The 55,508-nt window shown below is 56.4% G+C and carries 60 protein-coding genes and 3 pseudogenes; 19 read left to right on the plus strand and 44 right to left on the minus strand.

The window, feature by feature from the left end:
- Positions 1 to 77: 77 nt before the first annotated feature.
- The 6 genes and pseudogenes from DEO48_RS13490 to DEO48_RS13510 form a co-directional block, all read right to left on the minus strand.
- A complete protein-coding gene (locus tag DEO48_RS13490; protein ID WP_109845462.1) occupies positions 78 to 1,064 on the minus strand; it encodes a major capsid protein in 987 nt (328 codons plus the stop codon).
- A gap of 17 nt (positions 1,065 to 1,081) precedes the next feature.
- Positions 1,082 to 1,738 (minus strand): annotated as a pseudogene (locus DEO48_RS13495) (peptidase); the annotation flags it as partial.
- Positions 1,726 to 1,798 (minus strand): annotated as a pseudogene (locus DEO48_RS27395) (peptidase); the annotation flags it as partial. The pseudogenes DEO48_RS27395 and DEO48_RS13495, both read right to left, overlap by 13 nt.
- 2 nt (positions 1,799 to 1,800) lie before the next feature.
- Complete coding sequence (locus tag DEO48_RS13500) at positions 1,801 to 2,097, minus strand: hypothetical protein (RefSeq protein WP_109845464.1); 297 nt, start codon at positions 2,095 to 2,097, stop codon at positions 1,801 to 1,803.
- Positions 2,094 to 3,764, minus strand: coding sequence for a portal protein (locus DEO48_RS13505; RefSeq protein ID WP_109845465.1), 1,671 nt, complete (start codon positions 3,762 to 3,764; stop codon positions 2,094 to 2,096). Before DEO48_RS13505 ends, DEO48_RS13500 begins: the two co-directional genes overlap by 4 nt.
- A 14-nt stretch (positions 3,765 to 3,778) precedes the next feature.
- Positions 3,779 to 3,985: a hypothetical protein gene (locus DEO48_RS13510; RefSeq protein ID WP_109845466.1), complete on the minus strand. Its 207-nt coding sequence runs from the start codon at positions 3,983 to 3,985 to the stop codon at positions 3,779 to 3,781.
- 747 nt (positions 3,986 to 4,732) lie between these two features.
- Here DEO48_RS13510 and DEO48_RS13515 point away from each other — a divergent pair.
- Together DEO48_RS13515 and DEO48_RS13520 are read left to right on the plus strand one after the other, a co-directional pair.
- The gene (locus tag DEO48_RS13515; RefSeq protein ID WP_219933012.1) at positions 4,733 to 5,107 is read left to right on the plus strand and encodes a hypothetical protein; all 375 of its coding nucleotides are present in this window, start codon (positions 4,733 to 4,735) and stop codon (positions 5,105 to 5,107) included.
- A 67-nt stretch (positions 5,108 to 5,174) separates the two neighbouring features.
- Entirely contained in the window at positions 5,175 to 5,435 is a 261-nt protein-coding gene (locus DEO48_RS13520) for a hypothetical protein (RefSeq protein ID WP_109845467.1), read from the plus strand.
- A gap of 11 nt (positions 5,436 to 5,446) precedes the next feature.
- Here DEO48_RS13520 and DEO48_RS13525 read toward each other — a convergent pair whose 3' ends face one another.
- From DEO48_RS13525 to DEO48_RS13605, 17 genes and pseudogenes are all read right to left on the minus strand, one after another.
- Positions 5,447 to 6,922: a terminase gene (locus DEO48_RS13525; protein WP_109845468.1), complete on the minus strand. Its 1,476-nt coding sequence runs from the start codon at positions 6,920 to 6,922 to the stop codon at positions 5,447 to 5,449.
- The gene (locus DEO48_RS13530; RefSeq protein ID WP_258306104.1) at positions 6,919 to 7,515 is read right to left on the minus strand and encodes a terminase small subunit; all 597 of its coding nucleotides are present in this window, start codon (positions 7,513 to 7,515) and stop codon (positions 6,919 to 6,921) included. Before DEO48_RS13530 ends, DEO48_RS13525 begins: the two co-directional genes overlap by 4 nt.
- A 56-nt stretch (positions 7,516 to 7,571) precedes the next feature.
- Positions 7,572 to 7,901: a hypothetical protein gene (locus DEO48_RS13535; RefSeq protein WP_069914239.1), complete on the minus strand. Its 330-nt coding sequence runs from the start codon at positions 7,899 to 7,901 to the stop codon at positions 7,572 to 7,574.
- A 77-nt stretch (positions 7,902 to 7,978) separates the two neighbouring features.
- Entirely contained in the window at positions 7,979 to 8,317 is a 339-nt protein-coding gene (locus tag DEO48_RS13540; protein WP_109845470.1) for a hypothetical protein, read from the minus strand.
- Positions 8,310 to 8,537 (minus strand): hypothetical protein, encoded by a 228-nt coding sequence (locus DEO48_RS13545; RefSeq protein WP_109845471.1) that lies wholly within the window; start codon positions 8,535 to 8,537, stop codon positions 8,310 to 8,312. Before DEO48_RS13545 ends, DEO48_RS13540 begins: the two co-directional genes overlap by 8 nt.
- Positions 8,537 to 8,758 (minus strand): hypothetical protein, encoded by a 222-nt coding sequence (locus DEO48_RS13550; protein WP_109845472.1) that lies wholly within the window; start codon positions 8,756 to 8,758, stop codon positions 8,537 to 8,539. Before DEO48_RS13550 ends, DEO48_RS13545 begins: the two co-directional genes overlap by 1 nt.
- Complete coding sequence (locus DEO48_RS13555; protein WP_109845473.1) at positions 8,758 to 8,973, minus strand: hypothetical protein; 216 nt, start codon at positions 8,971 to 8,973, stop codon at positions 8,758 to 8,760. The genes DEO48_RS13550 and DEO48_RS13555 overlap by 1 nt, the downstream gene beginning before the upstream one ends.
- 57 nt (positions 8,974 to 9,030) lie before the next feature.
- A complete protein-coding gene (locus DEO48_RS13560; protein WP_109845474.1) occupies positions 9,031 to 9,339 on the minus strand; it encodes a hypothetical protein in 309 nt (102 codons plus the stop codon).
- The gene (locus tag DEO48_RS27180; RefSeq protein WP_223603917.1) at positions 9,336 to 10,073 is read right to left on the minus strand and encodes a DUF551 domain-containing protein; all 738 of its coding nucleotides are present in this window, start codon (positions 10,071 to 10,073) and stop codon (positions 9,336 to 9,338) included. The genes DEO48_RS13560 and DEO48_RS27180 overlap by 4 nt, the downstream gene beginning before the upstream one ends.
- 148 nt (positions 10,074 to 10,221) lie before the next feature.
- A pseudogene (locus tag DEO48_RS27400) lies at positions 10,222 to 10,740 on the minus strand (hypothetical protein); the annotation flags it as partial.
- Positions 10,713 to 10,931 carry a hypothetical protein gene (locus DEO48_RS13575; protein WP_109845475.1) on the minus strand — a complete coding sequence of 73 codons (219 nt, stop codon included), beginning with the start codon at positions 10,929 to 10,931 and terminating at the stop codon, positions 10,713 to 10,715. The pseudogene DEO48_RS27400 and the gene DEO48_RS13575, both read right to left, overlap by 28 nt.
- On the minus strand, positions 10,928 to 11,308 hold the full coding sequence (locus DEO48_RS13580) for a hypothetical protein (protein ID WP_109845476.1): 381 nt from the start codon (positions 11,306 to 11,308) through the stop codon (positions 10,928 to 10,930). Before DEO48_RS13580 ends, DEO48_RS13575 begins: the two co-directional genes overlap by 4 nt.
- A 61-nt stretch (positions 11,309 to 11,369) precedes the next feature.
- Positions 11,370 to 11,714, minus strand: a complete 345-nt coding sequence (locus DEO48_RS13585; protein WP_109845477.1) for a DUF1064 domain-containing protein — start codon at positions 11,712 to 11,714, stop codon at positions 11,370 to 11,372.
- A gap of 117 nt (positions 11,715 to 11,831) precedes the next feature.
- Complete coding sequence (locus tag DEO48_RS13590; protein WP_063858982.1) at positions 11,832 to 12,617, minus strand: replication protein P; 786 nt, start codon at positions 12,615 to 12,617, stop codon at positions 11,832 to 11,834.
- Positions 12,614 to 13,390 (minus strand): DnaT-like ssDNA-binding domain-containing protein, encoded by a 777-nt coding sequence (locus DEO48_RS13595; protein WP_109845478.1) that lies wholly within the window; start codon positions 13,388 to 13,390, stop codon positions 12,614 to 12,616. Before DEO48_RS13595 ends, DEO48_RS13590 begins: the two co-directional genes overlap by 4 nt.
- A complete protein-coding gene (locus DEO48_RS13600) occupies positions 13,390 to 13,599 on the minus strand; it encodes a hypothetical protein (RefSeq protein ID WP_109845479.1) in 210 nt (69 codons plus the stop codon). The genes DEO48_RS13595 and DEO48_RS13600 overlap by 1 nt, the downstream gene beginning before the upstream one ends.
- 149 nt (positions 13,600 to 13,748) lie before the next feature.
- Positions 13,749 to 13,979, minus strand: a complete 231-nt coding sequence (locus DEO48_RS13605; protein ID WP_109845480.1) for a hypothetical protein — start codon at positions 13,977 to 13,979, stop codon at positions 13,749 to 13,751.
- Between the two features lie 154 nt (positions 13,980 to 14,133).
- On the opposite strand from DEO48_RS13605, the gene DEO48_RS13610 reads away from it, so the two are divergent.
- The 10 genes from DEO48_RS13610 to DEO48_RS13655 all read left to right on the plus strand — a co-directional run bounded on the left by DEO48_RS13610 (position 14,134) and on the right by DEO48_RS13655 (position 19,111).
- A complete protein-coding gene (locus DEO48_RS13610; RefSeq protein ID WP_109845481.1) occupies positions 14,134 to 14,724 on the plus strand; it encodes a helix-turn-helix transcriptional regulator in 591 nt (196 codons plus the stop codon).
- Between the two features lie 297 nt (positions 14,725 to 15,021).
- Positions 15,022 to 15,321 carry a hypothetical protein gene (locus DEO48_RS13615; RefSeq protein ID WP_109845482.1) on the plus strand — a complete coding sequence of 100 codons (300 nt, stop codon included), beginning with the start codon at positions 15,022 to 15,024 and terminating at the stop codon, positions 15,319 to 15,321.
- Positions 15,318 to 16,139, plus strand: a complete 822-nt coding sequence (locus DEO48_RS13620; RefSeq protein WP_109845483.1) for a PD-(D/E)XK nuclease-like domain-containing protein — start codon at positions 15,318 to 15,320, stop codon at positions 16,137 to 16,139. Before DEO48_RS13615 ends, DEO48_RS13620 begins: the two co-directional genes overlap by 4 nt.
- Positions 16,136 to 17,077 (plus strand): RecT family recombinase, encoded by a 942-nt coding sequence (locus DEO48_RS13625; protein WP_109845484.1) that lies wholly within the window; start codon positions 16,136 to 16,138, stop codon positions 17,075 to 17,077. Before DEO48_RS13620 ends, DEO48_RS13625 begins: the two co-directional genes overlap by 4 nt.
- Before the next feature lie 49 nt (positions 17,078 to 17,126).
- Positions 17,127 to 17,375: an AlpA family transcriptional regulator gene (locus DEO48_RS13630; RefSeq protein WP_109845485.1), complete on the plus strand. Its 249-nt coding sequence runs from the start codon at positions 17,127 to 17,129 to the stop codon at positions 17,373 to 17,375.
- Between the two features lie 109 nt (positions 17,376 to 17,484).
- Complete coding sequence (locus tag DEO48_RS13635; protein ID WP_032634921.1) at positions 17,485 to 17,781, plus strand: PerC family transcriptional regulator; 297 nt, start codon at positions 17,485 to 17,487, stop codon at positions 17,779 to 17,781.
- Positions 17,774 to 17,932, plus strand: a complete 159-nt coding sequence (locus DEO48_RS13640) for a DUF1317 family protein (protein WP_109845486.1) — start codon at positions 17,774 to 17,776, stop codon at positions 17,930 to 17,932. The genes DEO48_RS13635 and DEO48_RS13640 overlap by 8 nt, the downstream gene beginning before the upstream one ends.
- Positions 17,929 to 18,120: a DUF1382 family protein gene (locus tag DEO48_RS13645; protein WP_109845487.1), complete on the plus strand. Its 192-nt coding sequence runs from the start codon at positions 17,929 to 17,931 to the stop codon at positions 18,118 to 18,120. The genes DEO48_RS13640 and DEO48_RS13645 overlap by 4 nt, the downstream gene beginning before the upstream one ends.
- The gene (locus DEO48_RS13650) at positions 18,117 to 18,764 is read left to right on the plus strand and encodes an MT-A70 family methyltransferase (RefSeq protein ID WP_109845488.1); all 648 of its coding nucleotides are present in this window, start codon (positions 18,117 to 18,119) and stop codon (positions 18,762 to 18,764) included. The genes DEO48_RS13645 and DEO48_RS13650 overlap by 4 nt, the downstream gene beginning before the upstream one ends.
- On the plus strand, positions 18,761 to 19,111 hold the full coding sequence (locus DEO48_RS13655; RefSeq protein WP_109845489.1) for a hypothetical protein: 351 nt from the start codon (positions 18,761 to 18,763) through the stop codon (positions 19,109 to 19,111). Before DEO48_RS13650 ends, DEO48_RS13655 begins: the two co-directional genes overlap by 4 nt.
- Positions 19,112 to 19,115: 4 nt before the next feature.
- Here DEO48_RS13655 and DEO48_RS13660 read toward each other — a convergent pair whose 3' ends face one another.
- The 3 genes from DEO48_RS13660 to guaB all read right to left on the minus strand — a co-directional run bounded on the left by DEO48_RS13660 (position 19,116) and on the right by guaB (position 23,799).
- Positions 19,116 to 20,369, minus strand: a complete 1,254-nt coding sequence (locus tag DEO48_RS13660; RefSeq protein ID WP_109845490.1) for a site-specific integrase — start codon at positions 20,367 to 20,369, stop codon at positions 19,116 to 19,118.
- A gap of 192 nt (positions 20,370 to 20,561) precedes the next feature.
- The gene (gene guaA, locus DEO48_RS13665; protein ID WP_006811514.1) at positions 20,562 to 22,139 is read right to left on the minus strand and encodes a glutamine-hydrolyzing GMP synthase; all 1,578 of its coding nucleotides are present in this window, start codon (positions 22,137 to 22,139) and stop codon (positions 20,562 to 20,564) included.
- 193 nt (positions 22,140 to 22,332) lie between these two features.
- Entirely contained in the window at positions 22,333 to 23,799 is a 1,467-nt protein-coding gene (gene guaB, locus DEO48_RS13670; RefSeq protein WP_023333022.1) for an IMP dehydrogenase, read from the minus strand.
- Positions 23,800 to 23,957: 158 nt separating this feature from the next.
- Between guaB and xseA the strand changes: the two genes are divergently transcribed.
- Genes xseA through DEO48_RS13685 form a run of 3 tightly spaced genes read left to right on the plus strand, consistent with a single transcriptional unit; the run spans position 23,958 to position 26,760 of the window.
- A complete protein-coding gene (gene xseA, locus DEO48_RS13675; protein ID WP_109845491.1) occupies positions 23,958 to 25,331 on the plus strand; it encodes an exodeoxyribonuclease VII large subunit in 1,374 nt (457 codons plus the stop codon).
- A gap of 58 nt (positions 25,332 to 25,389) precedes the next feature.
- The gene (locus tag DEO48_RS13680) at positions 25,390 to 26,409 is read left to right on the plus strand and encodes a M4 family metallopeptidase (RefSeq protein WP_063408285.1); all 1,020 of its coding nucleotides are present in this window, start codon (positions 25,390 to 25,392) and stop codon (positions 26,407 to 26,409) included.
- Positions 26,410 to 26,760 (plus strand): protealysin inhibitor emfourin, encoded by a 351-nt coding sequence (locus tag DEO48_RS13685; RefSeq protein WP_023308795.1) that lies wholly within the window; start codon positions 26,410 to 26,412, stop codon positions 26,758 to 26,760. It abuts the gene before it with no gap.
- Here the strand turns inward: DEO48_RS13685 and DEO48_RS13690 are convergent.
- From DEO48_RS13690 to DEO48_RS13745, 12 genes are all read right to left on the minus strand, one after another.
- A complete protein-coding gene (locus tag DEO48_RS13690; protein WP_109845492.1) occupies positions 26,757 to 26,978 on the minus strand; it encodes a zinc ribbon domain-containing protein in 222 nt (73 codons plus the stop codon). The genes DEO48_RS13685 and DEO48_RS13690 overlap by 4 nt on opposite strands.
- 55 nt (positions 26,979 to 27,033) lie before the next feature.
- Positions 27,034 to 28,578: a peptide MFS transporter gene (locus tag DEO48_RS13695; protein WP_109845493.1), complete on the minus strand. Its 1,545-nt coding sequence runs from the start codon at positions 28,576 to 28,578 to the stop codon at positions 27,034 to 27,036.
- Positions 28,579 to 28,878: 300 nt separating this feature from the next.
- Positions 28,879 to 30,351, minus strand: a complete 1,473-nt coding sequence (gene der, locus DEO48_RS13700; protein ID WP_023308811.1) for a ribosome biogenesis GTPase Der — start codon at positions 30,349 to 30,351, stop codon at positions 28,879 to 28,881.
- A gap of 112 nt (positions 30,352 to 30,463) precedes the next feature.
- Positions 30,464 to 31,642 (minus strand): outer membrane protein assembly factor BamB, encoded by a 1,179-nt coding sequence (bamB, locus tag DEO48_RS13705; protein ID WP_008502135.1) that lies wholly within the window; start codon positions 31,640 to 31,642, stop codon positions 30,464 to 30,466.
- A 10-nt stretch (positions 31,643 to 31,652) separates the two neighbouring features.
- Entirely contained in the window at positions 31,653 to 32,273 is a 621-nt protein-coding gene (locus DEO48_RS13710) for a YfgM family protein (RefSeq protein ID WP_023308812.1), read from the minus strand.
- Between the two features lie 13 nt (positions 32,274 to 32,286).
- On the minus strand, positions 32,287 to 33,561 hold the full coding sequence (hisS, locus tag DEO48_RS13715; RefSeq protein ID WP_109845494.1) for a histidine--tRNA ligase: 1,275 nt from the start codon (positions 33,559 to 33,561) through the stop codon (positions 32,287 to 32,289).
- Positions 33,562 to 33,641: 80 nt separating this feature from the next.
- Positions 33,642 to 34,760, minus strand: a complete 1,119-nt coding sequence (ispG, locus tag DEO48_RS13720) for a flavodoxin-dependent (E)-4-hydroxy-3-methylbut-2-enyl-diphosphate synthase (protein ID WP_023308814.1) — start codon at positions 34,758 to 34,760, stop codon at positions 33,642 to 33,644.
- A 26-nt stretch (positions 34,761 to 34,786) separates the two neighbouring features.
- On the minus strand, positions 34,787 to 35,800 hold the full coding sequence (gene rodZ / locus DEO48_RS13725; RefSeq protein ID WP_109845495.1) for a cytoskeleton protein RodZ: 1,014 nt from the start codon (positions 35,798 to 35,800) through the stop codon (positions 34,787 to 34,789).
- Positions 35,801 to 36,093: 293 nt separating this feature from the next.
- Positions 36,094 to 37,260 carry a bifunctional tRNA (adenosine(37)-C2)-methyltransferase TrmG/ribosomal RNA large subunit methyltransferase RlmN gene (locus DEO48_RS13730; RefSeq protein ID WP_014171168.1) on the minus strand — a complete coding sequence of 389 codons (1,167 nt, stop codon included), beginning with the start codon at positions 37,258 to 37,260 and terminating at the stop codon, positions 36,094 to 36,096.
- A gap of 169 nt (positions 37,261 to 37,429) precedes the next feature.
- On the minus strand, positions 37,430 to 37,861 hold the full coding sequence (gene ndk, locus DEO48_RS13735; protein WP_003860625.1) for a nucleoside-diphosphate kinase: 432 nt from the start codon (positions 37,859 to 37,861) through the stop codon (positions 37,430 to 37,432).
- 156 nt (positions 37,862 to 38,017) lie between these two features.
- Positions 38,018 to 40,342 (minus strand): peptidoglycan glycosyltransferase PbpC, encoded by a 2,325-nt coding sequence (gene pbpC / locus DEO48_RS13740; protein WP_109845496.1) that lies wholly within the window; start codon positions 40,340 to 40,342, stop codon positions 38,018 to 38,020.
- A gap of 1 nt (position 40,343) precedes the next feature.
- Entirely contained in the window at positions 40,344 to 45,296 is a 4,953-nt protein-coding gene (locus DEO48_RS13745; protein ID WP_109845497.1) for an alpha-2-macroglobulin, read from the minus strand.
- 286 nt (positions 45,297 to 45,582) lie between these two features.
- Between DEO48_RS13745 and DEO48_RS13750 the strand changes: the two genes are divergently transcribed.
- The 4 genes from DEO48_RS13750 (at position 45,583) to DEO48_RS13765 (ending at position 50,216) form a co-directional block, all read left to right on the plus strand.
- A complete protein-coding gene (locus tag DEO48_RS13750) occupies positions 45,583 to 47,127 on the plus strand; it encodes a PTS transporter subunit EIIC (RefSeq protein WP_059446143.1) in 1,545 nt (514 codons plus the stop codon).
- Between the two features lie 12 nt (positions 47,128 to 47,139).
- Positions 47,140 to 48,507: a 6-phospho-alpha-glucosidase gene (locus DEO48_RS13755; protein ID WP_109845498.1), complete on the plus strand. Its 1,368-nt coding sequence runs from the start codon at positions 47,140 to 47,142 to the stop codon at positions 48,505 to 48,507.
- A 90-nt stretch (positions 48,508 to 48,597) separates the two neighbouring features.
- Complete coding sequence (sseA, locus tag DEO48_RS13760) at positions 48,598 to 49,446, plus strand: 3-mercaptopyruvate sulfurtransferase (RefSeq protein ID WP_109845499.1); 849 nt, start codon at positions 48,598 to 48,600, stop codon at positions 49,444 to 49,446.
- On the plus strand, positions 49,446 to 50,216 hold the full coding sequence (locus DEO48_RS13765) for a MurR/RpiR family transcriptional regulator (RefSeq protein WP_109845500.1): 771 nt from the start codon (positions 49,446 to 49,448) through the stop codon (positions 50,214 to 50,216). The genes sseA and DEO48_RS13765 overlap by 1 nt, the downstream gene beginning before the upstream one ends.
- A 17-nt stretch (positions 50,217 to 50,233) precedes the next feature.
- On the opposite strand, the gene sseB is transcribed toward DEO48_RS13765, so the two are convergent.
- The 6 genes from sseB to hscB form a co-directional block, all read right to left on the minus strand.
- Positions 50,234 to 51,010 (minus strand): enhanced serine sensitivity protein SseB, encoded by a 777-nt coding sequence (gene sseB / locus DEO48_RS13770; RefSeq protein ID WP_109845501.1) that lies wholly within the window; start codon positions 51,008 to 51,010, stop codon positions 50,234 to 50,236.
- Between the two features lie 108 nt (positions 51,011 to 51,118).
- Positions 51,119 to 52,405 (minus strand): aminopeptidase PepB, encoded by a 1,287-nt coding sequence (gene pepB / locus DEO48_RS13775; RefSeq protein WP_109845502.1) that lies wholly within the window; start codon positions 52,403 to 52,405, stop codon positions 51,119 to 51,121.
- Positions 52,406 to 52,585: 180 nt separating this feature from the next.
- The gene (gene iscX, locus DEO48_RS13780; RefSeq protein ID WP_003860650.1) at positions 52,586 to 52,786 is read right to left on the minus strand and encodes a Fe-S cluster assembly protein IscX; all 201 of its coding nucleotides are present in this window, start codon (positions 52,784 to 52,786) and stop codon (positions 52,586 to 52,588) included.
- A gap of 1 nt (position 52,787) precedes the next feature.
- On the minus strand, positions 52,788 to 53,123 hold the full coding sequence (gene fdx, locus DEO48_RS13785; protein ID WP_003860652.1) for an ISC system 2Fe-2S type ferredoxin: 336 nt from the start codon (positions 53,121 to 53,123) through the stop codon (positions 52,788 to 52,790).
- A gap of 1 nt (position 53,124) precedes the next feature.
- On the minus strand, positions 53,125 to 54,975 hold the full coding sequence (gene hscA / locus DEO48_RS13790) for a Fe-S protein assembly chaperone HscA (protein ID WP_109845503.1): 1,851 nt from the start codon (positions 54,973 to 54,975) through the stop codon (positions 53,125 to 53,127).
- Positions 54,976 to 54,989: 14 nt separating this feature from the next.
- Positions 54,990 to 55,505: a co-chaperone HscB gene (hscB, locus tag DEO48_RS13795; RefSeq protein ID WP_048976602.1), complete on the minus strand. Its 516-nt coding sequence runs from the start codon at positions 55,503 to 55,505 to the stop codon at positions 54,990 to 54,992.
- Positions 55,506 to 55,508 lie beyond the last annotated feature (3 nt).

Consider the following 55,508-nt stretch of genomic DNA (forward strand, 5'->3'; position numbering starts at 1 on the left):
AACATCAACAGTTTGTCGAGGATCATTTTCTTTCTCCATTCATGGGCCGGTTAAGGCCCATCAGTTAATGACAGGCGTTAAACAACGCGCGCTTCTGTTTCCAGAATCGCATCGGTTTCACGGATTGGGATGCCACGGAACGTGGTCCAGAATTCGCCTTCAGTCTCTTTTACGGACAGAGCCAGAGAAGCTTTATCCAGAGATTGCAGGTCCAGCGCCTGGGCAACGGTACGGTTCATGTAGAACACCGCGCGGCCCATCTTCAGGTTAGGAACGCGGTGAAGCGCTTTAACCATCATTGTGACGATGTTTGCCGCAGAACCAGGCACAGAGAGATCGCTCACATCGATGTTGGCAATGCGCACGACATAGCGCCAGTCGCGCAGTGCCAGGCCGTTATCCCACTTATAATGGGTACGGTAACCCTGGTATTTACCGCCAGAGGCGTCGATAAGAGTCTGCTCACCAAGGTTCTGGGTCTGCAGTCCAGCTTTCTGCCCTTTCGGGAAAATGCCGTGAACGGTGTTTTCACCCCATACCACCAGCCAGATAGAGGTGTTATCAGTGCCGGTACCGCCAGCGTCGATAATGTTCTGGCCGTTACCAGCCGACTTGCTGGAGTAACGAGATGACAGCCCCATGAACTGCTGTGGGTTAACACTGGTGTCGCCGTAGAACAGCGTCTGCGCCATCTGCTGGTTCATGCCTTCGAGGAATGCACGATCTTCAGACAGGCGGAATTCAGCAGTGTTACCGTTCAGATCAGCCAGTGACTTATCAACTTCTGCATAAGCCTCCAGCATGCCGACAGTGTCAGTAACCTGTACGGTAGTGGACTTGGTCGGCTGCACGCCATAGTTCAGCAAACGCCAGGTAGGCTGAGGAAGACCAGAGCGCACGGTGGTGCGGTGACCGGTTGGTAGGTTGCCTTCAACGAACATCATGTCCGTCAGGATTTCGTTTGTCTGGGAAAGGAGTTCGACGATCTTGTCTACCTTCCCGTTTGGATCGGTGCGCTTAGCCCAGTCAGCCAGCGTCAGCGCATTTACGCCTTTAACAGCCATGGTTATATCCTCTCTTATTAGCCATAAAGCACTTCGGCCGCACTACGCTGGCCTTGATTACTGCCATCGACCATGCCGTCTTCAGACATGGCTTTACCGATTTTCACGAACGTCTTAACCAGGTCGGGGTGGTTACCAAGCCCGGTCGTGTTCAGGTATTCTTTGAGCTCTGGCGTGCCGAACTGGTCCAGTGCACGCTGCGCAGCGCTGAGGTTTGCGGTCAGCTTGTCGCCGCCGATCTCTTTGTCAGCCTTCACGTCGGCTGCCCACTGTTCTGTCTGCGCCTGCCAGGCTTCTGCCTGTCTCTGCTGCACACCGGCCAGAATTTTCGGGTATGCGTCCACCAGCTTCTGCGCCTGCTCATTGGTCAGGTTCAGGTCGCGGGCAACCGGCTCGAAGTCCTTCAGCGCTTCAGTATCCAACTCAACGCCTTCAGCGGCCTGAAACTCGTATTTCTCCGGAGCGCCTTCCTGCTTCTGCTCTTTTTCAGCCTTTTCGGCTTTGGCTTTATCAGCAGCAAGTTCCCCCTCAGTTTTCTGAGTTTCTGAACCTTTGTCAGAATCAGTACCCGTCGCGTTATCCTGCGTCTGGGTTTGCTCCTGAGTTTGCTGCTGCGTTTCGCCAGCGCCTTGAGTTGTTTCAGTGGCACCAGTTGAAGCTGTATCTGCCTGACCACCATCAGCAGGTTGCTCATTGCAAAGACGGCGATGCAGCAAACGTTCAAATAAATTCATGGTTACTCCTGTTCACTGGCCTCTGCGGCCATCTTCAGATACTGATCCGGGCAGTGCGCCATGACGCGCTGAAACAGAACCAGCGCCAGGTTGCGCTGCCCTTCGTTGAATGCTGTGATGTTCGGCTCTACGTTGAAGCAGGTGCCGAACACCTGACCTTTCTCAAGCAGCCCCCATACGACGCGGCGACCCTGCTCGCTATCCATGACAAACTTGATGTCGTCCTTCTCGCGCTGTTCCAGATCGTGCTTCTTACGCTCGTTCTGAATGCGCAGTTCTTCTTCATCGAAGTCCGTCATTGCTGTGCCGCTCCTGCTGCGTTAGTGAGAGCGGTAAGCGCGCTTGGGTCAGTGGTCTGCGTCTCGCTGAGTGTCTTGGCACCCTGCGCTGCTGCCATGCCCATCTGCATGGCCTGCGCCTGCTGAGCATGTTTGGCTCGCTCTTCGCGAATGCCCTGGACCTGCTCCTGCGGAACGATGACAGTTGGCGACACGCCGGACATTTCCGAGAACGCGTCGATAGCCTGATCCACGTCGAGCTTGTCGAGCGCTTCAGGTTTGAACTGTGCGAGCTGGCCGATGAACCCAACGGTCTGCGACAGGCTGGTAAGCCCGATAGATTTCTGCGCCTGCGCCATTACGGAGATGTACTCGATGCGCAGCGGCATGCCCTGCATAACTTCAGGAGGCGGCGGGAGCATGTTCTTGCGCGCCATGATGGAGAACACGCGATCGATAAGCGGGTTGAGAGCCTCGTCGTTCAGACGCTCCAGCACCGGGCCGAGCATCAGGAGTTTCTCTTCCTTCATCTCGATGACTGCTTCCACCGGCATTGAGCGGGTGTTGATGTTCTGCAGCATCATGAAGAGGTCGACAAAGTAGGCGCTGTTGATGGTCTGCCGGGTGTCCTGAATGTCAGCCAGCAGGTCGGCGGTATTCGGGTTGACCAGGTACGCAGGCTTGAAACCGTCCTGCCCGGTAATCGTGTCCAGATACGTAACATCGCCTGGCAGCAGTGAAACGCGCTGATTCTTCAGCGACGTCGGCGCAACCATCGGCGGGTTAGTGGCTTTGTCGATAAGCTGAGCTTTACGCTTCTGCTCAACCTGCAGGGCTTTAACCTGACCGAGTGCCAGCATGCCTGGGCAGGAAGACGCGTAAACGTCCTCGCCGTTCACTTCCCAGCGCGGCGCCAGGATCGGGAATTCATCGAACCCGGATTCACGCAGCAGCTTGTCGGCGTCGCCGCTGGTCTCGAAATAGACGGAGCGGAACGGCTTGTTCTTGCTGTCCATCTTCCCGCTGTCGCGGTTGATGTTCGGCGTTATGCAGTGGTTTACCTCGATCCAGTTTTCATAGGAGCCATTTTCCCACTGACCCTTAACTGACGAACTGACGTTGTCCAGGCCAAACTCCTGCACCAGCTGGCGCACGGTCATGGAGAACTGACGGAAAGAGGTGTCGACGCTGCCGCGCGGGCTGTTCGCCAGGTAGTAGCTGCCAATAGGGAATGGCATTGTACGGATCACGTCCTGGTCATCTTCGAGCACGGCCATGGCGGCGGTGCCGAAAGTACCCAGGCTGGCGTACATGACAGGCAGTGACTGGTACAAATTCGACTTGTTGAACACTTCGTTCATGCGGCGCTGCACGACTTCCAGCCAGATTTTCACCGGGCCGTAATCCATCATGTCAGGGTCAGGCGTAGCCAGCTTGAACCACGGACGGGCTGGGCTGGTTATGCCTGACATCATGCCACTGGACAGGATGCGCTGAGCCATTGAGCCGGTAGGGTCAACAATTTTGGTGTTGCGGCGATCGTCACGGTTAACGTCTGACGTCAGGAAGCGGGAACCACGCGGATTGATAAAGTCGCTCAGGTCGCGCCAGTGCGGCTCGAACGTTGTGCGCTCACTCTTCAGCTGTGCGAGCTGCTTCAGCAGCCGCTCTTTTTCGGTTTCCGCCATCTCTCAGGTCTCCGTTACTGACCGAGCAGCGTTTTACCGCTGGTGTTGGCTGCGGAAGTGTCGCCCTGGGCGCCGGTGAGCATTGTCGACTTGGTGCCTGCTGCAGCCCGGCGGCGGCGCTCTTCGTCATCGCGGGCACTGACCACAGCGGCATCCTGGGCCTGAGGTGCGGCCTGAACTTCTGGTGCCGCTGGCACTGATGGCTTGCTGCCGATACACATAGAGATAACCTCACACACGATTAAATTATTACCAATTTAACCATATACGGATTATTTTACGTAGTGTATTGACAAAATGACGTGCAATTATTACCCTTCAGGTAACACAACATGAAAGCGCACTTCGATATCGGTTCTGTGAGGTCTTGTCGCTAAATCAAAACTGGTGAGTGCGCTTCCAGGTGTGAGCAGTACGGTATATGGCACATGTGCCGCAGCGGTCCGATGGCTCCCTTGCTGTTTACGGCCAAGCGGGTAACCGGAATGTGCAAGTCAGTGTTTTCGGTATGCACGACATAGCGCTTCACCAGCGTGGCGATACGGTGTGACACCTCGGAAGAGACGAGGCCATAACAGGTAATAGCATCTCCATATGACAGGCTAGTCACCTAAATCTTGTGGGTTAATTGCTCGTAACAATTAACAGGTGCTATTTCCGTTGTGGTGAATAAGGCATTAAACCGGCTACCACCGGCGATTGTCAGAAGCATCTGCGCAGAGTTGCTATGCCGAATAGACTGCGCACCACAACCCAATCACGCCTTAGGACCGTGATACGGCAGTACCAGGTAATGCGTGTAGCTTTGGCGGTGGCAGTTCTCCTTCTTCTGACCACCGCCCTTTTTACAGCAGAACGCCATTCTGATGACGTTGCGCTGTAAACCCGTAACTGCCAAGGAAGGCACTCCGTTGATTATTCGCCCGGTTCGTCCGGGCATTTTTTTAAGGTGAGGTTATGAAAAAATATTGTTGCTACTGGCGGTAATGTTGCTTGCCGCTTGCGATGTGAATGACGCCGATGTTGTCTCTCAGAACCTGAGTAAAGACTCTGATAATTTTCAGGTGAATCGCCGCTTTGTTTTCTACAACGGAATAACAGGTGATTACGTACTGACCATTGAAGGGCTTTGCACCAAAGACAATACCAGCACGGCTACGACCTTGGGCGTGATCTGTCAGGTTGGCCCTAATCAGTACAAGAAACACATGCTCGGCCTGTCTGACAATGTAACCATGGTTCATGGAGCAAACCGAGCCTGCCAAGGTCAGCAAATACTTCTACAAAGTTACATTCAAGCCGTCGGTAATCGTTCCAGATATAGATATTCGATAACACCGTGACATGTCACAATCAGCCCGCCGATGCGCGGGCTTTGTGTATACTGCATGAGTAACAGATGGAGAGGAAATGATGTTGACGTTCAGAGGCAAGAAACCTGAAGAAATTGATTTCGATGATGTCAGAGACATATCCAGAATCGATATTAAAACCCTTCCTTTCGAATCACAGTCTCAAATGCAGTCAGTGGTTCTTACCGCATCAGAGATAATGCGATTGGAAGAAGTTAACCAAGCTGAAGCGGTGGAGCGCGTAAAACAGGTGATGGACAGAATTAACTTTGAAATCACCGAGAAGATACTCGAAACACCATTCTACCAGGCCCGCTAATGCGGGCTTTGTTATTTCCACGGGTCATATTCAGTCACGGCCTTGCCCTGCTGGCTCTCCTGCCCTGGAATACGCAGGCGCTTCGTAACCGGGAAAGCAAACGTCAGCAGTAGCGCGTCACCTTTGCCAGGCGAGCGACCTAAGCGCTCTTTGATGTCTTCCTTCGGCTCAATGACTATCTTGCCGTCCACCCTGACTTTGTACTCTGCCGCCGACAGGTCGTCAGCAGTCTCCTGGTCATCCAGCACTCCGCCCAACTTCAGCCACGTTTTGCAGCTGTTGAACATCTCGCCGCGCTTGTTGAGCATCTGGGGATCGGTCGAGCCGCCGCCGAACGGGATTAGCTGCCATGTCCGGCCCCATCCGTCGCCGATGGACTTAAGCCCGGTACCGTAGCCAAAGTCGATAAACACCGCGTCAGCCTGGTACTGGTCTTCAAAGTCGGCGATGCGCTTCGCCATAATCAGATCGTCGGTGGTCTTGTTGCCGGTCCATAGCACTTTGCTGTGCAGACCCTGGCGCAGGTATATCACCGCGTCATCCACGCCGGAGTAAGCCGGGTCGACGCCGATAATCACCGGAGCATGCGCTACCTGACCTGCGGTCACGACGCGCTTCATTGCCTCATCGGTCAGGCCAGTGGGGATAAACTGGAGCTCTGACGCATCAGGGAAGATCCCCCGCACACGGACCTTAACGAAGTCGCTGTCTTCGCCGTGGTCTTCAATCCATTTTTGGATCTGCTCTTTGTTCGTTCCTTCGACGGTACGGCTGTCGATCTGTTTCGTAACCCAGCGGTGTTTATATTTTCGGAAGCATTCACGGAACCGACCAGAGTTACGTGTCGGGTTACCGAACGCTACCCAGATGATTTCCGTGTCTTCATCCGTCAGCGCCCCCTCTGCCACCTCCCAAACCTTATCTGCAATGTTGGAAGCTTCGTCGAATACCACGATGATGCGCTTACGCTCGTTGTGCAGCCCGGCGAACGCCTCTGTGTTGTGTTCAGACCATGGGATTGCGTCAGCACGCCAGCGCTTGTCATGTCCAGAGTCATTGCTGTACATGGCTGTTGCGGGTGTAGAGAACCAGTCTTTCGTGATGGACAGGTTTGCCCACTTAATCACTTCAGGCCAGGTCTTCGTGCGCAGTTGGTTTTCGGTGTTGGCAGTGACTACTGCTTTGCAGTCTTCGCAGGTGGACATGCCCCAATTCAGAAGCATGGAAATACCTGCGCTTTTCCCAATGCCGTGCCCTGATGAAACCGCAATCATTAGCGGTTGATGCCGTGTAACTGGGTTTCTAAGGTGATCACCAACAGTATCGAGCATCCAGCGCTGCCAGTTTCTTGGCCCTGCTGCGTGCGCCAACTCTGTGCCTTCCTCTCCCCACGGGAACGCATACAGAGCATAGCCTAACGGGTCATACGTGAACGAGGCGATATCCTCGACGAGCTGCTCTTCTGGCGACATGGCTGTTGCTGTCATTCTTCACCACCAGCCTGCTCTTTGACGCGGCGGCGCGCGGCGGCCATGCGGTCGGCGATGGTGACGGTACCGGAAACCTCCAGGCGCTCTTTGAACGCGTTGACGTCGACGTGCTTACCAATCAACTCGAGGTTCTTCACCTTGTCCGGCCATTTGATTTTTTTGAGGATGGTCTCTATCGAATCCTCGTTCATGCTCATGATGGTTGAGGACAGGTCAAACCCGCTGAGCGTGGTGCGCCATATTTTCGGCCACTCGCGGATCGGTTTCAGGCTGCCGTCGTCGTTAAGGATATCCAGCACATCCATCTGGTCGATTTCCACCAGGCGCATGAGGACGTAATCAGCGCTTACGCGCATGCGCTTATTGCGCTCTTCCATCAGTTCGGCGATTCGTTTCTGGACGCGCTCATCGCGCATATTCTGGCTGGCAAACTTAGCCGCTGTATTGGTGGAATACCCGGCGTTAATCGCCGCCTGAGTCTGATTCTCTGGGCATTTGATGTATTCCAGGCAATAGGATTCCTTCAGAACGCTGAGAGGCTCAAATTGCGTCGATTTGCGCTTATGCGGTTTTGGTGTCGCGGGCATCATTACCACCTGAGTAATTTTATTACCATGCAGGTAATACTATCACGCCCGCGCAGATGTTACATGACTGGTATCGGGTCGGGCCGCTGATTGTCTACGCGGTTCAGGAAGTGGGTCACCACGCCGTGCACCGTCGTATCGTCCAGCGCCTCGCCTTCCAGCGCTTCACCGTCAGGAGTGATCAGCGCCTTGCCCTGCACAACGGCGAATTCAGTGCGGCCGCAATACGAAATCAGCACGGTGTCACCCGGATGTGGTTTGTGCGAAACATTGATGATTGCGTAGCCCGCCGATGTCTCAATGGTGCGGCAGTTGCCGTCGTATCCGCACAGGCTGGTAATGGTGAGAGCTGCTTCTGCGTAGTCTTTTGCCGGAGATGGAAAGCCCATGATGGAACCCCACATAAAAATACTGTACATTTAAACAGTATAATCATGTGAGGATTTAGTCAATACGCCGTGACCTGTCACACTGCAAGTTTCGTTTCGTGCCAGCCCTGCGTTACCCAACAAGCCGAATCACCGGCGCATGGGCAGGACTTCACCGGCAGGCTGTCGCCACACTTGCCGCACCGGTTAGCACTGATGGCTTTGATACGTCCACGCACCCGCGCATCATCCTGGCGGATCAGCAGTGCAATGTACTCGCTCAGTTCGTATGGGTCGCGGCCCGGGCGACGCCCGGCGCAATTCCGCGCCAGCATATCCATTTCCTGCTCGTCGAGCACCAGCTCCAGCTTGCGTTCACCGGCTTCAGCCTGGCGGGCGCGCTGCGCTGCTTTGCGTTCTGCTGCAGTCTTAGCCATGGAATTTTCTCTCCCCACACTTCAGGCATATTGTTGATCGACCTTCTCCGCCTGGCTCAATCCACCAGTCATGGATGCATGCTGACTTTTTCTCCCGCTCTGCCACATACGGCAACAGCATCCGGTACGCCTGCAGCGCAAAATCTTCCTTCAGCGAGCGCGGGCCGGATTCCAGTTCCGCGATACGGGCGGCCAGCGATTCCTGGGTTACGTTAACCATCACGACCTCCTGACCTTTTCTCGATTCTCCGCCCAGGTACGCTCACGTTCCAGGCGCATAGTTTCACCATGCTTCAGCGCGTAAAGTTGATTCTCCATATCAGAGTCTGCCGCCATGCAGATCACAGCCCACTGCTCTGGCGTGAACGTGAAAATCTTCTCACCATCCTTCAGCACAATGCAGTTCTTTGCATCGTCGCGGAATACGCAAATATCAGCCATCACCCCACCTCTCTAAGTTTCAGCTCATCGGCCACGGACTCTGGCACCACCACCGGCATCGGCACGCGGATAACCTGATTCTTGAGCCTGTCGATTTCCCCGGCCAGCTCCAGCAGGCGGGAGCGGCAATCCTCTGCCTCTTCTCGCCACCAGGCCACGTCCGCCTTAAGGCGGCGCACGCGCCGCTGTTTGAGTTTGCTCACCATGGCAGCCATCCCATTTCCTGAGCCGCTGCGGATACCAGCAGCACGAACATTACTGCGTCAAATGGGTTAGGCATGGCGTTTTCTCTCTGCCGGTAATGGAGGGATATCCATCCACATGCCCGCCCTTACTATCTCCCCGGCACTACCGCGCCACTCGTCAGATTCACAATCGTAGCAAGCTGTAATCGCCACGCCGTAGTCAGTTTGAATCAGATACAGCCCGTTGCTTTCAGGTTTAATTTCGGAGGCATCATTCCAGACTGGAATCGGGCTATTGCGATATATCTCCTGAAGTTCCCGCGCCATGTGGTAGGCGATGTGCCTGCGCCCAAAATCACGAACAACCTCTTTTAGCCTTTCATGAGAAACAGTCACGGCTTCACCTCCTGCTGTGGTGCTGCTGGTAGTGGCATCCAGTGGGTTACATCCTGGCGAATCGGCACGATTCCGTAGGCGTCATCCCATCGACCCTCGAAATAATACAGAGTCGATATGTCACCACCCTTAAAGCATGCGAGAACCTCTTGTTCTGAATTTTCCTCAGGCATCCGCTCACTGCAATCCACCCAACCATCCGGAATCACCGGAGAGTTGCCAGCCCCATAAGCCATGCGCAACCAATGCATAAACACTTCAACGCTTACGCATCCACAATCTATTTCTATCCTTTCGCCTTGCTGTGAAAGCCACTGCTCGAATGGCAACTTGTAAGCCGTCATTACAGGTTCGGCACCCTGAAGCATGGCGGCTAGGCAGGCTTCCATTTCATCAATCGCAAACTCTGCAGCGTTATAAAAAGTTGCGCCAGGTATGCGGCTGCACTTTCCATGTACTTTGTCGCAGATTGCCTGACGGTCAAATACCGGCGCTGGCGGGGCGGTGTAGGAGCTCAAGACTTCATATTCATCATTCTTGAACCAATCCGCCTTTGGATGCAGATAGCTACCAAATTTTCCAGTCTCTTTATGCCTTGCGATGAACCCCACAGGCTCCGCTTCGAGCGATGCCAGCGCGATTTCGAATGCCTTCAGCGTATTACTATCAGTGATGCCAACCGTCTTGATTGCAGAAATCTGACTCCGCAGCCATTCTTTGGTAATAGTGCTCATGGGTTAGTCCAGCCATTTGATTTGTTGGGAGCGACTCAGGGCGCCATAGTGAAATTTTGGGGTGCCAACGTAGGTTCGGGTGTGGCGCTTGCCAACCACTCGGCACATACACCCCCACTCTTTCCAAAACTGCTTCATGTTAGCCATTTCACTCTCCTTTACCGGCTGCGGCGATGTTGATTCCAGCGTCGGCAAGCATCTCCAAAATTGCCGTCTTGTTAAACCAGTGCCCTGCTGCATATGGCACCATTACCGCATTTCCACCTTGAACAACCCCCACGCATAGCTCTGGCAGTTTCACCTCCCGCGCCTCAAGCTCAGCAATCCGCTTCTCTGCGGCTTCCAGCTTGGCTTCTGACTCCCTGAATTTGTCATGCCAGCGATTACATGCGATAAACGCACCTTCGCGATATGATGTCTCTGCTTCCAGCGCCTTTACCAGCTCATCAACGGTTCCTGCTGCTTGGCGTGCGTAATCGGTAATTGCCAGCTCGCATTCAATTTCAGTGCCGTTTTCGTTGGTGTGGCAAACAGCAAAGTAGTCGGAGTCGATTTCGTTATCAGCCAAATGCCTCAGCGTGTCGGCAACCAGAACGCCGTTTTCAATCAGCAGCTCTGTCGCGCGTTTGTCGATGTTGCTCATTGGGCGGCTCCTTCGATAACGTCTTCACCACAGTGCATCTTCCCATTTCGGTAGCTTGGATGCTGAACGGTGTAGATAAGGTAAGCACTGCCAAATGCGGTCCATTTTCCTTCAATATGCCGCACTTTCCCGATTTGCTTTCTGCCCTGACGGTCAGTGTAATTAACAGTCTCACCGACGTTGAATTTTGGCTGTAATGCTGTTGCTTTGCTCATGACTGCACCCCTTTGCGAAGCTGGGCGGCGTAGTGATCCCTCAGCGCTCCGGCAGCAACAGAGATGAGAGTGTCAAAATCACACACCACTGTTTCACCATCATGCTGTTCGGAGTTAGCGATAACCGTTAATGCTCGGACTAATGGTGATGATTCCTGCGCCCGCACTTCAGCCAGGAAAGCGTCCGTGGCCGGGGTTTCCATTGCAGACTTCAACCTGTCCGCGTACCACTCCTGATACTGGTAGCGCATCACATTGACGCCTAGCTCTTCCCACATATCTGAAGCTGTAGCGAACTCAGCCGCATCCTTCAGACCCGCATTCTCCGCAGCCAGCGCCGCGCACTTGGCTTCAAGTTCTTCATAACTCGGTTTCATCTTTACCCCCGCTTACCCGTATAAGTTATTGATTACGTTGATATCAAAAAGGATCATCGATTCAGAACACTTCGACATTCCATCCGCCACCGGCTTTCTTCGGCTTCACAGTCACGCCGATGATGCGGAACGGATACTGATCTGCTGCCACTTTGGTTTTCACCCTGGCGTCGTCGGTCCAGAACCCTTTCACCTCGTGCAGTTCAATCTCACCGGTGGTGAGCATCACCGCGAAGTCCGGCGTGTAGAACGTGTTGTCAGCCAGCCTCAGCTTGATTCCTTCGAACCGGTACCAGACCACTTCCCCTGCATGCTTACGCAGCTCCAGGTGCTGGCAGTACGCAGATTCGGTCTTGTTCATCTGGCCTGTCTTGAGTCGACCAAGAGCCTGTAACTGCTTTCTCATGATTTACCCCTTAGGTAATTTAAATCCACATTAGAGTTAAAATCAATAGCTATGCGCATATTTTGTTACCTTCAAGGTAATTATGCAGGCGTAAAAAAATGCGCTGCCGCGCCGGTGCTACCTGATGAGTCCTGCGGCTTTCCCTCGCCGGTATTCCTCCATCAGCCACTGGGCCGGTGTCAGTCCCCCCAGGGTTGCGGCGTTCGGCATACATCCGAAGCTTTTGCCGGGAGGGTGGTAAGCACTCCCACCTGTGTCTGCAGGCGTTTGTATCGGCTCTGGCTTCGCCTGGATGCTCAGAACCGGATCCGGAATCTGGTGACCGGCCGCCACTTTTGCAGCCCATTCCTCCAGCAGTTTGCGCGCATGCTTCTCGACTTCAATCTCGCTCAGCTGGCGCTGATACATCGCCCGGCGGGTATCGCACACAATCCAGTACATGACCGGGTGGCGCCACGGGAAGCGCTCCGGGCCGCCAGGCTGGAGGCTTTTCTCTTTGGCGTAACGGTGGAACTCTCCCATAACGTCCTCGATGCTCACGCCCAGCACCATCTTGCTGTCCTTGCACCACTTGATGAACTGCCCGGGCGACGGCCAGAACGGTGATTCACTGGCTCGGGCATGGCGCATTCCTGCCGATACCTGCTCGCGGGTACGGATCCCACCTTCAGCGAATGCGGCAATCCACTGGCGCTTCGCGTCGGTTTCCTGCTGTACGGTCTTCAGGTTGGTCTGCTCAGCCGCCGGGAAGAGTTGCTTAAGCTGTTTGAACAGAGCATCGACTAGACGCTCTGCGCTCATGTTTACAACGTTGTCCTGCTGATCGTGGTGATTATCCGGGCCCATCATGCGAGCCAGAGCGCCAGCATCACGATTCTGAATTGCTGCGAATACGTTACTCATAAGAAATCCTTCCAGCCCTCAGGGCTGTTCCAGTGTGGTACGTCATCTTCAGAGCTGTCACCGCGCTTACCTGCCGCTCTTTTTCTCCTGTTCATCAGCAGTCGGGCAAACTTCTGCTCCCACTGCACGTGTTGCATCACATTGCCTTCCGCCATCCAGTAGGTGATGAATTCAATCAGGTCTGATTTCTTGTACCCGTCAGCTGGTAGTGCATGGCCCCACATTCTGGCGCGCATGACAAAATCATCTGACGGTTGCCAGTTTTCATGCATGGTGAATTTGCCGATCGGTTCCCCGATACCTGGAATGACAACGGGAGGGATTTGAATTCCTTCGCGCGGAGAGAGAGGGGTTTTATTTATATCTTCCTCTTCCTCTTCCTCTGGTAACTCTTTTTGTAACGCTGTGCGCGTTACATTTTGCGTTTCACGTTTCCGGTGTTCTGCGACTCTTCTGTTTGTAAGTGCCCGTTTTTTCGATGATTCACCGTTGTGACGCTCAAAGTTAGGCAACACCAGCTTTTCGTCGACATATGCGAGCCAGCCAACAGTGATCAGTGCATCAGCGAATCCGGTAATAAAAGCGAGTCTGTCCAGTACTCCCTTTGTAACGCTGCCAGCGTTACCGTCTATTGTCTGCTGATCGGCCCATGCCCAGATGCGAACCAGCTTCCCGAGAACGGCATCCGGGTCGATGTTCAGTAGCTCGGCTATCTGAAATATTTCAGGCTTATCAGGGGTGATCACCTCGACCTTAATCCAGCTGCTGGCCATCAGATCACCTCCGGCACATTGCCTTTCGCAGCTTCATCCATAATCCGTTTAATCTCCGCCTGGCGGCGCAGGCTGGAGTTAATGGCGCACTCAACGCAATGACCGTTGTAGACGTAGCGCTCACTGTCATGACCGTGCTTGCACTTTTTACCGGTGTAATAACGCTTAAAACCTGACTTTGCAGCGTCCAGACGAGTGATAATCTCCATTGCGCGACCTCATTGACGTTTACTATTACGGTAATTTTGTGCGATGGCCGAAAAAAGATCAACCATATTCGGATCATTATTACCTGAGAGAACTGAATAGATATGAAAAGACCGCCAGAAGGCGGCCTGATGGGGGTTTGAAAGAGGTTTTATTCGTAGAAGAAGATAGCCAGTTCCGGCTTTGTCCTGACCCAGCCACGTTGTTTGCATGCCTTAAACAGCCCATTCATCAATGTCTTACCGGGCATTTTCCGACGTCCTGTCAGATGCGTCTGGATGTAGTGGCTGGTCGTTCCGGCCTCGGAAGCAAAGGCATTTCGCTCATCAGGAGTGAGTTGCAACCAGTGTTTTTTGAAGTCGAATTTTTCGTTCTCGCTCATAGCTATTGCCTGATATTAATTTCAGATAATAAATATTCACCCAGAAGGTAATAAAAATCAAGGTTTGTTACCTGTGAGGTGCATTTACCTGTGGGGTAAATTCGCTTTTAATTGAACCACTAACTAATTCATATATGAGGCGATTCACCAGAGCATGAAAAGTATTCAGGATATCCGCAGGCAGAATATTAACGATATCATCGACCGTGACTTTAACGGGGTGCAGACTCGTCTGGCGGAAAAACTGGGAACTCAGGCAAACCTGGTGAACCGCTGGGCCCGCGGGCAGAAGGTTGTCGGCGACACGGTGGCGCGCAAGATTGAGAAGGCAGCAAACAAGCCGTCGAACTGGCTGGACGTCGACCACTCTTTATCTGCTGTTGCCATCACCCAGGCGGAGATCACCCCTTCCGATATCGGCCAGCTGGCGGCGCATAACCTCGAAGCGTGGATGCAGAACAACCGCGACCTGTCGTCGCAGGGAAAGGTGTCGAAAGCGTCCGGCGTTGCCCAGGCTACAATCCAGCGCATGCTGAACAATGAGGTTAGTGTTTCCATCTCCACCCTTGAGTCGATCGCCAGCGCGTTCGGGCGCCGAGGCTATGAGCTGCTTATTCATCCCCGCGACCCGGCCACTATCCATTACGACCGGGCCCGCTACGCATTGTTACCTGAGAGCGAGAAAAGCAAGATCGAGAGCTACGTCGATTTCGTGATTGTTCAGAACGGTAAAACGCAAGGGTAAAACCATACATTTCAGATAATAAGCCGCCATTGAGCGGCTTTTTTATTGCCATAATCATTACCTTACGGGTAATTTTTTATAATCATATCTATTGACACCAAACCAAATAAGGATAATTATTACCTCAACGGTAACACTGAGGTAACGAATTATGCAGTGGAAAATCATCAACGGTTGGTACTGCGTTACGGCGTGCGGGGTTATGAGCACCAAGTGCCGCACTCTGCATGAGGCCATCAACTGGGCGTTTGTCACCAAGATGGCAGTCAAAACTGAAATGGATATGGGGGTGAGAAAGTGAACATCCAGCAGATCGATAACCTGAAAAAAATCATGACCAGCATCGACAGCGACGACCAGCTGAGCCAGTTGTACTACGAGCGCCAGGTAGAGCTGATCGACGCCATCAAGTTCCACCAACTGCAGGAACCGTTTTACGAACTTGGTCGCAAAGGTGTGCGTCGTGAAATTCTGGAAGAGCTGATGATGAGCCCGGAGTTTGAAGAAGCTCTCGCAGCGTACCAGGCCGCGCTGACCAGCATCATCGCGAAGTGGGACCTGGCTGACCAGCTGGACACGGCGAGGAACGCGGCATGAAACCAGGCATTTACTTCGACATCAGCAACGAGGATTACCACGCCGGCGACGGCGTGAGTAAGTCTCAGCTTGATATGGTTGCGCTGAGCCCGGCCCTGCTGCAGTGGCAGAAATCAGCACCGGTCGATACCGAAAAGCTGAAAGCGCTGGATATGGGAACTGCCCTTCACTGCCTGCTGCTGGAGCCGGATGAGTTCGACAAACGCTTCATCGTGGCGCCGCAGTTCAACCGCAGGACGAATAAGGGAAAAGCAGACGAAGCTACCTTCCTAAAAGACTGCGAAGGAAGCGGAAAAATAGTTATGGAAGCTGAGCAAGATCGCCAGCTGAAACTGATGCGCGACAGCGCGATGGCGCACCCGGCGGCGAAGTGGCTTCTGGAAGCGGAAGGATTCTGCGAAGCATCGCATTACTGGACGGATCCTGAGACTGGCGAACTATGCCGCATCCGTCCGGACAAACGCCTGAAGTATCACCCGGTTCTGCTGGACGTGAAGAAGGTTGCGGACATGGAGCGGTTCTCCCGCCACATCGAGGAATTCCGGTACCACGTTCAGGACGCCATGTACCGAGAAGGCGCGCAGCAGACCACCGGTGAGCCACACGGATTCTTCTTCCTGGCGGTGAGCGAAACCATCGACTGCGGACGCTACCCGGTGCGCGTGTTCGAGCTGGATGCGCCGGACGTAGATGCCGGGCATGCACTGTTCCGCCGGGATCTGAATACCTACCACCAATGCCGCGAGTCAGGCGAATGGGGTGGATTTGAAATTATTAAACGCCCTGAGTGGGCACGCAAACAGGATATGTACGTATGAGCAACGACATCGCAAACATCAATGCACCAGTAGACACGGCAATCGCTGGAACTGCTGCAACAATTTTCAGCCCTGAAGGTTTGAACCAACTGATGAAGTTCGCCGAAGTTATGGCACAAAGCCGTGTGACGGTACCGGCTCACCTCGCCGGGAAGCCAGCTGATTGCATGGCTGTAGCAATGCAGGCTGCGCAGTGGGGAATGAACCCGTTCGCCGTGGCACAGAAAACTCATGTTGTGAGCGGAACGCTCGGCTATGAAGCCCAATTAGTAAACGCAGTTATCTCCACCATGTCGCCAACAAAAGATCGCATCAACTACGAGTGGTTCGGGCCTTGGGAACGCGTGATCGGAAAGTTTGTTGAGAAAACATCCAAAAACGGCAATGCGTATATCGCACCAGGCTGGACCCTCAAAGACGAAGAAGGATGCGGTGTTCGCGTATGGGCAACCATGAAGGGAGAGGATCAGCCTCGAGTGCTCGAGTTAATGCTGTCTCAGGCTCAGGTAAGAAACTCAACGCTTTGGGCAAGCGACCCGAAACAACAACTCGCATACCTGGCGACAAAGCGCTGGTCACGCCTGCATTGCCCGGACGTAATCATGGGCGTGTACACCCCTGACGAACTGCAGGAGACGGCACCGCGCGTTGAACGCGATATCACGCCGACACCCGCCACCGCATCAGGCATGAACAAGCTGATCAACTCCAAGCCTGAGCCGCACCAGGAAGAGAAGCCGAAGAGCAGTGATGACCGCGATCCGGAAGAAATACTGTGCGCATTCACTGACGCAGCAATGAACTACAACACGCTGAAGGATCTGGACAACGCATACAAATACGTTGCCAAAAAGCTCGCTAACGATGATAACCGCCTGGCTAAAGCCACTGACGTGTACACCATCCGCCGCGATGAGCTGAACGAAGTCACTATGTAATCACCACCGTGGCGCCACGGCGCCACACCTGCAACCAAGAGAGGTATTTATGAAAGGTGCATTTGGTAAGAAGGAACTCCTGGCGGTGGTGCCACTGTCATGGAGCACGATTGACCGACTGGAACAGGCTGGCGAATTCCCGTCACGTTTCTGGATCACAGATCGCCGCTGCGCGTGGGACCAGAGCGAAGTTGAAGCCTGGCTGGATAAACGTAAGGCGGCAAGCCCGGCGACGTTCACCGGAAAAAAGCCGCCAGTTGACCGCCGCGTGTATCGCCCGATGAGTGCAGCAGCATGACGGCGCTGAAAAAGCATATCGGCAGATGGTCAGATGTGTACCTGTATCTGGCCGTGGTCGCCTACCTGATGTGGCTGGCGGCGGTAATCAGTTGAGAGGTCTGGATCAAATGAAAAAGACAAAGCTTGAGCGCTATCACGAAGACTATGTCTCGCAGCGCCGTGTTGAAAGAGTGGTGGCAGTAACGCCGGAAGCGATGGAGATCGAAAGCCGGGCCATCGAGCGCGAGCGACGCGGTCATTACCGAATCGCAGCCCGTCTGTGGCTCCAGTGCCTAGATGCGGCCGTCGGCGAAGTAGAGCGCGCCCGCATCGCGGTGCGCCGCCAGCAGTGCATAACCAAAGGTAACCGCACCCCTCACCTGGACTACAGCGGGATCGGATGTCGCGGGGTTGTGTATGACTAATCCGCACGACGGAATCACCGTGGGCAGCGTGACACTGCCCTATTCCATTAATCGCCGTGGATGGGTAGCACCAAGCGGCGACATTATCAAAAATCCATTTAAAGCTCAGCGCCTGGCTGAGCTGATGAACAATAAGAAGGTGGCGGCATGAACAAGGCAGCACCAGCAGATTTAAGAAAGTGCCTCGAGGCTGCAAATATGCTCGCCTCGTTCGGCATCCGATTTGTTCCAATGCCAGCAGCCACAGACGCGGAGTACGCAATGCTGTCTGCGATGTTTATGGAAAAGCTGGAGTCTCTTGCAGTTGAAGCCGAGAAATTGGAAGGCGGTGAAGCATGACCGGAAAATACACTCTTATCTACGCTGACCCTCCTTGGGTATACCGTGACAAAGCAGCAGACGGCAACCGCGGCGCCGGGTTCAAATACCCTGTCATGAACGTGCTTGATATCTGCCGCCTGCCAGTGTGGGATCTGGCTGCAGAAGATTGCCTGCTGGCTATGTGGTGGGTTCCGACTCAGCCGGTTGAAGCTCTGAAGGTTGTCGAAGCGTGGGGATTCAAACTGATGACAATGAAGGGATTCACCTGGCACAAAACGAATAAGCACAAAGGCAACAGCGCGATCGGCATGGGCCACATGACCAGGGCGAACAGCGAAGACTGCCTTTTCGCGGTGCGCGGGAAACTGCCGGCGCGCATGGATGCCTCTATCTGCCAGCACGTCACGGCGCCGCGTCTGGAGAACTCGCGCAAGCCTGACGCAATCCGGGAAAAACTGGTTCAGTTGCTTGGCGATGTGCCGCGCATCGAGCTATTCGCCCGCCAGTCGTCGCATGGCTTCGACGTTTGGGGTAACCAGTGCGAAGGCCCGGCGGTGCAGTTGCACCCTGGATACGCGCTGGATATCGCCGGGATGACGCGGGCATTCGCAAATGCTCCGCTGTCACCAACAGACAATCAGGGTCGGGAGCGTGCAGCGTGAAAAATATTACAGAATGGAATGGCGAGGGATTGCCTCCAGTTGGTTGTGAGTGTGAGTATGAAACTAAATTTCACGGATGGCAGCCAGTGCGCATTGAGTTAATCAAGTCTGAAGGAATTGCTTTCACTTGGCTGGCTAACAGTGAAGCTTACAATGGACTTGATTGCGTTGGGATTAAAAAAGCAGGTTCTTTCCGCCCTATCCGCTCGGAAGCAGATAAGAAGCGTGGTGCAGCGATAAGCGCCATCGATGCAACTTGCTTATTGGTAAGTGATGCCAGCAAGACAGCGGAGGCAATTTACGACGCTATAGCTGCAGGTGACATCCCGGGCGTTAATATTGAATAGCCGCTTAATCCTTTCCTTCCATCCACCTCTCAAACCTCGACGGGGAGAACGGCACCAGATCGGTGTGCTCCCCGTTAATCCAGGCATCAACCATATCCGCCCACTGCTGCAACATATAGGCGCGCTGCCGGGCATACTCCGCTTTGTTGTAAACCGCGCGCACCCCCTTCTGCTCATGCGCTTGCGCCTTCTCGATCCAGTCTGACGGATAATCCGCTTCGTGCAGCAACGTGCTGGCCGTCCGGCGAAGATCATGCACCGTGAAGTCCTGTATTTTCTCACCGTCTTTGTTTATGGTCTCCACGGTCCGGTCGATAAGGGAGTTCAGAGCGGCATTAGATAATGGCTTGCGGAAGTTGTAGCGCCCGGGAACCAGATATTCGCTGCCACCAGCGCACATCTGCAGGCCGACCAACAGATCATGGGCTTGTCTGGAAAGGTATATTACGTGCTCACGCCCGGCCTTCATCCTTTCACCCGGTATCGTCCATGTGGCTTTTTTAAAATCCACTTCTTTCCATTTTGAATGGGTAAATTCAGTTTTTCTTACCAGGGTTAGCAGCACCAGCTTTATCGCCATCTTCATGGTTCCCATGGCCCCGACACTATCCAGCGCGCGGAAAAATATGCCGATCTCATCAGGCGATAGTTTCCTTTCTCGTGGCTTAAACACTGCGATCGACGATGGCTTAATGTCAGCCGCAGGATTGAACAGGCCGTGCCCGCGGTCATTTGCGTACCGGTAGACGCTGCTGATTATCTCCCTTACCTGAATCGCCGTCGCCCGGCCGCCACGCTCGACGATGCGATCGCACAGGTCGCGCACCACTCTGGTGGTTATCTCAGTCATCATCTTGTTGCCGAGCGCAGGGAGTATGTCACGGTCAATCACCGCCTGCTTCATGGCGCGGGTGCTGTCTGCCAGGGTGACATATTTCATGTAGGCGTCGGTATATACCGCGAATGTTTCGGCCCCGGCGATCTGCCTGATACCGTCACGTTTCGCCGCAGCTGGCGACTGGCCTGCCTTCAGCAACTTTTTGGCGGCAATGAGTTCCTCGCGCGCTTCCGCCAGGCTGATACCGTCACGACCGTACTGGCCGATCACCAGCGTTTCCCGCCGGCCGTTGATGCGGTAGTCGTAGCGGAACGAGACAGAGCCTGACGTGAGCACGGCGACATACAGCCCGTCACGGTCGGAAACCTTATACAGTTTCTCCTGCGGCTTGAGGTTTTTCAGTTTGGTATCGGTAAGCACAATTCACCCGTAATGCATCCATGTTTTTGTCGGTATGAGAGTATACCTTTCGGGTAATACCGTCACCTGTACCGTCGAAAAATGTGGTGTAGAGTGAATAGATATGAGTAGATATAAACAAAAACCCTCTGCAATTACAGAGGGTTAGGGATGGCATTGAATAGATATGATGTGCTATGAACTAGCTATACATCATTCCCACTCAATCGTAGCCGGTGGCTTACCGCTGATGTCATACACCACGCGGGAAATACCGTTAACTTCGTTGATGATGCGGTTAGACACGCGGCCTAAGAAGTCATACGGCAGATGCGCCCAGTGCGCGGTCATGAAATCGATGGTTTCAACCGCACGCAGGGAAACAACCCAGTCGTACTTGCGGCCATCGCCCATTACGCCAACGGAGCGAACCGGCAGGAACACGGTGAACGCCTGGCTTACCTTGTTGTACAGGTCAGCTTTGTGCAGCTCTTCGATGAAGATCGCGTCCGCGCGACGCAGCAGGTCGCAGTACTCTTTCTTCACTTCGCCCAGCACGCGCACGCCCAGACCCGGACCCGGGAACGGGTGACGGTAGAGCATGTCGTACGGCAGACCCAGTTCCAGACCGATCTTACGTACTTCGTCTTTGAACAGCTCGCGCAGCGGTTCAACCAGGCCCATCTTCATCTCTTTCGGCAGGCCGCCCACGTTGTGGTGAGATTTGATGACGTGTGCTTTACCGGTTGCGGAGGCCGCGGATTCGATCACGTCAGGGTAGATGGTGCCCTGCGCCAGCCACTTCACGTCTTCCAGCTTCAGCGCTTCTTCGTCGAACACTTCCACGAACACGCGGCCGATGATTTTACGTTTGGCTTCCGGATCGTTCTCGCCTTTCAGCGCGTCCAGGAAGCGCTGCTCGCCTTCCACGTGAACGATGTTCAGACCGAAGTGGTCGCCGAACATGTCCATGACCTGCTGGGCTTCGTTCAGACGCAGCAGACCGTTGTCCACGAATACGCAGGTCAGGTTTTTGCCGATTGCGCGGTGCAGCAGCATCGCGGTCACGGAGGAGTCCACGCCGCCTGAGAGGCCGAGAATTACCTTGTCATCGCCAACCTGCTGGCGGATACGCTCAACGGCGTCGTCGATGATTTTTGCCGGGGTCCACAGGGCTTCACACTGGCAGATGTCACGCACGAAGCGCTCCAGCATGCGCATACCCTGACGGGTGTGGGTCACTTCCGGGTGGAACTGCACGCCGTAGAAGCGTTTTTCTTCGTTCGCCATGATGGCGAACGGACAGCTTTCGGTGCTGGCAACGGTCACGAAGTCAGACGGGATGGCGGTCACTTTGTCGCCGTGGCTCATCCACACGTCCAGCAGCGGTTTGCCGTCTGCGGTCAGGGAGTCTTCGATACCGCGCACCAGCGCGCTGTCGGTGACGACTTCTACCTGTGCGTAGCCAAACTCGCGCTCGTTAGAGCCTTCTACGTGGCCGCCCAGCTGCATTGCCATGGTCTGCATACCGTAGCAAACGCCGAATACCGGCACGCCAGCTTCGAACACGTACTGCGGCGCGCGCGGGCTGTTCTCTTCGGTGGTGCTTTCCGGGCCGCCGGACAGGATGATGCCGCTTGGATTGAATTCGCGAATCTGTGCTTCCGTGACATCCCACGCCCACAGCTCACAGTAAACGCCCAGTTCACGTACGCGACGCGCCACCAGCTGAGTGTACTGAGAACCGAAGTCCAGGATGAGAATGCGATGTTTATGAATGTTTTCCGTCATTGACGCTAATTCCGAGGCAAGAGAAACAAAAAACAGAGCGCCCGATTTACTCGTCGTCTTTCAGGCTGCAGGTGCGTTGGCTGCGTCCATTCGCCCCGGTCACATAGTTAACTATGCTCCCGGGGTCTCATGGACTTGCCGCCTTCCTGCAACCCGAAATCCATAGAGTAACTGGATCGGGCGCGGAAACTTATCAGGAGCCCAGACGGTAGTTCGGGGACTCTTTGGTGATCGTCACGTCGTGAACGTGGCTCTCCTGGATACCCGCACCGCTGATGCGTACGAATTCCGCTTTAGTACGCAGCAGGTCAATGGTACCACAGCCGGTCAGACCCATACAGGAGCGCAGGCCGCCCATCTGCTGATGAATGATCTCTTTCAGACGGCCTTTATAGGCAACGCGACCTTCGATACCTTCCGGCACCAGTTTGTCTGCGGCGTTATCGGTCTGGAAGTAACGGTCAGAGGAGCCTTTTGACATCGCGCCCAGGGAGCCCATGCCGCGGTAAGATTTGTAAGAACGGCCCTGGTAGAGTTCGATTTCACCCGGGGATTCTTCGGTACCGGCAAGCATGGAGCCTACCATCACGGCAGCGGCGCCCGCGGCGATCGCTTTGGCGATGTCGCCAGAGAAGCGGATACCGCCGTCAGCGATAACCGGAATACCGGTACCTTCCAGCGCTTCAACCGCGTCAGACACCGCAGTGATCTGCGGAACGCCCACGCCGGTGACGATACGCGTGGTACAGATAGAGCCAGGACCGATACCCACTTTTACCGCGCTGCAGCCAGCGTCAGCCAGCGCGCGAGCGCCTGCGCCGGTGGCCACGTTACCGCCGATGATCTGCAGATCAGGGTATTTGGCGCGGGTGTCGCGAATACGTTGCAGAACGCCTTCGGAGTGGCCGTGAGAGGAGTCGATCAGCAGGACGTCAACGCCCGCAGCAACCAGCGCGTCAACGCGCTCTTCGTTACCGGCACCTGCGCCAACCGCAGCACCGACGCGCAGACGTCCATGCTCGTCTTTACAGGCGTTAGGTTTACGTTCTGCTTTCTGGAAGTCTTTAACGGTGATCATGCCGCGAAGGTGGAAGCTGCTGTCAACAACCAGCGCTTTTTCAACGCGTTTTTCGTGCATTTTTGCCAGCACCACGTCGCGGGTTTCACCTTCGCGAACGGTGACCAGACGCTCTTTTGGCGTCATGTAGACGCTAACAGGCTGGTTCAGGTCAGTCACGAAACGCACGTCGCGACCGGTGATGATGCCCACCAGCTCATTCTCTTCGGTCACAACCGGGTAACCGGCAAAACCGTTACGTTCGGTCAGGGCTTTCACTTCGTGCAGCGTGGTGGTTGGCAGAACGGTCTGTGGGTCAGACACGATGCCGGATTCATGTTTCTTCACGCGGCGAACTTCTTCGGCCTGACGTTCGATAGACATGTTTTTGTGAATAAAGCCAATGCCACCTTCCTGTGCCAGGGCAATAGCCAGGCGCGCTTCAGTCACGGTGTCCATTGCCGCAGAGAGCATAGGAATGTTCAGGCGAATGGTTTTCGTCAACTGCGTGCTGAGATCGGCAGTATTCGGCAGAACAGTGGAGTGAGCGGGAACGAGGAGGACGTCGTCAAACGTCAGTGCTTCTTTAGCGATACGTAGCATGGGCAATATCTCTGACCTGGGTGGTTAAATATTGCCGTGGCATTATACAGAGCGTAACCGATTGCATCTACACTTTTTTATAAAAAAGCTTGCGATTGCCTCTCAGCAGGTTACTATCGACTGAATAACTTGCTGATTTAGAATTTGATCCCGCTCACATGTTATCCTCTCAATCCCCCTCAATTTATTCCGTCAGCCGCCTGAATCAGACGGTGCGTTTGCTGCTTGAGCAGGAAATGGGGCAGGTCTGGATCAGCGGTGAGATCTCTAACTTCACGCAGCCGTCCTCCGGTCACTGGTACTTTACCCTAAAAGACGACACCGCCCAGGTGCGCTGCGCGATGTTCCGCAACAGCAACCGTCGCGGGACGTTCCGCCCTCAGCACGGCCAGCAGGTTCTGGTTCGCGCCAATATCACCCTGTATGAGCCGCGCGGCGATTATCAGATTATCGTCGAGAGCATGCAGCCCGCGGGCGAAGGCCTGCTGCAGCAGAAGTATGAACAGCTAAAAGCCCGGCTCTCTGCCGAGGGGCTTTTCGACCAGCAGTACAAAAAGACGCTGCCCTCCCCCGCCCACTGCGTTGGGGTCATCACCTCGAAAACCGGTGCGGCACTGCACGATATTTTGCACGTGCTGAAGCGTCGCGACCCTTCCCTGCCCGTCATCATCTATCCGACCGCCGTTCAGGGTGACGATGCGCCGGGACAGATAGTTCGCGCCATTGAGCTGGCGAACGCCCGTCAGGAGTGCGACGTATTAATCGTTGGGCGCGGCGGCGGCTCGCTGGAAGACCTGTGGAGCTTTAACGACGAGCGCGTGGCGCGGGCAATCTTTGCAAGTATTATCCCCGTGGTGAGCGCCGTCGGCCACGAAACGGACGTGACGATTGCGGATTTCGTCGCGGATCTGCGTGCGCCTACCCCGTCCGCGGCGGCGGAAGTGGTCAGCCGCAACCAGCTGGAGCTGCTGCGTCAGATTCAGAACGGCCAACAGCGTCTTGAGATGGCGATGGACTACTTCCTTGCCAACCGTACCCGCCGCTTTACCCAGCTTCATCATCGACTTCAGCAGCAGCATCCGCAGCTGCGTCTGGCGCGCCAGCAGACCGTGCTGGATCGTCTGCGTCAGCGCATGAACGTTGCGGTGGACGCGCAGCTTAAGCGCGCGGTATCGCGCCAGCAGCGCGTGACGCAGCGCCTGAACCAGCAGAACCCGCAGCCGAAAATTTATCGCGCACAAACGCGGATCCAGCAGCTGGAGTATCGTCTGGCGGAGACAATCCGGACGCGGCTGGGCACCACCCGCGAGCGTTTTGGCAATGCGGTGACCCACCTTGAAGCCGTCAGCCCCCTCTCCACGCTGGCGCGCGGCTATAGCGTGACGACGGCGACGGACGGCAAAGTGCTGAAGCAAACTAAACAGGTAAATACCGGCGATGTGCTGACGACGCGTCTTTCCGACGGCTGGGTAGAAAGCGAAGTGAAATCAATTAAACCGGTGAAAAAAACGCGTCAGCGTAAAACCGGATAATTCTTCGCCGGTTACTTACTATACTGCTGCTATTCCCTTTTTTAATAAGGAGAGCAGCATGCCCCATCTTCATAGCGTTATTCCCCCTTATATTCTTCGTCGTATTATCGAAAGCGGTTCCGAGCCGCAGCAGCGCTGCGCCCGTCAGACCTTAACCCATGTCCAGACGCTGATGGCCCACATGCCGGGCAAACCCGCCGCGCCGCACGTGAATAAAGCTGGGCAGCTGGAGCGCGATATTTACGACGCGAAGCAAACCCAGGAGCTGCCGGGTACGCAGGTGCGTTACGAAGGCCAGCCGTCGAACGGCGATGTGGCGGTGGATGAAGCCTATAATTATTTAGGTATTACCCATGACTTCTTCTGGAAAGAATATCAGCGCGATTCGCTCGATAATAAAGGGCTTATTTTGACCGGCACCGTGCATTACGGCCGGGAATATCAGAACGCCTTCTGGAACGGTCAGCAGATGGTATTTGGCGACGGCGACGGGGAAATATTTAACCGCTTTACCATCGCCATCGACGTGGTGGCGCACGAGCTGAGCCACGGTGTGACCGAGACCGAAGCCGGGCTTATCTATTTTGAGCAGTCGGGCGCGCTGAACGAGTCTCTGTCGGACGTGTTTGGCTCGCTGGTCAAACAGTACCATCTGAAGCAAACCGCCGATAAAGCTGACTGGCTCATTGGCGAAGGGCTACTGGCGAAAGGGATTAACGGCAAAGGGCTGCGCTCAATGTCTGAACCCGGCACAGCCTATGACGATCCCCTGCTCGGCAAAGACCCGCAGCCTGCGCACATGAAAGATTTCATTAAAACGCGCGAGGATAACGGCGGCGTGCATCTGAACTCCGGCATCCCCAACCGGGCATTTTATCTGGCTGCGACGGCGATCGGCGGCTACGCCTGGGAAAAAGCGGGTTATGCCTGGTACGACACGGTTTGCGATCGCAATCTGGCGCAGGATGCGGATTTTGAGGCCTTCGCAAAACTGACGATCGCGCACGGAGAGAAACGCTCCGGCGGCGACGTTGGAGCGGCCATTAAACAAGCCTGGGAACAGGTGGGAGTGTTGTAAATGCAGGTTCCGGAACTGACGGATGACGCCGTGGTTGAGCTGGCCCGGGAAGGCGGCGTCGCTTTTATCCCCAGGCTGAGCGGGCAGCGCACCATCGCACTCTCCTCGCTCAATGAAGCCCAGCGCCAGCGCCTGGTGAGCATCCTGGAGCAGGCTTTTCCGCGCGGTCAGCCGCCGGGGCAAGCCTCTTCACCCGGCAGCGGCGACCAGCGCTATTTCCGCATTCAGATTATCTGGACCGGGCAAAATCAGGCGCACTACGCCGATATCGTCGTGCTGGTGCCGGAGCAGGAAGCGCCAGAGTCGCTGGTTGAGTTGTGGAAGAAAGGCGAAGGCTGCGTCTGCGATTAACCTTCGGCCCGAACAAACTCCACGCGTTTTTTAGAGATAAGGCCGTGGCCGTTCTGGCAGAAATAGTCCACCGCCCCGCAGGCCTTTAATACCTGGAGCGGCTGATGGCACTCCGGGCAGCGGGCTTCAAGCGCAATATCTTTATTACAGCTGTCGCAGTGCGCTACCCCGTTCTGGGGCTCCAGCGGTGCCTGGCAATCCGGGCAGGTAATCGACATATTATCTCCTGTTGGGTTTTACCGGGGCATAACGCCGCCCCGGCAAGACCGAGGTTTATGAGGCGTTAGCAGCCGGTTTAGTTTGCGCATTTTCCAGCATGCGGCGCACCGGAACAATAAGGACGATCAGTACCGCGGCACAGATCAGCAGCGCGATGGAGCAGCGAGCAAAGAGATCCGGCAGCATATCCAGCTGATCGGCCTTCACGTGGCCGCCGATCAGGCCCGCCGCCAGGTTACCCAGCGCGCTGGCGCAGAACCACAGCCCCATCATCTGGCCGCGCATTCTTTCCGGCGCAAGCAGCGTCATGGTCGCCAGGCCAATCGGACTCAGGCACAGTTCACCAAGCGTCAGCATCAGGATGCTGCCCACCAGCCAGAACGGCGATACGCCCTCTCCACCGCTGCTCAGCACGTTCTGTGCCGCCAGCATCATCAGGCCAAAGCCTGCCGCCGCGCACAAAATACCAATAACAAACTTGGTGATGCTGCTCGGACGAATGTTCATGCTCGCCAGCTTCGGCCACGCCCAGCTGAACACCGGTGCCAGCAGGATGATGAACAGGGCGTTGATTGACTGGAACCACACCGCCGGGATTTCAAAATCACCAATCATGCGGTTAGTGTAGTCGTTGGCAAACAGGTTGAATGAGGTTGGCTTCTGCTCAAACGCGGACCAGAAGAACGCCGCGGAGATCAGCAGAATAAAGCAGACCAACAGCCTGACGCGCTCTTTACGGTTCAGCCCCGCAAAGACAAACAGATAAATAAAGTAGAGGGCAACGGACGCCGCAATCACGTAGACCAGCACGCTGGCTACCGCGACCGGGTTAATCACAATCACGCCCTGCGCAATCAGCGTCACGATCGTTGCCACGCCTGCCGCCAGCGCCAGCAGCCATACGCCTACGCCGTTACGCTTCACCACCGGGCTGTTCCATGTGGAGTCGAGGCCGACTTCGCCGTCATAGCGTTTCATCGCCGGAACGGCAAACACGCGGAAGATAATCAGCGCCACCAGCATCCCGATGCCGCCAATACCAAAGCCCCAGTGCCAGCCGTGGGTTTTAATCAGCCAGCCGGAAATCAGCGGCGCGATGAACGAGCCCATGTTGATGCCCATATAGAACAGCGAGAAACCGCCGTCACGACGCGCGTCGCCTTTTTTATACAGGGTGCCGACCATCACCGAGATACAGGTTTTGAACAGCCCGGAGCCAAGCACGATGAACATCAGGCCGATAAAGAACAGGTTGTTCCCCATCACCGCCGAAAGCGCAATCGACAGGTGACCGAGCGCAATCAGAATTGAACCGTACCAGACGGCTCTCTGCTGACCGAGCCAGTTATCCGCCAGCCAGCCGCCCGGCAGCGCGGCCAGGTACATGGTACCGGCAAAGATACCGACAATCGCCGAGGCGTTTTCACGCGCCAGGCCCATCCCGCCGTCATAAACGGTGGCGGCCATAAACAGGATCAGTAACGGACGAATGCCGTAAAATGAGAAACGCTCCCACATTTCGGTGAAGAACAGGGAACCGAGCGGATACGGATGGCCGAAGAACGTTCGGCTCTCTTTTTGATTAACAGTGGATTGCATAATTCTCCCGAAAGGTATGTCGTCGTGCTTGTAAACACCAGCAGGTACGCCGGCCAGTTACGTATCTGGCCGATTTTTTACATGCGGCGAAAAGTTAGTTAACCATTTGATAACCAGGCGCTAGTTTTGTCTAGTACCGGACCCTGGACTTTAAGATGAAAATTCGACGATTGTCTACTTTCTTAGATTTAAACTTGGTTAAAAGTGAATAGTGATTGACTTCACACAGAGAAAACCGGCGGTATGATTGGGCAAAAAAAAGCCCGCGATAAACGCGGGCTTTCGTGAAGCAGGTAAAGCTTATTTGCTTTTCTTAATGTGCTTAATCAAACGCTTACGCTTACGCATCTGATTTGGCGTCAGGGTGTTGCGCTTGTTGGCAAACGGGTTTTCCCCTTCCTTGAACTGGATACGGATAGGCGTGCCCATTACGTCCAGCGATTTACGGAAGTAGTTCATCAGATAGCGCTTGTAGGAATCCGGCAGGTCTTTCACCTGGTTGCCGTGAATTACTACGATTGGCGGGTTGTAACCACCTGCGTGGGCATATTTCAGCTTCACGCGACGGCCGCGCACCAGCGGCGGCTGATGGTCTTCTGCAGCCATGTTCATGATGCGGGTCAGCATCGCGGTGCTCTGACGACGGGTTGAGCTGTCGTACGCTTCACGCACGGATTCGAACAGGTTACCCACACCGCTGCCGTGCAGCGCAGAGATAAAGTGCACGCGGGCGAAGTCGATAAAGCCCAGACGGAAGTCGAGGGTCTCTTTCACCTGCTCGCGCACTTCATTGCTCAGGCCATCCCACTTGTTGACCACGATAACCAGTGAGCGCCCACTATTGAGGATAAAGCCGAGCAGAGAGAGATCCTGATCGGAGATACCTTCGCGTGCGTCGATGACCAGCAGCACTACGTTGGCATCTTCGATCGCCTGCAGGGTTTTGATAACGGAGAATTTTTCCACCACATCGGTGATTTTCCCGCGCTTACGCACCCCGGCGGTGTCGATGAGGACATACTCACGCTCATCGCGCTGCATTGGGATGTAGATGCTGTCACGGGTGGTGCCCGGCATGTCGTAAACGACCACGCGCTCTTCACCCAGAATACGGTTAGTAAGCGTAGACTTACCTACGTTTGGACGGCCCACGATAGCCAGCTTGATCGGCAGGTCCTGCGGGTTGAAGTCGTCTTCAGGCTCTTCTTCGCCCTCTTCTCCGTCTTCGAACTGCGCCCAGTATTCAGCGTCTTCGTCCACCTCTTCCGGCGGGTTCACTTCATCAACCCACGGCAGCAGAACGGTTTCCAGCAGGCTGGTGACGCCACGGCCATGCGATGCCGCAATCGGGTAGATCTCACCCAGGCCCAGAGACCAGAAATCCGCGACGGCCTGATCGGCATCGATGCCGTCAGTTTTGTTCGCCACCAGGAAGGTCGGCTTTTCGCGTGAACGCAGGTGTTTGGCAATAGCGGAGTCCGCCGGCATCAGGCCAGCGCGCGCATCCACCATAAACAGCACCACATCCGCTTCTTCAATCGCCAGCAGCGACTGTTCCGCCATGCGGGTTTCAACGCCGTCTTCCGTGCCGTCAATACCACCAGTATCAATACAGATGAACTCGCGTCCTTCCACCTCTGCACGACCGTACTTACGGTCACGCGTCAGCCCCGGGAAATCCGCAACCAGCGCATCACGGGTGCGTGTTAAACGGTTAAAAAGAGTGGATTTTCCAACGTTAGGGCGCCCGACAAGCGCGACCACAGGTACCATGTTTGAAGCCTCATAAAATTCAAAATAACGTCGCTTTTGCGGCGTTTTTAAAAATGTCAAAACGGCTCCTGAGTGAACAGGAGCCGTTTAGTATACTACAACCGCCGGGTAATTAACGCGTGATCGCGTACAGCGTGCCGTCTTTTGCCTGAATCAGCAGTTTGCCGTCGGCCACAACCGGATCGGTCAGGAAACCAGAGCTGTCGACTTTTTGCTGTGCAACAAAGCGGCCGTTATCCGGATCGATCCAGTGCATATACCCTTCGCTGTCGCCAACCACCAGGCTACCGTTGTACAGTGCCGGAGCAGTCAGCAGACGGTGCAGCAGATCGCTTTGCGTCCACAGCGTCACGCCGCCTTCGGTGCTCAGAGCCAGCAGACGATCGTTCTGATCGACCATATAGATGCGGTTGCCCTCAACGATGAAATCGTTCACAGAGCCCAGCTCACGTTTCCACATGATCTGGCCGCTGCGCAGATCCAGCGCGGTCAGGTTGCCGTTATAGGCCAGCGCGTAAACCACACCGTTAACGATGACTGGCGTTGTGTCTACGTCGCTCAGACGGTCAATTTCCGTTGAGCCAGTAGCCTGAGAGATGCGCTGCTGCCAGATCATCTGGCCCTGCTGCATCAGCACGGCGCTCACGCGACCGTTGTCACCGCCCACAATGGCAGCACCAAATGCGGTAGCCGGTGCGGATTCGCCGCGCAGAGAGAGCGCAGGCATATCCAGGTTAACGGTCCATTTCACCAGACCGTCCGCTTCGTTCAGCGCCTGCAGCTGGCCGTTGCTGGTATGAATCAGCACCAGACCGTCGCTCACCACCGGACGAGACAGGGATTCACCCGCTACGGTTGTTTGCCAGGCAATGGAGCCGTCGCTGCTGTTCAGCGCATAAACCTGCGCTTTTTCGCTGCCCACGTAGACATGACCACCGGCAACGGTCAGACCGCCAGACAGCAGTGCAGGTTTACGGGAGAACCAGCCGTCTTTTTCCGCCAGGTTAACGGACCATACTTCTTTCCCGTCATCGGCGTTCACCGCTTTCACGGTACCTTTGCGGTCAGCGGCATAGACAACGCTGTCTGCATACGCAGGATGAAGGTTTGAATAGAAATCACCAATCCCATTGCCCACGGAGACATCCCACGCGGTGGATGGGGTAAACTGGTTTTCAACCGTCGGCAGTGGGGACATTTTCACAACGTCTTCTTCGCCACTGAACAGTGAACAACCACTCAATAACGTAACAGAAAGCAGTCCTGGCAGAAGTAATTTACGCAATTGCATCGGGTCCCTCTCAGACGGACAAATTATTTATTTTCATCTGCATCATTTCGCTCAGCGCAGGTGAAGCATTGCTCTCTACGCCAGCTTGCCACGCTTTACGCGCGCCCGCTTTGTCACCTTTGCTCAGCAGTGCTTCACCGCGCAGATCGGCAACGATGGCAGCAAAACCTTCGCCTTTGATGGTATCGAGCGTTTTCAGCGCATCGTCAGCTTTTTTCTGCTGAACCTGAATACGTGCCAGGCGCAGATTGATCACCGCTTTCAGGTTCTCATCGCTGGCCGCAGCAAGGCTCTGCGAGAGCTGTGCAGCGGCTTTATCCAGTTCGTTCTTATCAACGTACTGCTGAGCCACTTCCAGCGCAGCCAGTGCACCGTAGGTGTTTTTGTTGTCAGCCGCAAATTTTTCTGCCGCAGCCAGCGTTTGCGGCTGATCGGCACGAATTGCGCTCACGGTATTTTCATAGGACAGAGACGCGCCACGCGCGGAATCTGCCTGATGATTGTTCCAGTAACGCCAGCCCACCAGCGCACCGATACCTAAAATAACCCCAACAACCAGCGCTTTGCCGTTTTCAACAAAGAAGCGCTTAATCGCGTCGACCTGATCGTGTTCGTTCTCGTAAATTTCCACGCAGTCCTTCTCCTTAGCCCAATAGAGTGCGCAAGTGCGCCGCAACGCTGTCCTGCGTTACCGTTGTCTGCTCACCAGAGCGCAGGTCCTTCACCACCACTTCGCCGTTAGCCACTTCGGACTCGCCCAGCACCAGTGCAATACTTGCGCCCCACTTATCGGCACGAGCAAACTGTTTTTTGAAGTTGCCGCCGCCATGGTTGGTCATCAGCTTAACGCCCGGCAGCGCATCGCGCACGCGTTCGGCAAGCTGCATCGCCGCAGACTGCGTTTCCGCGCCTGAAGCCACCAGGTATATATCGACAACGGAATCTGCTTTAAATTCCGGATTAACTGCCTGAACCAGCAAAACAAGTCGCTCAAGGCCCATCGCGAAGCCAACAGCAGGGGCTGCGCGACCGCCAAGTTGCTCAACCAGACCGTCATAACGGCCGCCCGCACATACGGTACCCTGAGAACCGAGGCTGGTGGTCACCCACTCAAACACGGTACGGTTGTAATAGTCCAGACCGCGCACAAGGCGCTGGTTCACGGTATAGGCGATTCCTGCCGCCTCAAGCAGCTTGCACAGGCCCGCGAAGTGTTCGCGAGATTCTTCATCCAGGTAGTCACCCAGCGCAGGCGCATCGTTCAGCAGTGCCTGAACATCCGCGTTTTTGGAATCCAGAACGCGCAGCGGGTTACTGTACATGCGACGTTTGCAGTCTTCGTCCAGCTTCTCTTTATGCTGTTCCAGGAACGCCACCAGCGCATCGCGGTAGCTAGCGCGTGCTTCCAGAGAACCGATAGAGTTCAGCTCAAGGGAAACGTGATCGGCGATACCGAGGGCGCGCCACCAGCGGGCGGTCAGCATAATCAGTTCGGCGTCAATGTCCGGGCCCTGCAGGCCAAAGACTTCCACACCCAGCTGATTGAACTGGCGATAACGACCTTTCTGAGGACGTTCGTGGCGGAACATCGGGCCGATATACCACAGGCGCTGCTCCTGATTGTACAGAAGACCATGTTCGATGCCGGCGCGTACGCATCCCGCCGTACCTTCCGGACGCAAGGTCAGGCTGTCGCCGTTGCGGTCCTCAAAGGTGTACATCTCTTTTTCAACCACGTCGGTGACTTCACCGATCGCGCGTTTGAATAACGGGGTCTGCTCTACAATCGGCAAACGGATTTCGCTGTAACCGTAGCTGCCGAGCACCTGCTTCAGTGTGCCTTCAATGCGCTGCCAGATGGCGGTTTCGCCAGGCAGATAATCGTTCATGCCGCGGATGGCTTGAATGTTTTTTGCCACGTTTATTCTCTTTCTATATACAAAAAAAACCCAAAGAATGGGTTCAATCATACATGGGAAGCGGCACGCTTCCCATCACGTTATTTTTCAACCTGCTGAACGCTGATACGCTGTGTTTCGTCCATCATGGCGGCTTTGGCGCGGATACGGGCCTCAAGCTGGTCGATCATGTCGCTATTATCCAGACGATCTTTACGAACGCCATCTTCATAGAGACCACTTTTCTTGTTACCGCCGGTCACGCCAAGAGTTGACACCAGTGCTTCACCCGGACCGTTTACCACGCAGCCGATGATGGAGACGTCCATCGGGGTGATAATATCTTCCAGACGCTGCTCCAGGGCATTCACCGTGCCGATCACATCAAACTCCTGACGCGAGCAGGTTGGGCAGGCAATGAAGTTGATCCCACGCGCGCGAATGCGCAGCGACTTCAGGATATCGAAACCGACTTTGATCTCTTCGACCGGATCGGCCGCCAGCGAGACGCGCAGGGTGTCACCGATGCCTTCAGAGAGCAGCAGCCCCAGACCGATCGCAGATTTTACAGAGCCACTGCGCAGGCCGCCCGCTTCGGTGATCCCGAGGTGAAGAGGCTGGTCGATCTGCTTTGCCAGCAGACGATAAGACTCTACCGCCAGGAACACGTCGGACGCTTTTACGCTGACTTTGAACTGATCGAAGTTAAGGCGATCGAGATGATCGACATGACGCATCGCGGATTCGAGCAGCGCCTGTGGCGTAGGCTCGCCGTATTTTTCCTGCAGGTCTTTTTCCAGGGAACCGGCGTTAACGCCGATACGGATAGGAATATTTTTATCGCGGGCGCAGTCCACGACCATGCGGATACGCTCTTCGTTACCGATGTTGCCCGGGTTAATGCGCAGGCAATCGACGCCGTATTCGGCCACTTTCAGCGCGATGCGGTAGTCGAAGTGAATATCAGCCACCAGCGGAACGCTGACCTGCTGTTTGATCAGTTTGAACGCCTCAGCGGCATCCATGGTCGGGACGGAGACGCGAACAATGTCCGCGCCTACACGTTCTAATGCTTTGATTTGATTGACCGTCGCTTCTACATCGGTAGTGCGCGTGTTGGTCATCGACTGAACGGCGATAGGTGCCCCATCGCCGATTGGCACATTCCCAACGTAAATCCGTTTCGATTTTCTACGTTGAATCGGAGCCTGGTTATGCATGAAAAATCTCCCGCGTTGCCCGTCTGTTACTGTGCTGCTGATTGTTCGGCATTAACGGTAAGACGTGCAACCTGGTTAGTTCTGATAAAGCGGCTCAGGTCGATAGGTTTTCCTTGATACTGGATCTGTACCGCTGCCGGAGCGCCGATTTTAAGTTTATAGGGAGCCTGGCCGGTTAGGTTTAACGTGCCATCTTTACGCTGCAGGCCGCTGAACAGTTTTTTACCTGTCGCGTCAGTCACTTCCAGCCAGCAGTCGGCGCTGAAGTTCATCACCAGCGCGTTGGGATCGGCTGCTGTCGCCGTACCCGCCGGGCTGGTTGGCAGAGTCGCTGCGCTATTGTCCGCAGGCTGAGTAGCCGCAGGCGCGTTCGCCGCTGTATCAACATTAGCCTGAGAAGGGGCAACAACCGCGTTTTGATCCTGAGCCTGCGGCGCAGCGGTGTTAGCCGTTGCTGCCGGAGCCTGTGCTGCATCGGTCGCCGACGCGTCTGGCGCTGCGGTCTGTGGCTCGCTTGAGGACGCTGCACCGTCGGTATTTAGCGGCACGTTCTGGGCATTCTCACTTCCGGCCTGGTTGAGTTCGGCGGAGGATTGATCGGCCATAGTGGTAATCTCTTCCTGCTGGGCCTTGTGGTTTTGCCACCACCATGCGCCGGTCAGACCGATCACCACAAACAGCACCAGCCAGGTAAAGCTCATCAGCCAGCCATCGCGTTTTTTACGACGTTTCCCCAGGGAGAAGGTCTGCATCGGCGCAACTTTTGCTGCACGGACCGGTGCCTGCTTCTCCATCATTGGCAGTAATTCGTTTTCGGGGATATGCACCAGTTTTGCGTAAGAGCGGATATAACCGCGCAAGAACGTTGAAGCCAGATCGGCAGGTGCCTTATCTTCTTCAATATCGCGAACCGTGGAAACCTTCAGGCACAAGCGTTCCGCAACGGCTTGCTGGCTGAGTCCGAGTTGTTCACGGGCGTTGCGAAGACGAACGCCAGTGGAGAGTGCTTCATGTTGGTCGTGAGTGGCTTCAGTATTCATTCGCTACAACTACTGGTACGTGAAAAATAAGGGTTCAGGTGCCGGTGAGTCACAATGCCACCCGCACCGCGAAACTTCTGGTCAGTTAACCTTGAACAGAGAGTATAAGACTGTCAGCCCGGAGATGACAGTACAGCCCTGCCCGTACGGCTAAACTGTTGTTACGTCGTTACATACTGCCCGAAAGTCGGATGAAACGCACCGTAATTATTGTTCAGTCATCACGAATCTGACTGATTATTCAGTAAGGTTATGTCTCACGGCGCAGATAATGCGCCGTGAGTGCATAATAATCAAACAGCTTTAACCGCGATCGTCTCGCCCTGCATGCGTTTACGCAGGGTACGCTTGGTGCGGTCAATAACATCACCTGCCAGCTGTCCGCATGCTGCATCAATGTCATCACCACGGGTTTTACGCACGATGGTGGTGAAACCATACTCCATCAGCACCTTGGAGAAACGGTCGATACGGCTGTTCGAGCTACGGCCATACGGCGCGCCCGGGAACGGGTTCCACGGGATCAGGTTGATTTTGCATGGTGTATCTTTCAGCAGTTCAGCCAGCTGATGCGCATGTTCGGTACCGTCGTTGACGTGGTCAAGCATCACGTACTCGATGGTGACGCGGCCCTGGTTGGCGTTGGATTTCTCCAGATAGCGACGCACCGCAGCGAGGAAGGTTTCGATATTGTACTTTTTGTTGATCGGCACAATTTCGTCACGAATTTCGTCGTTTGGTGCATGCAGGGAGATCGCCAGCGCAACGTCAATCATATCGCCCAGCTTGTCCAGCGCAGGCACAACGCCAGAGGTAGACAACGTGACGCGACGCTTGGACAGACCAAAACCGAAGTCATCCAGCATGATTTCCATCGCCGGAACGACGTTGGTCAGGTTCAGCAGCGGCTCACCCATCCCCATCATCACCACGTTGGTGATTGGGCGAGTGCCGGTCACTTTTGCCGCGCCGACGATTTTCGCGGCACGCCAGACCTGGCCGATAATTTCTGAAACACGCAGGTTACGGTTAAAGCCTTGCTGCGCGGTTGAGCAGAATTTGCACTCCAGCGCACAGCCAACCTGAGAGGAGACGCACAGCGTCGCGCGGTCTTCTTCCGGGATGTAGACGGTTTCAACGCGCTGATCGCCGACCGCAATCGCCCATTTGATGGTGCCATCCGCGGAGCGCTGCTCTTCCACCACTTCCGGGGCGCGAATTTCAGCCACTTCTTTGAGCTTATTGCGCAGGACCTTGTTGATGTCAGTCATGTCATCAAAATTGTCGCTGCAGTAATGGTACATCCACTTCATGACCTGATCGGCACGAAACGGCTTTTCGCCCATCTCTTTGAAGAACTCGCGCATCTGCTGACGGTTCAGATCCAGCAGGTTGATTTTTCCATTTTTATTGGGAACCGCAGGAATGGCGACTTCGGAGGTATTCACTAATTCAGACATAATATTTTCCGGCCTCGTTGTTACACGTTATGGCCCATGGAGGGTTGAATAGAAACGCCCCGGAAAGCGGTCTGCTCGTCCGGGGCGTTGCATTGTACAAAGTCTGGCGCAGGGATGCCACGTCTGGACGCGGCATTTACGAAAATAATGTGTAAACGAAACCGTTAAATTAACGGGTGCGTGGACACACTTCGCCTTCTGCGAAGAAGAAAGCGATTTCGCGTGCAGCAGATTCAACAGAGTCAGAACCGTGGGTACCGTTCTCGGTGAAGCTGTCCGCATAGTCAGCGCGCAGAGTGCCTGCCAGCGCGTTGTCCGGGTTGGTTGCGCCCAGCAGGTCGCGGTGACGCTGTACTGCGTTTTCGCCTTCCAGCACGGATACCACGATTGGACCGGAAGTCATGAACTCCACCAGGCCGTCAAAGAATGGGCGACCTTCGTGCTCAGCGTAGAAGCCGCGCGCCTGCTCAACGGTCAGGTGCAGCATTTTGGTGCCAACAATTTTGAACCCTGCAGATTCAAAGCGAGCGAAGATGCTGCCAATAACGTTTTTTGCCACCGCGTTTGGTTTGATGATGGAAAAAGTACGTTCAATAGCCATGATAACCTCTGTCAATGTTCTGTTGTTTTGCATACCTGAGTATGGTGTGGCGCGGATTATAATGAGCAATAGCGCCATTGCCTATGGATTCAGGTAACATTTTTTTAAAATAAGACGAGTTTTAGCAACAGCTCACATCTGAAAGCTGTTTTCAGATTACTGCAGCGTAAAATTCACCGTCGCGACCTGCCCGGTCTCATCCATAACGAGTAACTGATAATCGCCAGATTTATCAAGCTGTAATGTGTAAACTCTTCCCTTCACATTCAGCGGTTCACCGTTCAAAAACCACCAGCGCTCACCGCTATTGCCGGTCGCCTGAAGCGGCAGCGAAACGCGGGATTCCCCCGGCAGACGTTTGATGACGGCCCCTTCACGCACGCCTGTCAGGATGAGTGGCGCAGGTGCGTCCTGCGACAGCGGAGGACAGGTGGTTGATGAAGAAGGAACCCGTACCGCGCGACGCTCGGTCGCCGGCAGCCACGGCTCCAGCGGCAGCGGCCAGACATCCAGGACTTTTTCAGTTGCATCAGGGCAATCTGCCGCCACGCGTTTACCCGTTTTATCCAGCCAGACCGGAAATCGAATGCCGCGTATCCCTTCCTGTTCGGGCAATAGCAGCGTGGGCGGTTCACTCCCTTCCAGCAGCCAGGTCGACAGGCGACGCCGACAGTTTTCGCTTCCTTCCGGCAGCGACTGGCCGCCCGGCCAGCAGATCACGCCCCGCCCTACGCTCTCCGGACGCGGGTCGCGCGGCAGGCGGGCTTCGTCTACCGTTGAGCGTGACTGAAGCAGGTTGTTTACCTGATTTAAGAGTGGAACCGCGCTGGCGAAACCAAACTGCCCCGCTACGGGCGTGCCGTCCGGTCGTCCTGTCCAGATGCCTATTACGTAACGGGCATTCAGACCAATCGCCCAGGCATCACGGTAGCCGTAGCTGGTGCCGGTTTTCCACGCCAGCGGCGCGATTTGCGGTAGCGCATTATCCGGGAGCGGCTGCGCCTCGTTCGCCAGAATACGGCGAATAATCCACGCCGAGCCTTGCGACAGCAGCGGACGTTCAATGAGCGGATCGCCCGGCCGTAAACGCAGCCTTCCCGCCTTACCGTGTCGGGCAAAGGCGCTGTAGGCCGCTGTGATATCCGCCAGCCGGGCGCCTGCCCCGCCGAGGATCAGGGACAGATTCGGCTGCGCACCCGCGGGCAGGATCAGCGGCAATCCCGCGTTGCTCAGCATCCCGGCAAAACGTTTTGGCCCGTAGGCTTCCAGTACCTGTACCGCGGGCAGGTTGAGGGAGCGCACCAGCGCTTCACTCATGCTGACCGGTCCGTGGAACCCACTGTCAAAATTCCCGGGGCGATAATCACCGGTTTTTCTGGGAACGTCCTGGAGCAGCGAGGCGGGATGGATCAGGCCATCGTCCAGCGCCATACCGTAAATAAAGGGCTTTAACACCGATCCCGGGGATCGGATCGCATTGACCATATCCACGTGGCTGAAACGCGTGTCATCGTTAATATCCACCGAGCCGACCCAGCCGCGCACTTTCATATCCGTATGATCCACGACGATCATCGCCAGCGAGCTGCGTGCCGGCAGGCGAGATTTCCAGTTCATCGCCAGCTCTTCCAGCTGCCGCTGTAGCCCGGCATCCAGCGTGGTGACAATTTTAGTGTCGCGGCTTTTGCCTAGCATCATGCGCGCAAAGAGCGGTGCCAGCTGCGGCATCTGCCGGGGCGCCAGCCATACCGATTCCTCCCGTGATTCTTTGACCTGCTTCGCAGACCAGACGCCCTGCGTGACCATGCGGTCGAGCACTTTGTTGCGCGCCGCTTCTGCCCGTTCAGGCCATCGGTCCGGACGCAAGCGGCTGGGTGCCTGCGGCAGTACCGCCAGCAGCGCCGCTTCGGAATAGCTGAGCTGCGACGGCGGTTTGCCGAGATAGGTCCAGCTTGCCGCTCCGACGCCCTGCAGCGTGCCGCCAAACGGAGCGCGGTTGAGATAGAGGGTGAGAATGTCTCGCTTGGAAAGATGCCACTCCAGCTGCATCGCCCGCCAGAGCTGACGAACTTTGCCGCCAAAGGTGCGCGGATGTGGGTCCAGCAGGCGTGCCACCTGCATTGTGAGCGTGCTTCCGCCAGAGACGACTTTGCCAGAACTGAGATCCTGCCAGGCAGCGCGCAGGACAGAAAGCGGGTTTACGCCAGGGTGATCCCAGAACCAGCGATCTTCATACTGGATCAGCGCCTCAAGGTAGCGGGGAGAAACCTCTTCAATGGTAACCGGGTAGCGCCAGATACCGTCGCTATCGGCAAAACGCCAGAGCGGCGTGCCCTTCTCATCCACCACCACCCGGGCGGGGTTAACCTCTTTCAGAGGCAACGGCCACAGGCGGTCGGCGGCGACGATCAGCCCCCATAAAACGAGAAGCGCTCCCGCCAGCCATAGCCAGCGGGAGCGTGTCAGACGTGCCATTCGCATATTACGGAACAACAATCAGCGGGCCGCTGGCCGCCCCCGTTGCCCGCCACTGCGGAACGTACATAGACTCCACCATCGGGACCGGCACCTGATAGGTTCCCGGCGTCACGGCGCGCGCCAGATAGACCAGCGTGACTGGCTGACCTTCATTTACCGGCACGGCGGCCACAAAGCGGTCGTCGCGGAATTCCATATGCTGAATGTCCGCCTGCTGCATCTGGCTGAGCAGGTTCTGTACTTCGCTACCGCTGTCCTGCAGGCTGGCGCTGCTGCTTGCCAGGTTCTGGTTTTCCAGCTCCAGACCCGCAGGGAGGAGATCCACCACCAGCGCATCCGGCACGTTCTGGCTGGCTTTAACTTCCAGCCACACCAGCACCAGCTCACCGCTCTTCAGGGTAGAGAGTGATTTAGTGCTGCCGTCGGTTGCCAGTATATGACGTTCAACCTGCAGCACGTTCGCGCTCGGCTGAGGCGCGTATTCCGGATAGCCGGTGCTGTCCAGACGCACCCACAGCGGTGTTGTCCCTGTATTGGTCACCTGCAGCGCACCAAGCTGGTCGCCGCTCACGTTTTGTACCAGTGACTTATCGCCGCCAGATGCGGTCTCAGACAGAGAGGTTTTCGCCTGCCATGTACCGGACAAGGTTTGTAGCGAACGTCCGGCCAGGAACAGCGCATTGCTCTCCTGCGTTGACAGCCAGCGCTGGCTGAAGGCCTGTTCAGACAGAGCATTCAGCAGCGTATTCTGCGCATCCGGCAGCAGCTTGTACTCCTCCAGCAGGGAGAGCATCAGAGCGTTATCGCGAAGCTGGCTGCCGTAATCGGCCATCCAGGTTTTGCTGTCGTTACGCGGCGTTTTGAGTGCCAGGTCCAGCGCCTGCTGGCTGCGCGGTGCATCGCCCATCAGTTTGAGCGCCATGCCCAGCTGCATCAGCGGCAACCCGGAAGCCGCCTGCTCGTGGCGATCCCAGATTTCACGCAGCGCGCCCAGCGGCGCTTTTTGCTGACGTGCCAGCACCAGCGCGGCATAGGCCTGCACGGCGAACTTGCTGGCCTGAGTATCATCGCTGTAGCGAATGGACATCATTCCCGGATCCTGCAGGTAGCGCAGCAGGCGGTTATTGGCATTATTCACCGCATCGGCAGGCACGCTGTAGCCCTGCTCGCCCGCGCGCACCAGGAAGTCGGTCACGTAGGCCGTCAGCCAGTACTCTTCCGGGCCGTTTTTATCCCATAGCGCAAAACCACCGTCCTCACGCTGCATCTGCAGCAGGCGAGAGATGCCAATATCAATCGCCGCACGGCGCTTATCATCGGTGTCGCCTTTGATGCCAAGTGCAGTCAGCTGCGCCGCGTTGGTGTAGAGCGACGGGAACAGGCCACTGGTGGTCTGTTCCAGGCAGCCATACGGATACGCCTGCAGTTCGCGAATATAGCGCGCCAGGTTAAGCGGTGGTTTGCCGCTCAGCAGCAGCTGTCCCTGCAGGGTAGCAGGAGAGAAACCGTTACTATGCTGCGCCGGTGCGGTCCAGGACTCGCCGGGATTCAGCATGGCACCGGTATTCACCGTCTGCGCCGGGAATGCCGGACGCACGCCGATTTTCCAGCTCTTCTGCTGCGGGGCGAAGGTCTCACCCGGGAGCTGCAGGCCGGTCACCTGAGCGATCACTTCACCGTCACCATAACCGTCCAGCGCACGCACCGGAATAAACAGGGTGTTGCGTGCGCCAGGAGACAGCTGAATCGGCTGCGGCTGCCCGCCTTCCAGCGACAGTTTTCCTGTCGCGGTCAGGGCGACGTTCAGCGTTTGCGGCTGGTCGGTGAGGTTAGTGATATCCAGCGTCAGCCGCGAGGTATCCCCGCTTGCCAGGAAGCGCGGCGTATTAAGCTCGGCAATGACCGGCGCGGCCACCACAACCTTGCTTTCACTGCTGCCGAAATCGTCCTCCGTCCAGGCCTGCGCCATCAGACGCAGCTCACCGTTGAAGTCTCCTATTGGCAGCGCAACCGTGCCTTCTCCGTTGGCATCCAGCGTGACCGGCTGTGCCTGCTGGGCAATAATGGTGACGTGGTTCACCGGCGGCTTACCGCCGCGCTTAAGCTCATCACCGTCACCACCAAAGCGCAGCGCGGCCAGGCGGCCCTGCCCTTCGATGACCTGGCCATAGATATCGTAAATGTCCGCGCCATAGCGCTTCTGGCCGAAGAAAGCCTGCCACGGATCGGGCGTAACGTAATCGGTAATATTCAGCACGCCGCTGTCCACCGCAGATACAAGCACGTTCACTTTCTGCGGCACCGCCCCCTCTTTCACGCTGGCTTTCACCTTCACTGAGAGCGTCTGGTTTGGACGCATTTTCTGCGGGTTATCGATCGCAATGTTCAGACGGCGATTTTCATCGCCCATCGGCAGATGCAGCAGGCCGACCGCGCGTTTCGGCGTGGCGGATTTGGATTTATCACCAGGACGCACCACCAGCGTGCTCAGATAGAGATCGTGACGCTTCCAGGCTTTGTCGACCGGGATAGCGAGATCAAGCCCGTTTGCCGGTACGTCGATCTCTTTCCACCACAGCGGCCCTTCGCTGGACTCGATCATCGCATAGCCCTTACCTGCTGCCGGCGCTGCAATGTGCAGGTTAATGGTATCGCCTGGCTGATAGGCTGGCTTATCCATTTTAAGCGTCACACGGTCAGGCCGAGCGGCCCCGGTGCCGTCGCTGTTATCCTGCCAGCTGTAGCCTGCCCAGAAGCGCACGCTGCTGACCATCTCATCAGGCGCTTTAACTTCCAGACGGTATGAGCCCCACTCCACCGGGAAGGTGACTTTACCCGTCTCGTCAGCCTTGAGAGTCAGCTCCTGCTCGCCTTCGACCAGGTCTTTCTGATCGAACTGCGACTGCCAGCCTTCGCTCTCAGACCAGTTCCAGAAGTAGTCACGGCGCTCGCGAATGAGACGAACCTGCAAACCGGACACCGCTTTTTTCGCGCCGCTGGCATCGGCGTAAACGATGTCGAAGCTGGCATTGCCGTTCTCGTCGACAATCGGCTGGTTGACGGTGGTATCGGTTCGGTAGTCGTAAACGGCTTTACTGGCGAACTGAGGGCGGATACCCGGCAGCTCAGCCGCAGGCCAGATTGCCTGCTCAGCGCGACGCGTCACCGGACGACCGCCCGACTCCAGCAGGCTGGCCTGCAGGATCAGCTGCAGCGGAGAGTGCACTTCTTTCCACTGGCTTTCGGTAGAAACCTGCCCACGCCCCTGCTCATCAAGCGTAAGCTGCACTTCATCCAGACTGCGGCTCAGGTTCTCCTCAGCGATATCGCCAAACTGGAAGCCCGGCAGCGCAGCCACCGCGTCACGCAGCGGACGCAGGAAAAGCTGGCCCTGCAGAGAATTACCGTTGGCCGGTGCGCCATACAGGTAATAGCCCACCACGTTAAAGTCGACGTTATCCTGCGGTGATAGCGGCGATTTTTGTCCGCTCAGGTTCAATGCCATACGCTCGGGCATGAAGTCTTCGACGTGGAAGTCCCACAGGCGCTGCAGGTTATCGCCCGTGTTGGCACGGATATGCCACATACCGGTCTGCGCTCCGCTGTCCAGCGGATAGTTAAAGCGATAGAGCCCATTCTCTGGCTTGACGACAATCGTACGCGCGACCTGTCCATCCGGGCGCAGCACGTCAAGCTTCACGGGCTGATCGGGAAGCGGCTTACCGTCACTGTCGCGCAGTAAGCCGTTGAGGATCACCGTTTCACCCGGACGATAGAGATCGCGCGGGCCAAACATGAAGAATTGCTTGCTGTAGCCGGGGCTACCGGCAATATCGAACTCCGCCAGATCCAGCGCCGGAAGCTTGAGGTCAAGCAGCGTGGTCTGGCCGTCTTTGCTCGCCAGAATTAGCGCGGCTTCTTTGTCCGTTTCAAGCTTCGCATGACCGTCAGCGTCGCTCTTCGCCTCAGCGAGAGTCTGGCCTTTGTCGTTCAGCAGCGTGACGGTCACGCCGGACTGCGCCGCACCGTTTTCCAGACTCTGAGTGAAAATATCCAGGCGGTTATGGTAACGGTGAGCGGACAGACCAATATCGCTTAAGGTAAAGAGCGTTGCGGCGTTGCTGTAGTTGTAGTGCCCCGCCTGGTTCATGACCGCGATGTAAACGCCAGACTGCTGGAGCGGTTTAATATCCTTCAGGGGCAACAGCAATTTTTCGCGCGTATTGCGCGCCGGATTAAGATCGAATCGACCGGTGTAAACCAGCTCCGCCATCTTCAGCAGGTTATCGGATTCCCAGTTGGTCAGCGAGTTACGGTACTCCCACTGGCTGACAAGGGAGGCCAGCGATTCCGGCTTCACGCGGTAAAAGTTGACATCGACATTGTTGACGTTGAGCGCCATCACCGGCAGACCTTCCACCACCTTACCCGGCAGCAGCGAGCCGCGGCTGGCAAAACCAACGGTCGGTTCAATGTCCCGGGTGGTCAGGGCTTTTTCATAATCAATGCCAAACGTCGCCTTGTTCAGCGCCTGCAGGTCACGTTCAACGGTGACGACCAGGTTACGGTTAGGTTCCAGATGGCGCAGTCGAAGCTCTTTCAGGTTAGGCGCAAGTTCCCACGCCCCGTCAACCTTGCCGCTTTTCTTATCCACGACATGCACCGTTTTGGCGAAATCCTGATCGGGATTTAGCGGAACAGAAAAGGTCAGCACCAGCGTGGCGGCACCGTCGAGCTGAACTTCAGAGGTATCCAGCAACGTCAGCGCTTTTCCCTGACTCTGGGCAGCCAGTTTAGCCAGCGTGTCAGCATTGGGCTTTTCCGCGGCTTTCGGTGTGGATGCGATGGATGCCGCGGGAGCCGCAGCCTGGGGTTTATTGTCGCTGTTATCACAGCCGACAAGCGTAAACGTGGTAAGCAGCGCAAGAGAGAGCGCGGCTAAGCGAAACGGTTTCATCCTTTATCCCTGGCCCATGGAGCCTGTTGGTCGTCGTCCGGATAAGTATTATCCGCAAGTTTCATTAATTCAAAAAGGCCAATTTTAAAATCTGGAAAGCGTCTCGCAGAATGGCATCACGTCGCTACGCCGTGATGGAACCGCGATCACAGCACATAACGTCACATGTTACCTTTCAAGTCATTTGTTTTTAAAACAAGAAGATAGCTGGCTAAGCTCGCCTGAAGGCTGCTAGTTTTATGACCATGACGCACCCCGAGTGCGCGGTTCAAAAAGAGAGAAAGCCATGAAACGAGCCGTGAACGCCCTACAAAATTTCGGAAAATCATTGTACGGACCGGTACTTATCTTACCGATCGTCGGTCTGTTTATCGCCTTTGGTAACGTGCTGGGTAACGGTAATCTCGCCGAGTACCTGCCGTTTCTTGGACATCCTCTGATTCAGCATACTGGTCAGCTTATCGCGAAATCTGCCGTGTCGGTGCTGGTTAACCTGGCGCTGGTGTTTGCCGTCGGTATCCCGATTGGTCTGGCGACGCGTGATAAAGGCTATGCCGCGCTGATTGGCCTGGTCACCTTTATCGTGTTCATCAACGCCATGAACGTCACGCTGCAGCTGCAGGGCGCGCTGGCGCCAGTTGCCCAGATGAAAGCGGCCGGACAGACCATGGTGCTGGGCGTGCAGGTGCTGGAGATGGGCGTTTTTGCCGGGATCCTGACCGGGGCGCTCTCCGGATATCTGTACAACAAATACTCCGGCGTACAGTTTAATGGCGCAATGGCGATTTACTCCGGCCACTGTTTTGTCGCCATCGTCATGCTTCCCGTCTCCATGCTGCTCGGCGTGGTGATGAGTGAACTGTGGCCGTTTGCCCAGCACGGCATTAGCGCCCTGGCGCTGGCCATCAAAGGCTCCGGGCCGTTTGGCGTGGCAATCTACGGTTTCCTGGAACGTATTCTGGTCCCCACCGGCCTGCATCATCTGGTTTATACCCCGTTCCTCTATACCGAGCTGGGCGGCACGCAGGAAGTGTGCGGCGCAACCTATCAGGGCGCGCGCAATATCTACTTCGCCGAGATGGCCTGCCCGGACGTGAAGCAGCTCAGCAGCACCGTGGTGTGGGACGCGCGCGGCATCAGCAAGATGTTCGGCCTGCCAGCCGCCGCGCTGGCGATGTATATGACCGCAAAGCCGGAGCGTAAAGCCATTGCGAAAGCCATTCTGATCCCGGCGGCGCTGACCTCGCTGCTGGTCGGCGTAACCGAGCCGATTGAGTTCTCCTTCCTGTTCGTCGCTCCGCTGCTGTTCGTGGTGCATGCGGTGCTGACCGGCATCGGCATGATGCTGTTCTCGCTGCTGGGCGTTCACGCCATCGGCGCCAACGGGATTATCGACTTCATCCTCTACAACCTGCCGCTTGGCACGGAGAAGTCCAACTGGCCGATGTACATCGTGGTCGGGCTGATCATGTTTGCCCTCTACTTCGTGGTGTTCCGCTTCCTGATCCTGCGCTTCAACATGAAAACGCCGGGCCGTGAGGATGACGATCGGGAGACGCGCCTCTACAGCAAGCAGGAGTACCAGGCGAAGGGCAATAATGACGGGCTGGGCGAATCCATCGTGACGGGTCTGGGCGGTAGGGAAAACATCGAGGTGGTGGACAACTGCTACACCCGCTTACGCGTCACGGTGAAGGACGTCGCCATTATCGACGAGCCGAGGCTCAAGGCGACCGGCGCGAAAGGGATTATCAAACAAGGTAACAACGTTCAGGTGGTCTACGGGCTGCACGTCAAAAAAATGCGAGAAGCCGTTGAGACGTTTCTCTGAAAGGAGCTAAAGATGTTTATACCCCCATTCATTCTGTCGATTGCCGGCGGCGGTAGCACCTACACGCCGGGCATTGTGAAAAGCCTGATGGTGCGCCTGCAGGATTTCCCGCTGGCTGAAATCCGCCTTTATGACATCGACGAGGCGCGCCAGAACACCATTGCGCCCGTCGTCGAAAAGGTCATTCGCGACCACAGCCAGAGCATCAAGTTCACCGTTACCAGTGACCCGGAAGTGGCGTTCAGCGACGCGCATTTCGTCTTCGCCCAGATGCGCGTCGGCCAGTACAAGATGCGCGAGCAGGATGAGAAGATCCCGCTGCGCCACGGCGTGGTCGGGCAGGAAACGTGCGGGCCCGGCGGCCTGGCGTACGGGCTGCGCACGATCCTGCCAATGGTGGAGCTTATCGATCTGGTCGATCGCTACGCGCACGAAAAAGCCTGGATCGTGAACTACTCCAACCCGGCGGCGATCGTCGCGGAGGGCGTGCGCCGGCTGCGTCCGGACGCGCGGGTTCTTAACATCTGCGATATGCCGGTGGCCGCGATGCGCAATATGGGGGCGATTCTGGGTGTCGATCGCCGCAGGCTGGAGGTGGACTACTTCGGCCTGAACCACTTCGGCTGGTTTACCCGCGTGCTGGTGGACGGCGAAGACAAGCTTCCCGAGCTGCGTAAACATATCGCGAAGTTTGGCCTGCTGACGGAAGATGCGGCCAAAACCGACCCGCAGCACTCGGATCCTTCGTGGGTAAAAACCTGGCGCAACATTAAGCCAATCATGGACAACTTCCCGGAGTATCTGCCGAACCCGTACCTGCAGTACTACCTGATGCCGAACCAGATTGTGGAGCATCAGAACCCGGACTATACCCGCGCCAATGAAGTCATGGACGGGCGCGAGAAAAAGCTGTTCGCCGCAGCTGAAGAATACAAGCGCACCGGGATCCTGCCGGATGCCTTCCACGTGGGCGTTCACGGCGAGTTTATCGTCGATGTTGCCTGCTCGCTGGCCTTTAACCTGCGGAGCCGCCATCTGGTGATGGTGGAGAACCGCGGCGCGATTACCAACCTGCCTTACGATGCGGTGGTGGAAGTGCCCGCTTATATCACCTCCGAAGGGCCAGAACCGATTCGCGTCGGTCAGGTGCCGCTGTTCCATCAGACCCTTTTGCAACAGCAGCTCGCTTCTGAACAGCTGCTGGTGGAGGCGACCATCGAGGGCTGCTATGAGAAAGCCCTGCAGGCGTTTACCCTCAACCGCACCGTGCCGACCATGGAGCACGCGAAAGCGATTCTGGATGAGATGATCGAGGCCAACCGCGACTACTGGCCAGCGCTGCAAAAAGCCTGGCAGGACGGCGAACCGGTGAAAAAATAGGGGCTTGCTCGCGAGTTGAACGTGGTTTGCTTGTCGGTGTCAGAAAAAACACCGACAATCCTTTTTTACGGAAAAGAATGGAGGCAACCCATGTCCACCTCATATTTTGTCGCCGCCGACTGGCTGATTGAGCACGGTGACGATCCGGAAGTTCAGATTATTGACGCGCGTATGGCCCCGGCCGGGCAGGAACACCTTCGCGATATGGTCGCGGAATACCGTGCCGGACATCTGCCTGGCGCGGTATTTTTTGATATCGAAGCCCTCTCCGATCGCAACTCTCCCCTGCCGCACATGCTGCCGCGCCCGGAAGCGTTTTCCGTGGCGATGCGCGAGCTGGGCGTAAGCAAAGACAAACACCTCGTTGTTTATGATGAAGGTAACCTCTTCTCCGCACCGCGCGCGTGGTGGATGCTGAAAAACTTCGGTGTGGAAAAAGTCTCTATTCTGGCGGGCGGGCTGGCGGGCTGGAAGCGCGACGAGCTGCCGCTCCAGCAGGGCGACGTGACGCTGCCGGAAGGCGAATTCGATGCCACGTTCGACGCGCACGTGGTAAAACGCCTGACCGACGTGCTGGTCGTGAGCCATGAAAAAACGGCGCAAATCGTCGATGCCCGTCCTGCTCCGCGCTTCAATGCCGAAGCGGATGAACCGCGTCCAGGGCTGAAGCGGGGGCATATTCCGGGGGCGCTGAACGTGCCGTGGGGCGATCTGGTGTTTGAGGGAGAGCTGAAAACCACCGACGAACTGCGCGCCATTTTTGACCGTGCCGGCGTTGATTTACACCGTCCGATTATTGCCAGCTGCGGCTCCGGCGTAACGGCCTGCGTGGTGATCCTGGCGCTCGCCACGCTTGGCGTAAACGACGTCACGCTTTACGACGGTGCCTGGAGCGAATGGGGTGCGCGGGACGATCTGCCTGTCGAACCCGCGAAATAATGGATAACCGCCTGGTCACGCTGTTAACGCGCGGGGCGTCGCTGACCCGCGCGGAGTATCGCGTCCTCGCCCACCTCACGGAGCACCCGCTGCTGGTGGGCAACATCACGGTTCGCGAGCTGGCGCAGGCGACGTTTGTTTCTACCGCCACCATCATGCGGCTGTGTCAGAAGCTGGGGTTTAGCGGCTTCAGCGAGTTTATCTGGCACTGCAAGCAGCTGCTCTCCGACACGCCGCATATTGCCGCCCAGGCGCCCTCCCTTCCAGAACTCCCGGTGCTGTTTAATCAGTTTATCGCCAACTATCAGCACACCTTCCAGTGGGTCACGCAGGAGAAGCGCCAGCAGTTTGCCGACCTGCTGCGCCAGAAAGAAAGCTTCTTTCTCTACGGGGCCGGGTTTTCCTATCTGTTTGCGGAGTACCTGACCAAGAAGCTGCAGGTGCTGGGCAAAACGGCGTTTATTTCCGGGCCGGGAGACAGCCGGAATATTTTCCTCAGCAACGCCTCACGCTATCAGGTGTTTATTGCCGTCTCGCGCAGCGGCGAAACGGAGCAGGTGCTGGATAAAGCGCGGATTGCCAAAAACGTCGGTATGACGATTGTCGCGTTTACCCGCGCCTCGGCCAATACGCTGGCGGGGATGGCGGACGTGCATTTTGCCCTCTATGACGAAGCGGTACACTTCGCCGCCGAAGCCGCGGGGGTGACGTCGTTTGAGTCGAATCTGGTGCTGCTGATGGATTTACTGCTGCTGGAAGCAACGGGGTGATATTCACCCCGCCGTAATCAGATGATGCGGTTGGTTTTGAGATCGCGCAGGAAGCCGCCCCAGCGACGCTCGTAGAACGGGGTGATGTGCTCGGTAATAAAGTGGCTGATGCCCTTCTCGCCGTTCTTCACCTGGCAGATATCAATCGGCTCGTCGCCCGGCAGCGTGTCGGTCGCCACGCTTCCCGCCGCCTGAATGATGTCGTCGATATCGCCGTCCGCCTCAATACCAATCAGCAGCACCGGCTGCTCGTCCGCACGCTCTTTAATGGAGCAGAGAAACGCGCGTCTAACCGGTTTCAGGGTTTTGAACAGCGTCGTCAGGGAATCAATCATCTGCGCGGGCGGCTCGGCCACTTCAGACAGCAGCAGCGTTTCGCCCCCTTCCAGCACTTCCTGGGTGCTGAGCGGGTTGCCCTCTTCACCTAACAGATGGCTGATTTCACGCGGCGTAAACTCTTTCCCGGTCGGCAGCTTCGCGTTAAGGAACAGCGTCTGGCCCAGCGTCATTTCGAACAGGGTACGCACCGGCATCACCACGAACGCCTGTTCGTCTTCTACCGCTTCCTGCAGGGCTTCCAGCGAGGTAAAGAACGGGATCACCGACGTGCCGTCGTCTTTCTCCCAGTGCAGCAGATCCAGCGCGCTGTCTTCTACAACCTGCTCACCTTCCGCCGCGGTGCCCGGCACCCAGACGGTGGATTCCAGCAGCGTGCGGAAAAATGCCGGACGGTGGGCGGGCTCGGTCGCCGCCTGCTCCAGCAGGGTTTCTAATTCGTTTTTGGTTTCGGACATAACAATTCCAGATGATGCATTTCCCCTCACCCCGGCCCTCCCTCAAGGGAGAGGGAGCAAACCATGCCCTCTCCCCTTGGGAGAGGGTTAGGGTGAGGGCAATAAAGATTACTCAGCCGTCAGCAGGTTCGCCACGGTACGCACGCCCAGACCGGTCGCGCCAGCGGACCACTGCTCAACCGCCGCTTTACGGTAGGTTGCCGAGCAGTCGATGTGCAGCCAGCCTTCGTGATAATTATCAACGAAGTGGGACAGGAAGCCTGCCGCCGTGCTTGCACCCGCAGGGTACGCCGCGCTCGCGGTGTTGTTCAGCTCGGCAAAGTTGGACGGCAGCTGGCTGCGGTGGAACTCGGCCAGCGGCAGACGCCAGAACGGTTCGTTTTCGGCAGCGGCGCTTGCCAGCAGGCGAGCGGCCAGCTTGTCGTCAAAGCTGAACAGCGCGTGGTAGTCGTTGCCCAGAGCGGTTTTTGCCGCGCCGGTCAGGGTCGCCATGTCAATAATCAGCTCTGGCTTCTGCGCAGACGCGTCGATCAGGCCATCGGCCAGCACCAGGCGGCCTTCGGCGTCGGTGTTCATCACTTCGACGTTTTTGCCGTTGCGATAGCGAATGATGTCGCCCAGCTTGAAGGCGTTACCGCTCACCATGTTGTCCGCGCAGCACAGATACAGCTTCACGCGCTTGTTCAGACCGCGGGTGATGGCGAACGCCAGCGCGCCGGTGATAGTTGCCGCGCCGCCCATGTCGGACTTCATGGAGTCCATGAACGCGCTCTGCTTCAGGCTGTAGCCGCCGGTATCGAAGGTGATACCTTTACCCACCAGGCAGGCAAAGACCGGCGCCGCTTTATCGCCGGTTGGGTTGTAATCCAGCGCCAGCAGGACCGGAGGACGCTCAGAACCACGACCCACGGTGTGGATGCCCATGTAATTCTGCTCGCGCAGATCTTCACCTTTGGTAATGCGGTAGGACATCTTGTCGCCCGCCACGCCGCACAGCAGGTCAACCGCGCGCTGCGCCAGCTGCTCAGGACCAAGCTCTTCCGCCGGGGCGTTGATGGTGTCACGCACCCAGTCGATGATTTGCAGGCGGCTTTCCAGCTCTTTTTGACCGGCAGCGTCAAGGTTTGCCCACTCAATTTTGCGGGTGCCTTTCGGCCCTTTGTAGCCAGCCCAGAATGCCCAGCTGCGGTCGGTGTCCCAGCCTTCGCCTTCCAGGGACACATGCTTAATGCCCAGGCCGTCAATTTTACGCGCGGCGCGCTGGATCAGGCCCAAATCATCGTTGCCCGTCAGGTGCAGGGTAATGCCGTCGTTGTTGATGCTGTAGGTGGCTTTCTCGCCCCAGCGCGCATCGGCTGGCTGCGTAGAGAGCGTAATCTTCATCGCTTCGGTCATTTTATTTATCCTTATTAGCAAACGGGCCGCCTGAAGGCAGCCCATAGAGTCTCTTTCCACTAAATGATTCGCGTTGCAGGAAGGCGGCAAGCGAGTGAATCCCCGGGAGCAGAGATAACTCTGTGACCGGGGTGAACAAGCGCAGCCAACGCATCGGCAACGTGAAGCATGACGTGGAAATTATTCTGCTTCATCTAACCAGACTAACAGAATCGCCTCCAGAATTTTTTCATTGGATGCGTTTGGATCGTCGTCGAAATCCTCTAAATCACAGATCCACTGATGCATGTCGGTGAATCTTACGGTCTTAGGATCGAGATCCGGGTTCGCGTCGTAGAGCGCTTCGCCGATTTCACGGCTGTCTGTCCACTTCAGTCCCATATCAATGCTCGCGTGCGTGGTTGATGGTGTAGCGTGGGAATTCCACGACCAGATCTTCATCGGTCACTGCGGCCTGGCAGCTCAGGCGGCTGTCAGGCTCCAGACCCCATGCTTTATCCAGCATGTCGTCTTCGTCTTCGGTGCTCTCGGCGAGAGAGTCAAAACCTTCACGCACGATGCAGTGGCAGGTGGTGCAGGCACAGGATTTTTCACAGGCGTGTTCCACTTCGATACCTGCACGCAGGGCAACATCGAGAATGGTTTCACCGGTCTTCGCTTCCAGAACAGCGCCATCCGGACAGAGGTCCGCATGAGGCAAAATAACAATCTTTGGCATATTAAACCTCGTCCACGGACTGGCCTTTCAGCGCGACGCGGACAGATTTGTCCATGCGGCGAGCAGCAAAGTCCTGGGTTTGTTTATCAACGTTTTTAATGGCTTCTTCTATTGCGTCAGCGTCATTACCTTCTGCTACTGCGCTTAAATGCGCGGCAGCGTCGTCAATCACCTGGCGCTCAGCGGCGCTTAACAGCGCGGCATCGGCAGCGAGCGCGCCGTTCAGGCTCTCCAGCACGCGGGCGGCTTCAACTTTCTGTTCAGCCAGCATACGCGCCTTCACATCCTGCTCGGCGTAGCTCATTGAGTCCTGAATCATGGAGGCGATTTCGCCATCGGTCAGGCCGTAGGACGGCTTCACCTGAATGGACGATTCCACGCCGGTGGATTTTTCCATCGCCGTGACGCTCAGCAGACCGTCGGCATCCACCTGGAAAGTGACGCGAATATGCGCCCCGCCCGCAGGCAGCGCCGGGATGCCGCGTAGCGCAAAGCGCGCCAGAGAGCGGCAGTCCTGCACTAGCTCGCGTTCGCCCTGCATCACGTGGATGGACATCGCGGTCTGACCGTCTTTGAAGGTCGTGAACTCCTGCGCGCGCGCCACCGGAATAGTGGTGTTACGCGGGATCACTTTCTCTACCAGGCCGCCCATGGTTTCTAACCCGAGCGACAGCGGGATGACGTCCAGCAGCAGCATTTCGCTGTCCGGCTTGTTGCCGACCAGAATATCAGCCTGGATTGCGGCGCCCACGGCAACCACTTTGTCCGGGTCGATGGAGGTCAGCGGCGTGCGGCCAAAGAATTCGCCCACGCTCTCGCGCACCAACGGCACGCGGGTCGAACCGCCGACCATGACCACTTCCAGCACTTCGTTCGCCTCAACGCCCGCATCTTTCAGTGCACGACGGCAGGCCAGCAGGGTGCGTTTCACCAGCGGGGCAATCAGATCGCTGAACTGGTCGCGGGCGATCTCACCCTGCCAGCCCGCAACGTTTACGGTAACCGTCTGCGCATCGCTCAGGGCGATTTTAGCGTCGATGGCCGCATCCAGCAGTTCACGCTGCACGCGCGCATCGCTGCGATCGCTGATGCCCGCCTGCTCGCGAATGTAATCCGCCAGCAGATGGTCGAAGTCATCGCCGCCCAGTGCGGAATCCCCGCCGGTCGCCAGCACTTCAAATACCCCGCGGCTTAAGCGCAGGATCGAGATATCAAAGGTACCGCCGCCGAGATCGTAAACCGCAATGACCCCTTCCTGACCGGAGTCGAGGCCGTAGGCAATCGCCGCCGCCGTCGGTTCGTTCAGCAGGCGCAGCACGTGCAGGCCCGCCAGACGCGCAGCGTCTTTGGTGCCCTGACGCTGTGCATCGTCAAAATAGGCCGGAACGGTGATGACTACGCCGTCCAGATCGCCGCCGAGCGTCGCCGTAGCGCGCGCGGCCAGCGCTTTGAGGATGTCGGAGGAAACGCGAATCGGGTTCAGCAGACCGGCCGCGGTCGCAATCATCGGCAGGCCGTTTTCACTGGCCTGCAGCTGATACGGCAGATGCGGATAGCGGGTCTGAATATCGGCCAGCGAGCGGCCCATCATGCGCTTTACGGAGCTGATGGTGTTGGCCGGATCGCGCGCGGCGTTGGCGCGGGCGTCATAGCCGACCGCGTGACCCTGCTGCTGGTAGTGGACCACGGAAGGCAGCAGATGGCGGCCCTGCTCGTCGGCCAGCGTTTCCGCCTGGCCGCTGCGCACGGTCGCCACGAGGGAATTGGTGGTGCCCAGATCGATACCCACCGCCAGACGACGCTGGTGCGGTGCGGCACTTAAGCCAGGCTCACTAATTTGTAATAAGGCCATAATTGCTTCCGAAATTAAAAATCGAGCAGCTTTTCTTCGAGTTGTTCAGCACTGCTTCGCAGTTTATCGAGAAAACGGAGTTTGCGCACAGTGTCTGCCGCCGCGTCCCAGGTCTCGTTGTTCAGTTGCTCCACCATCTGCTGATGGCGGGTATCGAACATGCCCTTCACGCGCGTGATGAAGCTTTCCAGACGCGCTTCGTCTTTGGCCTGTTCAATCTCATCCAGCTCTTCGCGAAGCTCCAGCTGTTCCATCAGAAACGCGGTGTCGCGCACGGTATGCTGTTCGCTCGCCAGATCGAAACCGTGGAGCGAGAGCAGATATTCTGCACGCGCCAGCGGATGGCGCAGCGTCTGCCAGGCCTGGTTGATGGTCGCAGAGTGCGATACCGCAGCCAGCTGTTCTGCCTGAGTACCACTGGCGAATTTATCCGGATGATACTGACGCTGAAGATCCTGAAAACGGATCGTCAGCGCCTGGAGATCAATCGGGTATTGAGCGGGTAGTCCGAAGAGAGTGAAGTAATCCATAAC

This window comes from Enterobacter sp. CGMCC 5087 (genome assembly GCF_003144775.1).
In the GTDB taxonomy this organism is placed as follows: domain Bacteria; phylum Pseudomonadota; class Gammaproteobacteria; order Enterobacterales; family Enterobacteriaceae; genus Enterobacter; species Enterobacter cloacae_M.

Coding starts and splice junctions, on each gene's coding strand:
- der (WP_023308811.1), bottom strand. CDS start 30,351: ATGGTACCTGTGGTCGCGCTTGTCGGGCGCCCTAACGTTGGAAAATCC.
- DEO48_RS13580 (WP_109845476.1), bottom strand. CDS start 11,308: ATGAAACCGAGTTATGAAGAACTTGAAGCCAAGTGCGCGGCGCTGGCT.
- DEO48_RS13625 (WP_109845484.1), top strand. CDS start 16,136: ATGAGCAACGACATCGCAAACATCAATGCACCAGTAGACACGGCAATC.
- DEO48_RS13550 (WP_109845472.1), bottom strand. CDS start 8,758: ATGGCTGATATTTGCGTATTCCGCGACGATGCAAAGAACTGCATTGTG.
- DEO48_RS13520 (WP_109845467.1), top strand. CDS start 5,175: ATGATGTTGACGTTCAGAGGCAAGAAACCTGAAGAAATTGATTTCGAT.
- hscA (WP_109845503.1), bottom strand. CDS start 54,975: ATGGCCTTATTACAAATTAGTGAGCCTGGCTTAAGTGCCGCACCGCAC.
- iscX (WP_003860650.1), bottom strand. CDS start 52,786: ATGGGACTGAAGTGGACAGACAGCCGTGAAATCGGCGAAGCGCTCTAC.
- DEO48_RS13575 (WP_109845475.1), bottom strand. CDS start 10,931: ATGAGCAAAGCAACAGCATTACAGCCAAAATTCAACGTCGGTGAGACT.
- DEO48_RS13525 (WP_109845468.1), bottom strand. CDS start 6,922: ATGACAGCAACAGCCATGTCGCCAGAAGAGCAGCTCGTCGAGGATATC.
- guaA (WP_006811514.1), bottom strand. CDS start 22,139: ATGACGGAAAACATTCATAAACATCGCATTCTCATCCTGGACTTCGGT.
- DEO48_RS13510 (WP_109845466.1), bottom strand. CDS start 3,985: ATGTGTATCGGCAGCAAGCCATCAGTGCCAGCGGCACCAGAAGTTCAG.
- DEO48_RS13640 (WP_109845486.1), top strand. CDS start 17,774: ATGACTAATCCGCACGACGGAATCACCGTGGGCAGCGTGACACTGCCC.
- DEO48_RS13595 (WP_109845478.1), bottom strand. CDS start 13,390: ATGGCCAGCAGCTGGATTAAGGTCGAGGTGATCACCCCTGATAAGCCT.
- DEO48_RS13645 (WP_109845487.1), top strand. CDS start 17,929: ATGAACAAGGCAGCACCAGCAGATTTAAGAAAGTGCCTCGAGGCTGCA.
- hscB (WP_048976602.1), bottom strand. CDS start 55,505: ATGGATTACTTCACTCTCTTCGGACTACCCGCTCAATACCCGATTGAT.
- DEO48_RS13755 (WP_109845498.1), top strand. CDS start 47,140: ATGTTTATACCCCCATTCATTCTGTCGATTGCCGGCGGCGGTAGCACC.
- DEO48_RS13545 (WP_109845471.1), bottom strand. CDS start 8,537: ATGGTTAACGTAACCCAGGAATCGCTGGCCGCCCGTATCGCGGAACTG.
- fdx (WP_003860652.1), bottom strand. CDS start 53,123: ATGCCAAAGATTGTTATTTTGCCTCATGCGGACCTCTGTCCGGATGGC.
- DEO48_RS13605 (WP_109845480.1), bottom strand. CDS start 13,979: ATGAGCGAGAACGAAAAATTCGACTTCAAAAAACACTGGTTGCAACTC.
- guaB (WP_023333022.1), bottom strand. CDS start 23,799: ATGCTACGTATCGCTAAAGAAGCACTGACGTTTGACGACGTCCTCCTC.
- DEO48_RS13765 (WP_109845500.1), top strand. CDS start 49,446: ATGGATAACCGCCTGGTCACGCTGTTAACGCGCGGGGCGTCGCTGACC.
- DEO48_RS13540 (WP_109845470.1), bottom strand. CDS start 8,317: ATGGCTAAGACTGCAGCAGAACGCAAAGCAGCGCAGCGCGCCCGCCAG.
- DEO48_RS13680 (WP_063408285.1), top strand. CDS start 25,390: ATGCCCCATCTTCATAGCGTTATTCCCCCTTATATTCTTCGTCGTATT.
- DEO48_RS13585 (WP_109845477.1), bottom strand. CDS start 11,714: ATGAGAAAGCAGTTACAGGCTCTTGGTCGACTCAAGACAGGCCAGATG.
- DEO48_RS13505 (WP_109845465.1), bottom strand. CDS start 3,764: ATGGCGGAAACCGAAAAAGAGCGGCTGCTGAAGCAGCTCGCACAGCTG.
- pepB (WP_109845502.1), bottom strand. CDS start 52,405: ATGACCGAAGCGATGAAGATTACGCTCTCTACGCAGCCAGCCGATGCG.
- DEO48_RS13535 (WP_069914239.1), bottom strand. CDS start 7,901: ATGGGCTTTCCATCTCCGGCAAAAGACTACGCAGAAGCAGCTCTCACC.
- DEO48_RS13600 (WP_109845479.1), bottom strand. CDS start 13,599: ATGGAGATTATCACTCGTCTGGACGCTGCAAAGTCAGGTTTTAAGCGT.
- DEO48_RS13745 (WP_109845497.1), bottom strand. CDS start 45,296: ATGAAACCGTTTCGCTTAGCCGCGCTCTCTCTTGCGCTGCTTACCACG.
- DEO48_RS13695 (WP_109845493.1), bottom strand. CDS start 28,578: ATGCAATCCACTGTTAATCAAAAAGAGAGCCGAACGTTCTTCGGCCAT.
- xseA (WP_109845491.1), top strand. CDS start 23,958: ATGTTATCCTCTCAATCCCCCTCAATTTATTCCGTCAGCCGCCTGAAT.
- DEO48_RS13555 (WP_109845473.1), bottom strand. CDS start 8,973: ATGGCTGCCATGGTGAGCAAACTCAAACAGCGGCGCGTGCGCCGCCTT.
- DEO48_RS13650 (WP_109845488.1), top strand. CDS start 18,117: ATGACCGGAAAATACACTCTTATCTACGCTGACCCTCCTTGGGTATAC.
- DEO48_RS13620 (WP_109845483.1), top strand. CDS start 15,318: ATGAAACCAGGCATTTACTTCGACATCAGCAACGAGGATTACCACGCC.
- sseB (WP_109845501.1), bottom strand. CDS start 51,010: ATGTCCGAAACCAAAAACGAATTAGAAACCCTGCTGGAGCAGGCGGCG.
- ndk (WP_003860625.1), bottom strand. CDS start 37,861: ATGGCTATTGAACGTACTTTTTCCATCATCAAACCAAACGCGGTGGCA.
- DEO48_RS13590 (WP_063858982.1), bottom strand. CDS start 12,617: ATGAGTAACGTATTCGCAGCAATTCAGAATCGTGATGCTGGCGCTCTG.
- DEO48_RS13685 (WP_023308795.1), top strand. CDS start 26,410: ATGCAGGTTCCGGAACTGACGGATGACGCCGTGGTTGAGCTGGCCCGG.
- DEO48_RS13750 (WP_059446143.1), top strand. CDS start 45,583: ATGAAACGAGCCGTGAACGCCCTACAAAATTTCGGAAAATCATTGTAC.
- DEO48_RS13530 (WP_258306104.1), bottom strand. CDS start 7,515: ATGATGCCCGCGACACCAAAACCGCATAAGCGCAAATCGACGCAATTT.
- DEO48_RS13500 (WP_109845464.1), bottom strand. CDS start 2,097: ATGACGGACTTCGATGAAGAAGAACTGCGCATTCAGAACGAGCGTAAG.
- rodZ (WP_109845495.1), bottom strand. CDS start 35,800: ATGAATACTGAAGCCACTCACGACCAACATGAAGCACTCTCCACTGGC.
- pbpC (WP_109845496.1), bottom strand. CDS start 40,342: ATGCGAATGGCACGTCTGACACGCTCCCGCTGGCTATGGCTGGCGGGA.
- DEO48_RS13690 (WP_109845492.1), bottom strand. CDS start 26,978: ATGTCGATTACCTGCCCGGATTGCCAGGCACCGCTGGAGCCCCAGAAC.
- DEO48_RS13730 (WP_014171168.1), bottom strand. CDS start 37,260: ATGTCTGAATTAGTGAATACCTCCGAAGTCGCCATTCCTGCGGTTCCC.
- DEO48_RS13630 (WP_109845485.1), top strand. CDS start 17,127: ATGAAAGGTGCATTTGGTAAGAAGGAACTCCTGGCGGTGGTGCCACTG.
- DEO48_RS13610 (WP_109845481.1), top strand. CDS start 14,134: ATGAAAAGTATTCAGGATATCCGCAGGCAGAATATTAACGATATCATC.
- DEO48_RS13635 (WP_032634921.1), top strand. CDS start 17,485: ATGAAAAAGACAAAGCTTGAGCGCTATCACGAAGACTATGTCTCGCAG.
- DEO48_RS13490 (WP_109845462.1), bottom strand. CDS start 1,064: ATGGCTGTTAAAGGCGTAAATGCGCTGACGCTGGCTGACTGGGCTAAG.
- DEO48_RS27180 (WP_223603917.1), bottom strand. CDS start 10,073: ATGAGCACTATTACCAAAGAATGGCTGCGGAGTCAGATTTCTGCAATC.
- sseA (WP_109845499.1), top strand. CDS start 48,598: ATGTCCACCTCATATTTTGTCGCCGCCGACTGGCTGATTGAGCACGGT.
- bamB (WP_008502135.1), bottom strand. CDS start 31,642: ATGCAATTGCGTAAATTACTTCTGCCAGGACTGCTTTCTGTTACGTTA.
- ispG (WP_023308814.1), bottom strand. CDS start 34,760: ATGCATAACCAGGCTCCGATTCAACGTAGAAAATCGAAACGGATTTAC.